Origin of the sequence: Pseudoalteromonas sp. NZS11, assembly GCF_015864765.1 — a bacterium.
Taxonomy (GTDB): domain Bacteria; phylum Pseudomonadota; class Gammaproteobacteria; order Enterobacterales; family Alteromonadaceae; genus Pseudoalteromonas; species Pseudoalteromonas arctica.
The window spans coordinates 1-57,671 of the sequence record NZ_JADYWP010000009.1 but is presented as its reverse complement, the minus strand read 5'-3'; the positions used below and the strand labels follow the sequence as shown (position 1 = coordinate 57,671).

Annotated in this window: 45 protein-coding genes and 1 tRNA gene (1 of these 46 running past the window's edge); 27 read left to right on the top strand and 19 right to left on the bottom strand. The window is 40.9% G+C overall.

Annotation, left to right across the window (positions count from 1 at the left end):
* Positions 1–148, bottom strand: the beginning of a protein-coding gene (locus tag I6E82_RS16280) for a FadR/GntR family transcriptional regulator (RefSeq protein WP_007580047.1). The gene continues 554 nt to the left of window position 1, outside the view; 148 of the gene's 702 nt are visible here — the first part of the coding sequence; its start codon is at positions 146–148; the stop codon falls past the left edge of the window.
* A gap of 199 nt (positions 149–347) precedes the next feature.
* On the opposite strand from I6E82_RS16280, the gene I6E82_RS16275 reads away from it, so the two are divergent.
* Both I6E82_RS16275 and I6E82_RS16270 read left to right on the top strand, forming a co-directional pair.
* On the top strand, positions 348–1,106 hold the full coding sequence (locus I6E82_RS16275) for an SDR family NAD(P)-dependent oxidoreductase (protein WP_002958845.1): 759 nt from the start codon (positions 348–350) through the stop codon (positions 1,104–1,106).
* A 3-nt stretch (positions 1,107–1,109) separates the two neighbouring features.
* Positions 1,110–2,060 (top strand): 2-dehydro-3-deoxygalactonokinase, encoded by a 951-nt coding sequence (locus I6E82_RS16270; protein ID WP_024606500.1) that lies wholly within the window; start codon positions 1,110–1,112, stop codon positions 2,058–2,060.
* Positions 2,061–2,139: 79 nt separating this feature from the next.
* Here the strand turns inward: I6E82_RS16270 and glpD are convergent, their stop codons facing one another.
* From glpD to I6E82_RS16230, 8 genes are all read right to left on the bottom strand, one after another.
* Positions 2,140–3,645, bottom strand: a complete 1,506-nt coding sequence (gene glpD / locus I6E82_RS16265; RefSeq protein ID WP_024600060.1) for a glycerol-3-phosphate dehydrogenase — start codon at positions 3,643–3,645, stop codon at positions 2,140–2,142.
* 209 nt (positions 3,646–3,854) lie between these two features.
* Positions 3,855–5,354 (bottom strand): glycerol kinase GlpK, encoded by a 1,500-nt coding sequence (gene glpK, locus I6E82_RS16260; protein WP_033012289.1) that lies wholly within the window; start codon positions 5,352–5,354, stop codon positions 3,855–3,857.
* 207 nt (positions 5,355–5,561) lie between these two features.
* Positions 5,562–6,884, bottom strand: coding sequence for an alpha/beta hydrolase family protein (locus I6E82_RS16255; RefSeq protein WP_197118294.1), 1,323 nt, complete (start codon positions 6,882–6,884; stop codon positions 5,562–5,564).
* Between the two features lie 29 nt (positions 6,885–6,913).
* The gene (locus I6E82_RS16250; RefSeq protein ID WP_197118293.1) at positions 6,914–7,918 is read right to left on the bottom strand and encodes a Gfo/Idh/MocA family protein; all 1,005 of its coding nucleotides are present in this window, start codon (positions 7,916–7,918) and stop codon (positions 6,914–6,916) included.
* A gap of 19 nt (positions 7,919–7,937) precedes the next feature.
* Entirely contained in the window at positions 7,938–9,086 is a 1,149-nt protein-coding gene (galK, locus tag I6E82_RS16245) for a galactokinase (protein ID WP_197118292.1), read from the bottom strand.
* A complete protein-coding gene (locus tag I6E82_RS16240) occupies positions 9,076–10,140 on the bottom strand; it encodes a UDP-glucose--hexose-1-phosphate uridylyltransferase (RefSeq protein ID WP_197118291.1) in 1,065 nt (354 codons plus the stop codon). The genes galK and I6E82_RS16240 overlap by 11 nt, the downstream gene beginning before the upstream one ends.
* 1 nt (position 10,141) lies before the next feature.
* On the bottom strand, positions 10,142–11,155 hold the full coding sequence (gene galE / locus I6E82_RS16235) for a UDP-glucose 4-epimerase GalE (protein ID WP_024589574.1): 1,014 nt from the start codon (positions 11,153–11,155) through the stop codon (positions 10,142–10,144).
* A gap of 443 nt (positions 11,156–11,598) precedes the next feature.
* A complete protein-coding gene (locus I6E82_RS16230; RefSeq protein WP_024600067.1) occupies positions 11,599–11,841 on the bottom strand; it encodes a YdcH family protein in 243 nt (80 codons plus the stop codon).
* Between the two features lie 552 nt (positions 11,842–12,393).
* Here I6E82_RS16230 and I6E82_RS16225 point away from each other — a divergent pair.
* The 8 genes from I6E82_RS16225 (at position 12,394) to speD (ending at position 20,232) form a co-directional block, all read left to right on the top strand.
* Positions 12,394–12,975, top strand: coding sequence for an anthranilate synthase component II (locus I6E82_RS16225; RefSeq protein ID WP_024593402.1), 582 nt, complete (start codon positions 12,394–12,396; stop codon positions 12,973–12,975).
* Positions 12,976–13,018: 43 nt separating this feature from the next.
* Positions 13,019–14,179: an HDOD domain-containing protein gene (locus tag I6E82_RS16220; RefSeq protein WP_024593401.1), complete on the top strand. Its 1,161-nt coding sequence runs from the start codon at positions 13,019–13,021 to the stop codon at positions 14,177–14,179.
* Between the two features lie 379 nt (positions 14,180–14,558).
* On the top strand, positions 14,559–15,764 hold the full coding sequence (locus tag I6E82_RS16215; RefSeq protein WP_197118290.1) for an aspartate aminotransferase family protein: 1,206 nt from the start codon (positions 14,559–14,561) through the stop codon (positions 15,762–15,764).
* Between the two features lie 85 nt (positions 15,765–15,849).
* Positions 15,850–16,866, top strand: coding sequence for an arginine N-succinyltransferase (astA, locus tag I6E82_RS16210; protein WP_007580083.1), 1,017 nt, complete (start codon positions 15,850–15,852; stop codon positions 16,864–16,866).
* Between the two features lie 15 nt (positions 16,867–16,881).
* Positions 16,882–18,351, top strand: coding sequence for a succinylglutamate-semialdehyde dehydrogenase (gene astD, locus I6E82_RS16205; protein ID WP_197118289.1), 1,470 nt, complete (start codon positions 16,882–16,884; stop codon positions 18,349–18,351).
* A 132-nt stretch (positions 18,352–18,483) separates the two neighbouring features.
* Positions 18,484–18,831 (top strand): DUF3802 family protein, encoded by a 348-nt coding sequence (locus I6E82_RS16200; RefSeq protein ID WP_007580087.1) that lies wholly within the window; start codon positions 18,484–18,486, stop codon positions 18,829–18,831.
* An 86-nt stretch (positions 18,832–18,917) separates the two neighbouring features.
* Positions 18,918–19,331: an OsmC family protein gene (locus I6E82_RS16195; RefSeq protein WP_002958863.1), complete on the top strand. Its 414-nt coding sequence runs from the start codon at positions 18,918–18,920 to the stop codon at positions 19,329–19,331.
* An 88-nt stretch (positions 19,332–19,419) separates the two neighbouring features.
* Positions 19,420–20,232 carry an adenosylmethionine decarboxylase gene (gene speD / locus I6E82_RS16190; protein WP_007376266.1) on the top strand — a complete coding sequence of 271 codons (813 nt, stop codon included), beginning with the start codon at positions 19,420–19,422 and terminating at the stop codon, positions 20,230–20,232.
* Between the two features lie 53 nt (positions 20,233–20,285).
* Here the strand turns inward: speD and I6E82_RS16185 are convergent, their stop codons facing one another.
* Both I6E82_RS16185 and I6E82_RS16180 read right to left on the bottom strand, forming a co-directional pair.
* Positions 20,286–21,629 (bottom strand): M24 family metallopeptidase, encoded by a 1,344-nt coding sequence (locus I6E82_RS16185; RefSeq protein ID WP_197102942.1) that lies wholly within the window; start codon positions 21,627–21,629, stop codon positions 20,286–20,288.
* Between the two features lie 131 nt (positions 21,630–21,760).
* On the bottom strand, positions 21,761–23,050 hold the full coding sequence (locus tag I6E82_RS16180; RefSeq protein WP_197118288.1) for an aromatic amino acid transport family protein: 1,290 nt from the start codon (positions 23,048–23,050) through the stop codon (positions 21,761–21,763).
* A 444-nt stretch (positions 23,051–23,494) separates the two neighbouring features.
* Here I6E82_RS16180 and I6E82_RS16175 point away from each other — a divergent pair, with 444 nt between their 5' ends.
* Positions 23,495–24,292 carry an alpha/beta fold hydrolase gene (locus I6E82_RS16175; RefSeq protein WP_197118287.1) on the top strand — a complete coding sequence of 266 codons (798 nt, stop codon included), beginning with the start codon at positions 23,495–23,497 and terminating at the stop codon, positions 24,290–24,292.
* A gap of 249 nt (positions 24,293–24,541) precedes the next feature.
* A complete protein-coding gene (locus I6E82_RS16170; RefSeq protein ID WP_197118286.1) occupies positions 24,542–27,391 on the top strand; it encodes a P-loop NTPase fold protein in 2,850 nt (949 codons plus the stop codon).
* A gap of 108 nt (positions 27,392–27,499) precedes the next feature.
* Here I6E82_RS16170 and cysQ read toward each other — a convergent pair whose 3' ends face one another.
* From cysQ to cysG, 6 genes are read right to left on the bottom strand one after another with little or no spacing between them, the layout of a single operon-like run.
* A complete protein-coding gene (gene cysQ / locus I6E82_RS16165) occupies positions 27,500–28,270 on the bottom strand; it encodes a 3'(2'),5'-bisphosphate nucleotidase CysQ (protein ID WP_197118285.1) in 771 nt (256 codons plus the stop codon).
* A gap of 9 nt (positions 28,271–28,279) precedes the next feature.
* Positions 28,280–28,873 (bottom strand): adenylyl-sulfate kinase, encoded by a 594-nt coding sequence (gene cysC, locus I6E82_RS16160; protein WP_101164433.1) that lies wholly within the window; start codon positions 28,871–28,873, stop codon positions 28,280–28,282.
* A 32-nt stretch (positions 28,874–28,905) separates the two neighbouring features.
* Entirely contained in the window at positions 28,906–30,630 is a 1,725-nt protein-coding gene (locus I6E82_RS16155) for an SLC13 family permease (protein WP_165740257.1), read from the bottom strand.
* 31 nt (positions 30,631–30,661) lie between these two features.
* On the bottom strand, positions 30,662–32,086 hold the full coding sequence (gene cysN, locus I6E82_RS16150) for a sulfate adenylyltransferase subunit CysN (RefSeq protein ID WP_165740255.1): 1,425 nt from the start codon (positions 32,084–32,086) through the stop codon (positions 30,662–30,664).
* The gene (cysD, locus tag I6E82_RS16145; protein WP_008133447.1) at positions 32,086–32,985 is read right to left on the bottom strand and encodes a sulfate adenylyltransferase subunit CysD; all 900 of its coding nucleotides are present in this window, start codon (positions 32,983–32,985) and stop codon (positions 32,086–32,088) included. The genes cysN and cysD overlap by 1 nt, the downstream gene beginning before the upstream one ends.
* Positions 32,986–33,034: 49 nt before the next feature.
* Positions 33,035–34,462 carry a siroheme synthase CysG gene (gene cysG, locus I6E82_RS16140; RefSeq protein WP_024600081.1) on the bottom strand — a complete coding sequence of 476 codons (1,428 nt, stop codon included), beginning with the start codon at positions 34,460–34,462 and terminating at the stop codon, positions 33,035–33,037.
* A 286-nt stretch (positions 34,463–34,748) separates the two neighbouring features.
* Here cysG and deoC point away from each other — a divergent pair, with 286 nt between their 5' ends.
* Together deoC and I6E82_RS16130 are read left to right on the top strand one after the other, a co-directional pair.
* Positions 34,749–35,495, top strand: a complete 747-nt coding sequence (gene deoC, locus I6E82_RS16135; protein WP_197118284.1) for a deoxyribose-phosphate aldolase — start codon at positions 34,749–34,751, stop codon at positions 35,493–35,495.
* Positions 35,496–35,505: 10 nt separating this feature from the next.
* Positions 35,506–36,354 carry an SPFH domain-containing protein gene (locus tag I6E82_RS16130; RefSeq protein WP_007580116.1) on the top strand — a complete coding sequence of 283 codons (849 nt, stop codon included), beginning with the start codon at positions 35,506–35,508 and terminating at the stop codon, positions 36,352–36,354.
* Positions 36,355–36,404: 50 nt separating this feature from the next.
* Here I6E82_RS16130 and I6E82_RS16125 read toward each other — a convergent pair whose 3' ends face one another.
* Positions 36,405–37,535: a CsgG/HfaB family protein gene (locus I6E82_RS16125; RefSeq protein ID WP_165722179.1), complete on the bottom strand. Its 1,131-nt coding sequence runs from the start codon at positions 37,533–37,535 to the stop codon at positions 36,405–36,407.
* Positions 37,536–37,671: 136 nt separating this feature from the next.
* A complete protein-coding gene (locus I6E82_RS16120; RefSeq protein ID WP_197118283.1) occupies positions 37,672–41,652 on the bottom strand; it encodes a hybrid sensor histidine kinase/response regulator transcription factor in 3,981 nt (1,326 codons plus the stop codon).
* Between the two features lie 164 nt (positions 41,653–41,816).
* Here I6E82_RS16120 and I6E82_RS16115 point away from each other — a divergent pair.
* From I6E82_RS16115 to I6E82_RS16055, 13 genes are all read left to right on the top strand, one after another.
* Positions 41,817–41,893, top strand: a tRNA-Trp gene (locus I6E82_RS16115).
* 132 nt (positions 41,894–42,025) lie between these two features.
* A complete protein-coding gene (secE, locus tag I6E82_RS16110; RefSeq protein WP_002958877.1) occupies positions 42,026–42,403 on the top strand; it encodes a preprotein translocase subunit SecE in 378 nt (125 codons plus the stop codon).
* Positions 42,404–42,407: 4 nt separating this feature from the next.
* The gene (gene nusG, locus I6E82_RS16105) at positions 42,408–42,971 is read left to right on the top strand and encodes a transcription termination/antitermination protein NusG (protein WP_007580122.1); all 564 of its coding nucleotides are present in this window, start codon (positions 42,408–42,410) and stop codon (positions 42,969–42,971) included.
* Between the two features lie 213 nt (positions 42,972–43,184).
* Positions 43,185–43,613 carry a 50S ribosomal protein L11 gene (gene rplK, locus I6E82_RS16100; RefSeq protein WP_002958879.1) on the top strand — a complete coding sequence of 143 codons (429 nt, stop codon included), beginning with the start codon at positions 43,185–43,187 and terminating at the stop codon, positions 43,611–43,613.
* A 3-nt stretch (positions 43,614–43,616) separates the two neighbouring features.
* The gene (gene rplA, locus I6E82_RS16095) at positions 43,617–44,321 is read left to right on the top strand and encodes a 50S ribosomal protein L1 (RefSeq protein ID WP_007580124.1); all 705 of its coding nucleotides are present in this window, start codon (positions 43,617–43,619) and stop codon (positions 44,319–44,321) included.
* Positions 44,322–44,643: 322 nt separating this feature from the next.
* Positions 44,644–45,138: a 50S ribosomal protein L10 gene (gene rplJ, locus I6E82_RS16090; RefSeq protein ID WP_002958881.1), complete on the top strand. Its 495-nt coding sequence runs from the start codon at positions 44,644–44,646 to the stop codon at positions 45,136–45,138.
* Between the two features lie 77 nt (positions 45,139–45,215).
* The gene (rplL, locus tag I6E82_RS16085; RefSeq protein WP_002958882.1) at positions 45,216–45,578 is read left to right on the top strand and encodes a 50S ribosomal protein L7/L12; all 363 of its coding nucleotides are present in this window, start codon (positions 45,216–45,218) and stop codon (positions 45,576–45,578) included.
* A 271-nt stretch (positions 45,579–45,849) separates the two neighbouring features.
* Entirely contained in the window at positions 45,850–49,875 is a 4,026-nt protein-coding gene (gene rpoB / locus I6E82_RS16080; protein WP_007580127.1) for a DNA-directed RNA polymerase subunit beta, read from the top strand.
* Between the two features lie 104 nt (positions 49,876–49,979).
* Positions 49,980–54,155, top strand: coding sequence for a DNA-directed RNA polymerase subunit beta' (gene rpoC, locus I6E82_RS16075; RefSeq protein WP_007580130.1), 4,176 nt, complete (start codon positions 49,980–49,982; stop codon positions 54,153–54,155).
* A gap of 194 nt (positions 54,156–54,349) precedes the next feature.
* On the top strand, positions 54,350–54,724 hold the full coding sequence (gene rpsL / locus I6E82_RS16070; protein WP_002958885.1) for a 30S ribosomal protein S12: 375 nt from the start codon (positions 54,350–54,352) through the stop codon (positions 54,722–54,724).
* A 97-nt stretch (positions 54,725–54,821) separates the two neighbouring features.
* Positions 54,822–55,292: a 30S ribosomal protein S7 gene (rpsG, locus tag I6E82_RS16065; RefSeq protein WP_010555004.1), complete on the top strand. Its 471-nt coding sequence runs from the start codon at positions 54,822–54,824 to the stop codon at positions 55,290–55,292.
* Between the two features lie 27 nt (positions 55,293–55,319).
* The gene (fusA, locus tag I6E82_RS16060) at positions 55,320–57,434 is read left to right on the top strand and encodes an elongation factor G (protein ID WP_007580132.1); all 2,115 of its coding nucleotides are present in this window, start codon (positions 55,320–55,322) and stop codon (positions 57,432–57,434) included.
* Positions 57,435–57,496: 62 nt separating this feature from the next.
* Positions 57,497–57,671: GTP-binding protein (locus I6E82_RS16055; protein WP_231616946.1), on the top strand; the 175-nt coding region annotated here is incomplete at its 3' end.

Genomic DNA, 57,671 nt, shown 5'->3' with positions numbered 1-57,671 from the left:
GGGTAGCGCTGCGACTTACATCATACTTTATACATAAATCGGCTTCAGAAGGCAGGCCTTCGCTTACAGGGTAAACACCACGCACAATAGCAAAACCCAAATCGTGGGTTAATTGTTGTGTTAAATTTTGACGGGGTTGGCTTTTCATTGCGCAGGATTCCGAGTTGATATATTGCTTTATTATATATCATATATCATATTAATGTACTCAAGGATATGATATAAACTTTTAATTAGCTAAATATTTTAACACAGCAATAACAACTTAGTTTGGCTCTTTATACTGTAAATGTAAGTTTATAAAGAGTTTAAATGAAATTTAAAATGCGCTGTATGGAGAGTTGAATTTGAACACCCTAGCTCAATATCATAGTCTTTCTGGTAAAGTTATTTTTATTACAGGCGGTGCATCAGGCATTGGTAGAGCAATGGTTAAATCCTTTGTAAACCAAAATGCAAAAGTAGCATTTATAGATATTGATGATAAGGCAGCGCAATCGCTTATTCGTGATTTACCCAATGCAAAACTATGGTATAGGCAAGTTGATGTAACTGACTCTCATGCACTTCAGCAATCACTTGTGGATGCATGCGCCGCTTTTGGTGCCATTAATGTATTAGTTAATAATGTAGCGAACGACCGCCGCCAAGCGAGCGAAGACGTTACAGTGCAAGACTGGGATCAGTGCTTACAAATAAACTTAAACCCTGCATTTTTTGCCTCTCAAGTTGCTATGTCTTTTATGAAAGGCGATGGAGCCGGTAGTATCATTAATTTTAGCTCTATTAACGCGATTATGGGCCAGCCACAAATGGCCGGCTATGTAACCGCAAAAGCAGGGCTAATTGGTATGACTAAGGCATTGGCTCGCGATTACGGCGAGTTTGGTATTCGCGTTAACGCTATTTTGCCAGGGTGGGTGGCCACCGACCGTCAACTAGCAAGCTGGTTTACCGAAGAAGAGCAAGTTAAGTGGATGGAAGCCATGGCGCTTAAAAAATTAGTAACCCCTGAAGATGTTGCTAATTTGGCACTCTTTTTAGCCGCCGATGAAAGCAGTATGATCACCGGGCAGAGTATTAAAATCGACGGTGGGAGGCTTTAAAGCTTGGCTAATTCATCTCTTTTTATCGCTGTTGACTGGGGCACGAGCCATTTACGTGCTTATTTGTGCGAAGTACATGCGCAATCAACACTTAAGTTACTAGCACAGCGTGATGGCCCAGGAGTTGTTAAGGCGAATCAAAATTTTGAGCAAACCTTAATTGACACCATTGCGGTGTGGAAGCAAGAATATGGTAGTTTACCCGTTTATATTGCCGGGCAAATTACCTCAAGTATTGGCTGGCACGAAACGCCTTATTTAGAGTGCCCAATTAATCCTGAGGGGTTACTTAATGCTGCGGTTAGTTTTGATTGCAATGGGCATACTATTAAAGCGTTACCCGGCACAAAGTGTACGCTGCAAAATAGCTTATTTGATGTAATGCGCGGCGAAGAGCTGCAAATTTTAGGGTTTTTAAAACAAAATCCAGAGTATCAACAAGGTAAAATATTATTATGTTTGCCTGGCACACATACCAAATGGGTGCTTATAAATAATGGCGAAATCATTTGCTTTAAAACAGCCATGACCGGCGAGTTATATGATTTGTTATGTCATCAAAGTGTTTTAATTCCTAACGACTGCGCAGAAGGTGAGTTTGACTTTAAAGCATTTGAGCAAGGCTGCGAGCTAACTTTAGGTAGTGATAGCGGTAACTTGGCACATGGTATTTTTAGTGTGCGTACCCGCCAGCTTTCAAAGGAGCTAACACCAGTACAAGCAAAAGCCTATTTGTCGGGCGTATTAATAGGGAGCGATGTACGAGCAGCTCGCCATGCTAGCGAGTGGCAATTATTGAGTGATACACAAGTTGTGGTGATTGGTACAAAGCAACTTAATATGTGTTTTACCACAGCACTTAAGCAAATTGGTGTTAAGTGTGTTGAGTTTGATATTAAAACTGCCACGCTCAGTGGCTTTAATTATTTATTTAATTTAGAGTCAAAAAAATAAACCCCTCTATAATAATCAATTATAAAGGGGTTGCACGGGAAGTTTTTAGGACTACAACAGCCGATTACTTTAGCGGTTATTAAGCAATTTTAGCCGCTTTGCTTTGCTCAATATAATCATTAAGCGTAGCAACTTGTGCCTCATTAAAACGTAGTCCTAATTTACTACGACGCCATAAAATATTGTATGCGTTTTCTGCCCACTCTTCATTTAGCAAGTAATTTACTTCTGCTGCAAATAAACCATGGCCAAAATCTTGGCCTAAATCACTCAGTCCAGTTGCACTACCTAGTATAATTTTAGCGCGAGTACCGTAAGTGCGCACAAAGCGTTTAAGTGTTATTTCAGGTAGCCATTCATATTTCGCTTTTAGCTCTGATTTAAGAGCTTCTACAGAGCTAAAATCGCCACCAGGGAGTGAGCTGTGCTTAGTCCACGCTTCGCTCATTTGTGGGTAAAATTCTTCAAGCTTATTAACTGCAGCTTCGGCGAGTTTACGATAAGTAGTAATTTTTCCACCAAACACACTCAATAGTGGTGTTTGCTTGGCGTCACTCGAAAGCTCTAATTTATAATCGCGAGTAACGGCTTGTGCATTAACTGATTCGTCATCAAGTAATGGGCGTACACCCGAGAAGGTATGTACTATATCTTCGCGTTTAATATGGTTTTTAAAGTAACTGTTAGTAATATCAATTAAGTAATCGATTTCTTCATCACTAATTTTAACGTCTTGCGCTTCACCTGTGTGTTCTACATCGGTTGTGCCAACAAGTGAGAAGTCATCTTCAAACGGAATAACAAATACAATACGCTGATCTTTATTTTGTAAAATGTAAGCTTGCTTCTCATCGTGAATGCGCGGCACCACTATGTGGCTGCCTTTCACAAGGCGAATATTTTGTGGCGACTTTTCTGCTAGCGCTTCATCAAATAATTTAGCAACCCAAGGGCCCGCAGCGTTAACAATACCTTTGGCAGAAATGCTGTATTTAGCTTTACTTTTTTGCTGCTCAAGCGTTACCTGCCATTTACCTTGCTCGCGTTTGGCATTTACACACTTAGTTTGCGTGGTAATAACGGCGCCTTTTTGCTGTGCTGCTAGGGCGTTTAAAACGACTAAGCGAGAGTCATCAACCCAGCCATCTGAGTATTCAAAACCTTTGGTAATAGAAGGTTCTAGTACGCTATTTTCGCCAAACTTGATGCTTCGAGAACCCGCTAGTGTTTCGCGCTTTGCTAGGTTGTCATACATAAACAAACCAATGCGAATCATCCATGCAGGGCGTAGATGCTTTTGATGCGGCAATCTAAAAGTAAGTGGCCACATAATGTGAGGTGCGTTTTTAAGTAGCACTTCTCGCTCTGCTAGGGCTTCTTTTACTAATCTAAATTCGTAGTGCTCAAGGTAGCGCAGACCACCGTGGATCAGCTTAGAACTGTTTGAAGATGTTGCACAGGCAAGGTCTGATTGTTCGCACAAGAGTACTTTTAATCCTCTGCCTGCTGCATCAGCTGCTATTCCAGTGCCGTTTACACCGCCACCGATGACTAGTAAGTCATATTCGTTATCTGCTAATTCCACCGAGCTAACCTTTTTATTTGTAATATAAATAAGACATAAGCATCATAAAGCTGCTGTTTTCATTTGACAATAGAAAACCCAGTTTTTTATTCGTTAATTTTGACGCTGATCCATTTTCAATTTAAAGCAGTAAAGCATCCCTTTAAATCTAGCTATTAGCTAAGTTAAAAAGGCGAAGTGGCTAAAGTATTGGCTTAGCCACTTAGTACTTACTCCGGACAGTTTTTATTCGTTAAACATACTTGAGCAACGCAGTGTTGCCATTTTGCATATAAATCGTTACGTTCGTCGGCGCTCATAGTTGGCTCAAAACGACGGTCGCATGTCCACATTTTAGATAACTGCTCGGTTGACTCGTACACACCTGTTTGTAAGCCAGCTAAATATGCTACGCCTAAAGAGGTGGTTTCGGTCACAGTTGGGCGCTCAACTGTTGCGCCTAAAATGTTTGATAAAAAGGTCATAACCCAATTATTTTTTACCATACCGCCATCTACACGAAGCACACTTGGGCGAAGACCATCACGCTCCATCGCTTTTTGTAAATCTTTGGTCTGGTAACCAACTGATTGCAGCGCTGCGGCAACTATGGTGCTAATACCCGAATCGCGTGTTAGCCCTAAAATAGCGCCACGTGCATTAGGGTCCCAATAAGGAGCACCTAAACCCGTAAACGAAGGCACTAAAAATACACCATGATCGAGCGGTACATCTTTAACCATCGATTCACTTTCGCCAGCATGGCTAAGTAGTTTTAAGCCTTCAACAATCCACTGCATAGTTGCGCCAGCCATAAATATACTGCCTTCAATGGCGTAAGTTGGCTTGCCGTTTAATCTATAAGCAACAGTGGTCAATAAGCGGTTTTCTGAGGTCAGTGCTTTTTCGCCAGTGTTAAGCATTAAAAAACAGCCAGTACCGTAAGTACTTTTTGCCATGCCTTGTTCAAAACATGCGTGGCCAACAAGCGCAGCTTGCTGATCGCCTGCAATACCACAAACACGAATTGGCGCGCCAAAAATGTCAGCACTGGTTGAACCAAACTCGTCAGCTGAATCCATTACTTCTGGCAGCATAGATTCTGGAATATCGAATAACTCTAAAAGCTCTTGATCCCACTGCTGGGTGTGAATATTAAATAACATGGTGCGCGATGCATTGGTTGCATCGGTGCGGTGCTCTTTGCCGCCTGTTAGCTGCCAAAGTAGGTAAGTGTCAACCGTACCGAAGGCGAGCTCACCTGCAAGGGCTTGTTCGCGTGCGCCTTCAACGTTATCTAAAATCCAACGAATTTTAGTGGCCGAAAAATAAGGGTCGAGCAATAAGCCTGTTTTATCGCTTATTGTTTGGCAAAGCTCATCAGTTGTTAGGCTTTCGCAATAGTCACTTGTGCGACGGTCTTGCCATACAATAGCGTTATAAATTGTTTTGCCTGTTTTTTTGTTCCACACTAAAGTGGTTTCGCGCTGGTTGGTGATACCAATGGCAATAATTTCTTCAGGCTTTACATCGTTTTTAGTTAACACTTCGCGACTAGTGCTAAGCACTGTTTGCCAAATATCGTTAGGGTCGTGTTCTACCCAACCATTTTGTGGAAAATGTTGCGAAAATTCTTGTTGTGCTGTACCAAAAACGTCTGCATCTTTTGTAAACAAGATGGCCCGAGAGCTTGTGGTTCCTTGATCAATTGAGAGTATGTATTTGGACATGATATTTGTGTTATTTATCTTATCTTATATATGACTAGATTGCCTTTAACCGAAGTTAATGGCAATGGTTTTTTCTTAAAATAGCAGATTAAAAAATAAACACGCTAATATTTTCTGGTAACTCTTTTATATAAAAGGCGTTTTATTTTTGCATTATTTTAAGGGCGTACGCGGCTATTGATTAAAACAGCCGCTTAAAGCTTATTATTACTTGGTGTGAGGTTTAGCTTGTTGCCAATCCATACCGGTAGAAAAGCGATTATCAAACCCGCGCCACTGTGGCAGCGGCTTACCATCAACAACAGCTTGGTCGCCGTTTTGTGGTAAATCTAAGTATTTACACTCGCTGGCTATGCCTTTTACGTGGCAATCCATCATGGCAAGTACAAAGTGTTTGTTGATTTCGTTTAGTGTGCGCATAGACCACGAAGGCTCGTAGTAATGGCCTATATCTAGCTCACTGCTGCTTTGTGCAATAGCAGGGGCTGGGTGTGGTGCAATATTATGGCGTGCATTTTTGTAAGTAAGCATGTACTTATCTTTGCTGCCTGTTTGTTCATAAAGACTTTTAATGCCTTCATAGCCTGAAATGTCATCTAGGTTACCGGCTATATAAAGCGAAGGTACTTTAATTTTTTCCATCGCTTTGTCATCAAATATAGCGTGCTGTCCGCCCCATGGGGCAAAGGCCACCATCGCTTTTATACGTGGGTCTACTTTTGGGTTTTGGTATTGCCCACCAGCGCAGCTGTTTAGTAATTGCTGTACTTTTTCAATTTGAGCAGGGTCTTTCATACCCGTAAACATAGCCGTAGTTTGCTCATTAAAAGCGTAACAACCACCTATCGTATTTACAGCGCCATAGCCACCCATTGAGTAACCAATTACGCCTGCGCTTTTGTTATCTACCTGCTTGCTTGCAAAGTTGTTTTGCTCATTAAAGTAATTAATAACAAACTGCTGATCGCGTGAGCGATTTATAAGCGTACTAAAAAAGCCAGAGAATGGTGCGTTTTCAAAATCAACATCAGCATTGGTCGAATCAGTATGATCAAGTGCAACAACAATGTAACCGTGCGATGCTAAATGCTCGCCAAGGTAGTACATAATTGTACGGTAACCGGTATAACCGTGCGAAAGCACTATCACAGGGTAGTGCTCTTTATTATTAATGGCGACATCACGCATTGCATCGGCTTGCAGAGTAAATTCTTTACCTGAACGAGTTTCATCGGTGTAGCTGGTAAGTGGTGCTTTTGCTGTCTTTGCAGCCGGATACCACACTTCTACTTTTAAAGGACGATCTTTTTGACCTTGTGTAGCGGGGTCAAATTGCGCAGGGTTAACTAAATCAAGTGTTTGCACACCTACATTGTAGCTACCTTTAGCTGCAAGTTCTGGCAGTACTTCGCTAGTGATTGGCGGGTATAGCTGCTCTGGTTTATTAGATTCAGCAACAGCTACACTGGCAGATAAACTGCACGTAGCAAGTAATATAGCTTTTGAAAGCGCCTTGAGTGTGTGTGTCATTGTGTGTCCTTGTTGTGTATTTTTATTTTTTAATTAGTCAGTTCAGCCGACTCGACGGCATTGCTATATTGCAACTGCCATTGTGCTCGTAAGGTATCCATTATGTTCATAACTCGTAAGCTAGTACCCAGTGGTAATACGCTGCTTTGGGTTTGTTTTTGTAATATACACTGCGTGACATGTGCAATTTCAAACTTAAAATTTTCATCGTCGCTAAAGTCGTATTCAAAGTATTGCGGGTCTTGGTCGTTTATGTGTAGTTCTAGCGTTTTTGCACCTACAAACTGAGGTATTCGAATATAGCCAAGCTCACCATTAATACATGCTTCTGTTGGGCCATTTTGCTGCAGTGCGCTGGCAAGAGATGCAAATTGCCCGTTACCGTAATCAACTATAGCAGTGCTTCGCTCATCAACGCCGGTTGTACTTTTATGTACAAAGGATTTGATGTGTTCAGGGGTTTTATTAAATACCACATCAGCAATCGAAATAGGATAAATACCTAAATCGAGCAGGGCGCCACCCGCTGTTACAGGGTTCATTAATCGGTGAGTGTCGGCAAAGCTGCCAGGTAAACTAAAGTTGGCATTAACACTGTGCACATTACCAATAACACCTTCACTTAGGAGTTGTTGTAATTTTACTATGGCTGGTAAAAATCGCATCCAAACGCCTTCCATTAAAAAGCAGTTTTGTTGCTTGGCAAGCTTAGTGAGGTTTTGCAATTGCTTAGCATTAACGGTAATTGGTTTTTCGCTTAGCACGTGCTTATTGTGTGTTAAGCATTGGGCTATTGTTTTAAAGTGTTGATCGTGCGTATTGGCAATATAAATAGCGTCTATATTTGGGCACTGCATAAGAGCTTGATAGCTCTCATAGCCTTGAATATTGTACGGTGTGGCAAATTCTTTAGCGCGCTGCATACTCGTTGAAGCCGCGCCAATAAGCTGTGCATCACTGCAATGCGCAATGCTTTTAGCAAAGGTGTGAGCTATATTGCCACACCCAATAATTCCCCAATTAACCTTTGCCATGCTTATTCCTTAAGTTTATTTAAAAAGACGTAATTTGTAATCCTGAACCCGCTGAACATACGTAAATATCAGCATTTAGGCTAAAACGCTCAAAGTAATGCTTTTCTACCGCAGCTTTAATTAGTGGTACTTCCGCATCGCGACACAAACATACAATTGCGCCACCAAAACCACCCCCTGTCATACGTACTGCGCCGCGATCGCCCATCGCTTCTTTACAAATTTCTACTAGGCCATCGGTTGCAGGTACGGTTACTTCAAAATCGTGTTTAAGTGATTGGTGCGATGCTGCCATTAGCGTACGAAGTGCATCCATATCATTATTTTGTAGTGCAGTTGTTGCTGCAATTACACGGTCGTTTTCGCTAATTACGTGGTGTGCACGTTTATATTCGTTTTCGCTTAATGTTGCTTTTACTGCTTGCAGGCCAGCCATGGTGGCTTGGCGAAGTGTTTCTACACCCATTTTTACAGCAGCTTGTTCGCAGTCAATGCGGCGCTGGTTGTATTCGCTATCAACCAACTTACGCGGGTAGTTTGAATTAACAATAACAATATTTAAATCATCAGGAACTTTAACTGATTTAGTTGCGAGGTTTTCACAGTCGATTAATAGTGCATGACCGTTCTCGCCTTTAGCTGAAATAAGCTGATCCATAATGCCGCATTGGCAATGCATAAAGTCGTTTTCGGCTTCTTGGCCAAATAGCGCAATTTGCTCTGGCGGTAAACCAAGCTGTGCAATATGGTTAAACATACCGCCTACAGCAACTTCTAGTGCGGCCGATGACGACAAGCCACTACCTTGCGGTAAGTTACTTTCAATAAGTAGGTCGGCACCACGCAGTGTGTAGCCCGCTCTTTTAAGAACATAAGTCACAGCACGAATGTAGTTACCCCATTGCGACTGGCCTTCAGTGATTTCTTCATCAACGCTAAAGCTGTCTTTTTCGCCTGGGTAATTTAAAGAATGCACAGTGATAATATTGTCGTCGCGCTCTTTAAACATTACTTGGGTACGAAACTCTAACGAACACGGTAAAACAAAACCGTCGTTGTAGTCGGTAAATTCGCCAATAAGGTTTACACGGCCCGGTGCTGCTGCAATACCTTGAGCAGGCGCGCCATACAGTGACAAAAATTGTTGTTGGAATTCGTTAAGCTTCATCTGTGTGTCCTGCTGTATCTTTATAGTGTGTTGTACTGGCTGCTTTTAAAATAGAAGCAGCGGTTTCTGCGCTTAAATCGCGTTGGCTTTCGCCTAGCATTTCGTAGCCTACCATGTGTTTTTTAACAGTAGCAGAGCGAAGTAGCGGCGGATAAAAGTGTGCATGCAAACGCCAATGTTGCTCATCAGAGCCTCTATTAGCCGGTGCATTGTGCCATCCCATTGAGTATGGGAAGCTGCAATTAAATACGTTGTCGTACTTAGTGGTTAATACTTTAAGTGCCTGAGCCAAAGAGTCGGTTTGGACATCGTTTAGCTGGCTAAAGTTTTGAATGTTATCTTTAGTTACTAGCATTGTTTCAAACGGCCATGCTGCCCAAAATGGCACAACAACAAGCCAATGTTCGTTTTCAAATACAACACGAGTTTTATCTGCTTGCTCTTTTTGCGCGTAATCGGCAAGCATGGCTGTGCCATGCTTTTTATAATAGGCAAGCTGCTGGTTATCTTCGGCTTCTATTTCGGTTGATAAATGCGAGTGAGCCCATACTTGGCCGTGAGGATGAGGTTGCGAACAACCCATGATCTCGCCTTTATTTTCAAAAACTTGTACGCATTCGTACTGCTGTGCAAGCTCTGTGTAATTTTGTTTCCAGGTTTTTACTACTTCGTGCAATGCGTTTTGGCTAAGCTCTGGTAGTGTTTTATTATGCTCTGGAGAAAAACAAATTACGCGGCATTCGCCACTGGCTTCGTCGGCAATAAATAAATCGCTGTCTGATTCTAAGCTTTGTAATTGCTCGCTGGCATTAGGCGTTAATGCGCCAAAGTCATTTCTAAATACGTGTGTGTATTTGTAATCTGGATTGCTGTCGCCATTTGCACGGGTATTGCTTGGACAAAGTGGGCAGCTTTCATTATGTTTTGGTAATACGTTTTCATTAACTGCTTCTGTTGCGCCTAACCATGGGCGGTTATTACGATGTGGTGACACTAATACCCAACGACCCGTTAGCGGATTTTTACGTCTGTGAGTACTTTCTAATAAAGCCATGTTAACTCTCCAACCCACTTGGGTAATTAGTTTGCCAGCGCCATGTGTCGTTTGTCATGTCGCTAAGTGTTAGTTCTGCGTGCCAGTTAAGTGTGTTTTGCGCTTTTGTGGCATCGGCGTAGTTACAGGCAATATCACCTGCTCGGCGCGGCGCAATCTTATACGGAATATCTTTATTGGCTGATGCGCTAAATGCGTTGATCATATCAAGCACAGAATAACCTTGCCCTGTGCCTAAGTTGTAAGCATGAAAGGCGGTATCTGTTTTATGCTGCATAAATGCCGCAACATGACCTTTAGCTAAATCTAAAACATGAATATAGTCGCGCACGCCTGTGCCATCTTCGGTGTCGTAGTCGTCACCAAAAATATTGACCACGTCACGTTTACCTACTGCAGTTTGAGCAATAAAAGGCATTAAGTTATTAGGAATACCATTAGGGCTTTCACCTAATAAACCACTTGGGTGTGCACCTACTGGGTTAAAGTAACGAAGCGCAATACCCATAAATTGACTGTTGGCATTACATACGTCTTGCATGGCTTGTTCAACCATGACTTTAGTCCAACCATAAGGATTAGTTGCGCGTATAGGATGCTTTTCGTCAATAGGGAGGTAGTCTGGCTCACCGTATACTGTAGCCGATGAGCTAAATATAATATGGTTAACGCCTGCCTCTTGCATGTTTTGTAGCATGCTTAATGTGCCCGACACATTATTTTGATAATAACGCAGTGGTTGCTCAGTTGATTCGCCAACGGCTTTTAAAGCCGCAAAGTGAAAAACAGCTTCGGCTTTAGTATGTTTTAGGGCGAGTTTAAATTGTTGCTCGTCTTGAATGTCACCCAATATAAACTCAAACCGAGTGCCAGTAATCTTTTCGAGTTGGTCAAGTACCCGCGAACTAGCATTAGACAAGTTATCATAAATAACAGGTGTAATACCTGCTTCATGCAATGCAATACATGTGTGGCTACCTATGTAACCCATGCCGCCAGTGACTAAAACTTTCATGTTTATTCTCGAAAAGTGTATTTATATGATAAATACTACTATTAAGGTGGTTTAAAAACAATAGTTATGATTGTTGGATAATTCAAATAAAAGCATAAAAAACATTCAGATTAAACACTCGCCTGCCTCTAAATAGCATGCTTTTATTTTAACTAACAAAGGCTTAGCTTTATCAATTGATTAGATAAACTGTTTCGATTATTGACCTAATTTCAGCGGTAGGGGGGCTGCTAATATAGCGAGAACAAAGTTAGGAGAGAGCAACATAAATAAAACAGTTTTACTTACCGGTGCTACCGATAGCACTTGCTAGAAACGCAAAGATGTTATTAACCCAAGTACTGTATTTATGAAATCTGTGGGTGGCTTTGTAAAGTTTTAGAAAAAATCCTTATGGTTGATCTAAAGAGCTCACTTGTCAGTGAGCTCTTTTTTTAGCTGGATTACTGCTCTTGCTGCAAGCGCTCGTATAGCCAATCTTTTAATTCTGTACGTTCATGTTTTAGCTGATGCATTTGCTCATCGCTTATGGGCGCATCTTTGAGCTCTAACACTCTAATTTCTTTATCTAGCTTGTCGTACTTATCTGCTTTTTTTGCAAATTCAGTATCGCTTTCATTTAACTCGGCAATTGTCCTTAAGTACTCTGGAAAGTCATTAGTTAATGAGTGGTCTTCGCCTAACATATTCGCTCCTTAATAGGATATAAATGAGCTCACAAGTAAGTGAGTTGTATAAGTGAATTACTGCCTTTCATATAATACACTGGGGCTTACATAGATATAATTCAACCATTGAGCCGCTAATTTGATGTAGAGCAAACAATCTGTTTATTTTGCTCAGTAAGGCATTTCACCAAAGTATTTAACAGAGCGATCAATAAACGCACGTACTTTAGGGGTCAATAATTTATTGTTGGGGTATACAGCCTAAATAGGAGTGTTAACTACTCGCGAAAAGCTTATAGCTCGATATTATTGCTCAAGCTGCAAGGTATCTCTGGCTAGAGAAAATAAATTTAAATATCATCATGATTTAATACGTTAATAAATCTCTTAAGCAGAGTTCGGGTTAAGTAAACCAGTACCCACTAGAGACTTTAAAGAGCTTTTAGCAAAAAGAGTTAATTTTTAACGCTTTTTGCTAATTTATGTTGACTAATTAATAGTGGTAGAATGCAGCGCTTAGTACCACTTGTGTGAAGTAAGTGGTCAATAATTTATAAGGTTTGTTGTGTAATGCTGTTAATGATCGACAACTACGACTCGTTTACTTACAACTTAGTGCAATATTTTCAGCGTTTAGATCAAGACGTTTTAGTGAAACGTAATGACGAGCTAAGCATTGCACAAATAAAGCAGTTGAACCCGAAACACATCGTGTTATCGCCGGGGCCATGCACGCCTAACGAAGCGGGTATTTCGTTAAATGTTGTTGAGCAACTAAAAGGGCAATATCCTATTTTAGGGATTTGCTTGGGGCATCAAACTATCGCGCAAGCTTTAGGGGGAGATGTAATACGTGCTAAAAAAGTAATGCACGGTAAAACATCACCCATAGTTCACACTAATAAAGGGGTGTTTAAAGGCTTAGCTAACCCGTTAACAGTATGTCGTTATCATTCTTTAGTGGTTAAAGAGCAAACTCTACCTAAAGAACTTGAAGTAACCGCATGGACTCAGACTGAGCAAGGCGAGTTTGACGAAATTATGGGGTTACTTCATAAAGAACTAGCAATTGAAGGTGTGCAGTTTCACCCCGAAGCTATTCTAACTGATCAAGGCTTAGAACTGCTTGATAACTTTTTAACTCGCTTCTAATGTTATAATACACAGAGCATTTAATACTTTATTAATGGATGTCATGACTGAACTTGTAGCGCAACAGCGTACTGCCAAAATACTAAGCCAACGGGCTCATGACTTATTGCTTGGGCACAGCTTTGCGCATCAGCAAATTGGTTTCATTCATACATTAGATATAGATTACGGCGAACCCATGAAGCAACGCACTTTGCTTCAGGTTGAAGTGGCCGCACAGAATAAACGCCAGCAAAGCAGTACTGCACATCATAAGTACCGCGCTCAAGCGAGTGAGCAACTGCACAAAACTATTGAAACAGCTATATATAAGCAGCTTGAAGATATAGATGGTGTAATTCACAGCACTATAGGTATTGAAGATGGCATTGCCAATATACTCGACATATTAGCTGTAAAGTCAGCGTCGGTAGGGCGTTTAGAGCCACTTGTTAATGATATAAGCTGGTTGGGTAGAGAGTTAGTAACGCTTGTTAATTTACCTTACTATCGTAATCAACGTAGTAAAAATACGTCTGTAAAAGTAGATAAGCCATCGCTTGCCCTTCGTTATATTGGCCTTGATAACTTACAGCTAGTTATTCCTACATTTGCTGCGCGTCATTGGATGCCACATAGCACCGAACCATTTTCATTATTAAAACGCCGGCTACGCGACAGCGCGATGGCAAACGCGATTGCAGCGCAAAAAATTGCACAAATTAATAATGTGAATGACGTACATGCATTTACCCTTGGAATGCTTTTAGATGTAGGACGAATTGCATTAGTGCGCTTGTACTTAAAAACGTTTGAGAAAGTATGGCAACGCAAAGTGCAGTTAGCCCGAAATGAAAACCAAAAAGATTTGCACACCGCATTATTAGAGCTACAGCCCGACCCGCTATTTTTAACCACTCTACTTAGCAATAAGTCGATAGAAGTAAGCGCCAAAGTAATAGACAAAATGGCTTTTAAATATTTACCGTTTAAAGGTGTAATGCAGCAGCTAGTAAATGGGGTAGATAAAGGCGATACATTACTGCCATTAACAGAAGTAATGCTAAAGGCACGTTGCTACTCTCAATATCTTAATTTAAAAGAGCATCAACTTATTGAGCCTGATGAAACTCTAAGCTGGTTTTCGTACTTTAAGTTCACTAAAACGGAACTAAAAACCCTCCAATCGAGTAATTTTACCAATTTAGCTATTCAAATTGACTAAAAATCTGAATTTTTTGTTAATTTTTTTGCGACTAACCATTCATTCTCACTCTATTGTTATATTGCATATTTGCCGATTAAAGCATGCGCGCCTTGGTGCTCATGCGGTTAGTTGTTTAAAAATAAGCATAAATAGCTATGCAAATAGTTATTCACTATCTATGAAATAATATCTTTAGCCCTTTATTCTCAAGGGATACATGAAAGTTTTTAACGAGACAGATATAAGTAATTCTGAAATAATGTGCGTCTGAAAATTGAACCACAAAGCAATTTTGCGCAATTATCAGGTTACTGATCTTGCCTATAAAGTTGGTTACAAATATTAACCAAACACCTATTTTGATGTTTTGTGTTGCTCACAATTAAGAGGAAATAAAATGACAGTCAATCGCGAATTATTTGATCACGTAATGGTTCCTAACTACGCACCTTCAAGCGTAATTCCTGTTCGAGGCGAAGGTTCTCGCGTATGGGATCAACAAGGTCGAGAGTTTATCGACTTTGCTGGTGGTATTGCAGTTAACTGTCTTGGCCATTGCCACCCTGCATTAGTAGGCGCATTAAAAGAGCAAGGCGAAAAAATCTGGCATCTATCAAATGTAATGACCAATGAGCCGGCACTTCGCCTAGCTAAAAAAATGGTTGATGCTACATTTGCTGAAAAAGTTTACTTTGCCAACTCTGGCGCAGAAGCAAACGAAGCAGCGCTTAAATTAGCGCGTCGTTTTGCACTTGATAAGTTTGGCGCAGAAAAATCACAAATCATCGCGTTCAACAAAGGTTTCCACGGTCGTACATTCTTTACCGTAACTGTGGGTGGCCAAGCTGCATATTCAGATGGTTTTGGTCCTAAGCCTGGCGACATTGTACATTGTGATTATAACGACCTAGCTGCTTTTGAAGCGCTTATCAGCGACAAAACATGTGCCGTAATGATGGAACCTCTTCAAGGTGAAGGCGGTATTGTTTCACCAACTGACGAGTTTGCTCAAGGCGTTCGCGATTTATGTACTAAACATAACGCACTGCTTATTTTTGATGAAGTTCAAACAGGTGTTGGCCGTACTGGCTATTTATACGCATACCAAGGCTTAAACATAGTACCTGATATTTTAACTTCAGCTAAAGCACTTGGCGGCGGTTTCCCTATTGGCGCTATGATCACAACAACTGAAATTGCACAGCATCTTAAAGTAGGTACACATGGTTCTACTTATGGCGGCAACCCGCTTGCGTGTGCTGTTGCAGAAGCTGCATTTGATACAGTAAATACCCCAGAAGTACTTGCTGGCGTAAAAGCTAAAGCAGCATTATTTAATGAACTACTTACTGCGGTTAACGAAAAATACAACGTATTTAGCGAAATCCGTGGCCAAGGTTTATTAATTGGCGCGGTAGTGAACGAGCAATATAAAGGTCGTGCAAAAGAGTTTTTAGTGGCAGGGACTGAGCAAGGCCTTATGTCATTAGTTGCGGGTGCAGACGTAATACGTTTCACTCCATCTTTAGTAATTCCTGAAGCGGACATTCGCGAAGGTATGGCACGCTTTGAAAAAGCAGTAGCAAGCGTAGTAAACGCATAAGCGACTTAAGCCAACCAATTAAGGGCAAGCACTGCTTGCCCTGCAATTCCTATTTACCGTTATTTATAAGGGAGCAAGCGGACTCATGATGATCCTTCGCCCAATCCAGCAAAATGATTATTCAGCATTACTGAAAATTGCCCACGAATCAGGGCATGGTTTTACGTCTTTGCCATTAAACGAAGAACTATTGCAAAAAAAGATCGACCATTCAGTAAGCTCTTTTGCTAAACAAACGTCACAACCTGGTGACGAAGGCTACCTGTTTGTTCTTGAAGATAGCGAAACCGGTGACGTTGTAGGAACATCTGCAATTGAAGCTGCGGTAGGGCTTGATGATGCATTTTATCATTATCACTTAAGTAAAGTGATTCACTCTTCGCGCACATTAGACGTATACAAAGCGGTTGATATTCTAACGCTATGTAACGACTACACAGGTGCTACAGAGCTTTGCACATTGTTTTTAAAAGATGGTTATCGTAAAAATTGTAACGGTAAGCTACTTTCAAAAGCGCGCTTTATGTTTATAAAACAGCATCAAGAGCGTTTTGCGCAAACAGTAATCGCAGAAATGCGCGGTGTGTCTGACGAAAACGGCAGTAGCCCTTTTTGGCAGTGGCTTGAAGAGCACTTTTTCTCAATGGATTTTCCAACAGCCGATTACCTAACAGGTATTGGCCAAAAGGTTTTCATTGCTGAACTAATGCCTAAATACCCAATTTACGTAAACTTGCTAAGTAAAGATGCGCAAGCCGTAATAGGTAAAGTACACGACAACACTCGCCCAGCAATCGAGTTATTAAAAAGCGAAGGCTTTACGTTTAATGGCTACGTAGATATTTTTGACGGCGGCCCAACGGTTGAAGCAAAAGTAGATAACATTGCGACTATTCGTAATGCAAATCACTTTAACGTTGAAATTGGCGAAATGACTGGCGACACCATGGTGTTACTAGCTAACGAAAAGCTTGAAGATTTTAGAGCAACCGTTGCACCAATGACATTTGACGAGCGCGCAAAAAGCCTTATTTTATCGCAAGAAATAGCAGATGCACTGCATTTGCAAACTGGCGATATTGTTAGTGCAACCACGATTTAATTTAGGAGAAAGTATATGACTCATCCTGCACAATTTATAAATGGTCAATGGTCACAAGGCCAAGGCACAGAATTTAATTCAGTAAACCCTGCAAATAACGACGTTATTTGGCAGGCTTCATCGGCAACTGCGGCGCAAGTAGACACCGCAGTAAATGCAGCGCGCGAAGCGTTTTATGCATGGGCTGATAAAAGCTTTACTGAGCGTTTAGAAATAATTAAAGCATTTGCAGCGCAATTAAAAGAAAACAGCGAAGAGCTCGCTATTACTATTGCACAAGAAACAGGTAAGCCACTGTGGGAAACTCGCACAGAAGCGGGTGCTATGGTTGGTAAAATTGCCATTTCTGAAAAAGCATTTTTAGAGCGCACTGGCGACGTAGAAAACGCAATGCCACTTGGCCGTGCGATGATTCGTCATAAGCCACATGGTGTTGTAGCCGTATTTGGTCCGTATAACTTTCCGGGTCACTTACCTAATGGCCACATTGTGCCAGCGCTTTTAGCAGGTAACACGGTTGTGTTTAAACCGTCTGAACTTACTCCTAAAGTAGCTGAGCTTACGCTTAAACTGTGGGAAAAAGCAGGTTTACCAGCAGGTGTCATTAACCTTGTACAAGGTGAAGTAGAAACGGGTAAAGCCCTTGCTGCTCACAAAGGTATTGATGGCTTGTTCTTTACGGGTTCTTCGCGTACTGGTCATATTTTACATGAACAGTTTGCGGGTCAACCTGGCAAAATTTTAGCGCTAGAAATGGGTGGTAATAACCCACTTATTATTACTGACGTTGAAGATACTAAAGCGGTTGTTCACGATATTATTCAATCAGCGTTTATCTCAAGTGGCCAGCGTTGTACGTGTGCACGTAAACTATTTTTACCAACTGGTAGCAAAGGCGATGTGATACTGGAGCGTTTAATCACAGCAACTAAAGCGATTAAAGTAGGTAATTATGACGATGCAGACCAGCCATTTATGGGCTCTATGATCTCATCAGCTGCAGCTGCGGGTATGGTTAAAGCGCAAAACGAGCTTGTTGAACTTGGTGGTGAAGTATTAGTAGAACTTGAGCACACAGCTAATACTGGCTTTGTAACACCAGGTATTATTGAGTGTACAAATATTAGTGACTTCCCAGATGAAGAGCATTTTGGACCACTTTTAAAAGTATTCCGCTTTGACGACTTTGACCAAGCAATTGATAAAGCAAACGATACAACCTTTGGTTTATCGGCTGGTTTATTAAGTGACAGTGCAGCAGATTACGACCATTTCTTACGTCGTATTCGTGCAGGTATTGTTAACTGGAATCGCCCAATTACTGGCGCATCAAGCGCAGCACCGTTTGGTGGTATTGGCGCATCGGGCAACCACAGAGCAAGTGCGTATTACGCAGCTGATTACTGTGCATACCCAGTTGCTTCGGTAGAGCTTGAAAAAGTAGTTATGCCAGCAACACTAAGCCCAGGCTTAAAAATAGATTAAGTAGTAATACTACTTAATTATTATAAAAGCAGCTTCGGCTGCTTTTTTTGTATTGCTAACGCGCAAAGCTAGCAATCAACAGCGCTTTCTGCTTAAATCAAAAATAATTAATTATACAAAGGTGGTACAAAAATGGTTTTAGATAGGCAAGGGTACGATGATTTGATCATGTATCTAACTCAAAATTTAGCATTGTTTGAGAAGCCAGGCGAAATAAAACCAGGTGCCCCAACAGTAATGGAATTAATCGAAGACGTTATTGCACAAAATGTGATGCTCATTTGCGAGCAGCACACAAACCTCAACACAGAGCAGCGTAGTCAAATTGTACGCGAAGTTGATGGCATAGTTTACGATTTAGAAGAAGTCCTCAGCAGCATCACCTCACAGCCTGTCACGGTTGAACAGCATGCCTTTATAGATGAATTTGCAGGTTTAGTAAAAAACCTCTTTGATAGCGCTTTAACACAACAATCTTAGCCATTTTATAGCCCTGCGTTGCATTTTCATTTGCAACTACGGCTAACTTGCTTACAATCAAGAAAATATTTTTTTGAGATATAACAATGCAAGCAAATGTAAAATGGGTTGAAGGCGATACGTTTATTGGTCGTTCTAATTCTAACCACAATGTTGTGTTTGATGGCGGCAGCGATAGTGCAGCACCAAGCCCAATGGAAATGGTTTTAATGTCAGTTGGCTGTTGTTCATCAGTTGATGTGGTTAGTATTTTAAAAAAAGCCAAACAAGATTTTTCAGATGTACAAGTACAACTAAGTGCAGAGCGCGCCGAAACAGCCCCACGTGTGTTTACCAAAATCAACTTACACTTTGTTGTTAAAGGCAATAATGTGTCTGAAAAGCACCTTGCACGCGCCGTTTCACTCTCTGCTGAAAAGTATTGCTCAGTTGCATTAATGCTTGATAAAACAGTAGAAATTACGCATAGCCACGAAGTTGTGCAAGATCAAGCAAAATAACGCTTTTTCCACGAGGGAAATTCGTATAAAATCCGCGAACTTTTCATTCTGCAGGTGCAGAACCCACTAATTTATAGGTTGGTTTATTATGAACAAACCCTTCGATAAACTTAAACTTCATGGCTTTAACAATTTAACCAAAAGTTTAAGCTTTAGTATTTATGATATTTGTTACGCAAAGACCGAGCAACAACGTAAAGAATATATTGAATATATCGATGAGCAGTACAGTGCAGATAGACTAACCGACATTTTAGGTGAAGTTGTTGATATTATTGGTGCTAACATTTTAAATGTAGCGCGCCAAGATTATGAACCGCAAGGCGCAAGTGTAACTATTTTGGTTTCAGAAGAACCAGTAGAAGAGCAGCAAAATTACGATGCTGACGAAGCACCAGGCCCATTACCTGATTCAGTTGTTGCGCACCTAGATAAAAGCCACATTTGTGTACACACATACCCAGAAGCTCACCCTGATGATGGTATTTGTACATTCCGTGCTGATATTGAAGTGTCTACTTGTGGCATTATTTCGCCACTTAAAGCGTTAAACTTCTTAATTCATAGCCTTGAATCAGACGTAGTAACAATTGACTACCGCGTTCGTGGTTTTACCCGCGACATAAACGGTGTTAAGCACTACATTGATCATGCTATTAGCTCGATTCAAAACTTCATGACAGAAGATACAAAAGAAGCGTACCAAATGATGGACGTGAATGTGTATCAAGAAAACCTGTTCCATACCAAAATGATGTTAAAAGAAACCGATCTAAACACGTATTTGTTCGGCCTTTCTACGGCAGATTTATCAGAGGGCGAAGAAGACGAAATTCGCTCAAAGCTGACCCGTGAAATGCAAGAAATATTCTATGGCCGTAACCTGCCAGATACAGAATAATAGCAACGAATTAAATTAAAAATGGCGCTCAGTGAGCGCCATTTTTTTATACTTTATTTTACAAGCAATAGCTGTGTTTGTCGGCCATTTAAATACCAGACACCGCTTTTATCAAAAATAGCATCTTCCTCTAGCATTATTCTTATTTCTTTATTCCACTGTTTTATAAACACCGCATTGTTAAGCTCAATTGAGTAAGCCGTATTTAAATGTAGCGGATAGTCACCATCTCCCGGTACACCTTGCTGAGAATCCCACATACCTAATGTAGTACCTGCAGCATGACCATGATAGCCAAGAGGATGAGTATAAATAGTGGGTTTTAATCCCTGATCAATGGCGGCTTTTCGTGCTGCAGCTAAAACCTCATTACCGGTTTTACCTACCGCAAATTGATTGGTAAATATGTCTTGTAATTTATTACCGCTTTTTAGTGCTTCAACTAAGTAACTAGGCGCACTTATTTCGTTTTCTTTGAGCACATACGCATGCTGCTGCGTGTCGGTATTTAAGCGTAAATAAGTAATCCCAAAATCTACATGAAGCAAGTCACCGGCTTGTATAACGTTATCATCGTAGCCATTGGTAAAGCTTTCTTCATGATCGAACGACTTCGCATCGGCGCGCTGAATAGCAATACTTGGGTGAAACCATGTTTGTAGTTTTAGCTCTTTTACACGCTCTCTAAACCACCATACCAAGTCATCGCTAGTTGTTTCACCAACCGTAATTGTTTTACCCGAAAACCCCTCTGCAATAATATGATGGGTAATAGCCACAATATGTTTATACATTTTAACTTCTTCAGGAATGCGTTGCTCTAACCACGCAACAGCAAGCGGCTCTGCAGAAATTATTTTATTGTGATAAGCGGCGGGCAAGTTGGCCATTAAGGTTTTGTAATCGCCTAGCACAAGGCCATCGGCATGTGCCCAGTCGGTAGAAGTATTAAGCGCAATGTTGCGAGGTTTGTATTGCTCAATAAGTGTATTGAGTGCTGCCCACTGGCTTGGTTGTGTTTGCTTATCCCACCCTTTTTTAAATACGTTACCTATTTTATAAGGCGCAATAGCGTAAGCATCAACACCACCTTGTTTATTAAGTGCAAATAGCAAAATAGTGGTGCGTCTGGCTGAAAGCCATGTTGCAGGCAGCATTGTTTTTAATATTGGATCTTCATTGTATTCGCGGCTTATAAGAAGCCACATATCAGTGTTGTGCTGCTTCATTAACGAGGGCATTAAGCTATTGATTCTAAGCTCAGTTATTTTATCTATAAACGCTGCGCGCTCTTTCATCGATAAAATAGTGGGAGCGTCATCGCCTCTAACAAAGAGGCTTAAAACAAGCGTAGTTAGCAAGCTTACGTAAAGTAGGAGTTGTTTAGTAAAGTGCATAATTGTTTTATTTTTAGGCTAGTTAATTTATAACATGCCTGAAGAGCGACTATAAAAAAACAATTTGAGATAAACAGCACACAAAAAAAGCCCAGCTAAAAAGTAGCCGGGCTTTTGTATAAACCGTTTTATTACTTAAGCATGCTGTATAAAAGTGCAAATACAGCAAGCGAGCCAACCGCTAATATAAATAGCGTGCTAAAGCGATTTCGGTATTTATTAAGTGCAGGTACTTTATAAACTGCAATCATTGGCATAATGAATAAAATCATCGCAATGATAGGGCCCGATAACTGATCCATCATGTCTAAAATACTTGGGTTTTTAACAGCACAAAACCAAATAGCTAAAAACATGATTAACACACCAATTTTATCGGTAACGCCAGAGCTTAAGCCTGTTTGTTTAGTTACTAAACCTGTAAAGCTTTCGCGTGCACCTAAAAAATGACCCAAAAACGACGATGTAATAGCAATAAAGGCAACAAGTGGCCCAAGTGTGGCAATAAACGAGTTATCAGTAATATTAGCAAGGTAGGATAAAACCGATACGTTAGCCGCTTTAGCTGCTGCCATTTGCTCGCCTGTAAGCGACAGCACGCAAGAGAACACAAATAACAGTACAAAGGTAATAAGTAGCAAGCTAGTGCGCTTTAAAATCGCCTCAGACTTACGTGTAGCTTGTTCGCCGTAATGACCGCGTTGCACATTTACAAAGCTTGAGATAGCCGCTGCGTGGCTAAACGAAAACACAATAATAGGAATCGATAACCACAACGTTTTACCAAAGCTGCCTATTTCAGGCACCGTCATATCTGGCATCTGCCAGCTAGGGATTAAATAAAGTGATAAAAAGAACAATATGCCCACAAGCGGATACACTAAAATAGCAAAGGCACGTAGCATTAAGCGCTCGCCGCCCATCATTAAGCTAATCATGCCTGCAACTAATACGCCCGAAAGTAGCACGCGAGAAGGTGATTCCATCCCCATTTGATTAACCATAAAACTATCAACGGTATTGGTTAAACCTACACCGTAAATAAGCAAAATTGGGAATATAGATAAAAAGTACAACAAGGAAATTAACCGCCCCGCAGTCACACCAAAGTGCTCTTCAACTACGTCGGTAAAATCGGCATCTTTATTTTTTGATGAAAGTACAAAGCGCGCTAATCCACGGTGCGCAAAAAAGGTCATTGGGAACGCTAAACACGCCATAATAATTAACGGCCAAAAACCGCCAATACCAATGTTAATAGGTAAAAATAAAATACCCGCACCAACGGCGGTACCAAATAAACTTAATGTCCACTGCGTATCGTGCAGGTTCCATTTAGTTTTTGTATTTGAATTTTTGCTTGAATTTGTGTGTGTGTTTGGTGATGCATTTGAAAGCGTTGCATCTTGAGATGTTGTCATGTGTGTGTGCTCATCCATTATTTAAATAATAACTGCGCCGAAGGGTATAGTTTTTAGAGACATTTTTCATGTTTTGAAGAGATTTTTAGACTAATTAATTAGACTCAATTGGAGGGTAAGTGTCATGAATACGAAACAGTGGTGTAAAAGTGAGCAAAAGCCTTAAATGGCAAGCCACATTATAGAGTTACTGTACGGGGTAGGTTGGTTAGTTGGAGCGAAACCCAACACTGCATCATCCGATCAGCAAAGCCGAGAGAGGCGCAATGCCGTAAAAATAGGGACTGGTCATTTTTATTGGTTTTCATTTAAAAATCAAAGTCTGCTCCCAAAAGCTGTTAAGTAGAAGGCATTGATCAGAACTTCATAAGAGATTTTTTCTAAACTCCGTTATACTTCCTACAATTGAATACGCCAAACGAAGTAAATAGGCCACTAACTGCAATGAGCAAAGACATTCTTTTCCATACTATTTTTCCACACGAAACCAGTAAAACATGGGTTGTATTTGTCCATGGAGCAGGTGGTAGTTCGGCAATTTGGTTTCGTCAGCTTAAGGCTTATAAAAAAGAATATAATGTATTGTTGCTTGATCTTCGTGGTCACGGTAAATCGAATAACTTAGTACAAAACTTTGTTGATAATAATTATTCGTTTAATAATGTCTCTAAAGACATTATCGATGTGTTAGATCATAACAATATCACCAGCGCACACTTTGTTGGCATTTCATTGGGCACAATTATTATTCGAAATATTGCTGAAATTGCGCCGCAATATGTTTCTAGCATGGTGCTAGGTGGAGCGGTTACTCGTTTTAATACTCGCAGTAATACATTGGTTTATTTAGGTAATACTTTTAAACACTTCCTGCCTTATATGTGGCTGTATCGCTTATTTGCTTTTATTATGATGCCGAAAAAGCGTCATAAAGAATCTCGACTTTTGTTTGTTCGTGAGGCAAAACGCTTGTGCCAAAAAGAGTTTATAAAATGGTTTAAATTAGCCATGGACGTAAATCCTTTAATGCAATATTTCAAAGAAAAAGACATTGATATCCCCATTCTGTACATTATGGGCAAAGAAGATCATATGTTCCTTGGCCCTGTTAAAGAAATGGTAAAGCGTCATAAAAACAGCGTACTGCAAACTATTCACCATTGCGGCCATGTCTGTAATGTGGAGCGCCCAGACTTATTTAATCAACACTCGCTTGCTTTTATCGCCCAGCAAAATCGTTAAGGGTTGTAGAAGGAATAGGGTCGGTACATTCTTTTTTGACTTTCGCCCTAAACTCAAAACAAGACCTAAAGTAATAAAACTTCATTTTTATATCAAAACGTAAGTTGGGTAGAGCGAAGTGAAACCCAATAAGCCATAGCGTCATTCGAGTGGTAAAGGCAAGAGGCGACTTTATTTCTTAAACTTGCTTATCCAATAATATTCAATTGATATACACTGGCAAGGTAACGTATTGATAAGGATATTAAGTTGTCACAAGTTAAAACTCTCCCCATTACAGCCACGCGCTGGCTCTCTCTTTTATTGTGCGCAATTACTGCTGCAACAATTACTGTATTTTTAAGTAAAGTCGGTTTTGTACAAAAGGCATATTCAAGTTGGAGCGCTATTTTACATGCCAATCCGGTTTTGCATTACAGCAGCGCATTTTTAGCAGGTATTGGCGTAAAGCTGCTGCTTGATAAGTTTTATATATCGCATTCTAAACGCAGTACTGGGTTTAACTGGCGATATCCGCCAGTAACGATAAGTGTATTATTTGGCTTACTTTTCATTGTGGGTTATGTGTACTTCACGTATTCCAATGTAATAGAAGAACAACTGACTGCCCATGCCTTTGTTAGTTTTAAATTTCTGGCGCTGAGTTTTTTAGCTATTGCAGCGACTATTGTTTATCAAGCTAAGTTATTTACAGAAAAACCGGTGTTTTCAGTTGTACTGTGCGCGTTTTCAGCATTTTATTTGTTCTCAGCAATAAACTTAATCGAAATAGAGCAAGCATTCTGGGTATTTTTCTGGATAGCAGCTGCTTATTTGTGTATGTCGATATGTTTGCAATGGGAGCAGCTAAAAACAACAGATAAAGAGTTTAACACTGAACATAAGCCTAAAGCTGAATTAAAGCTTGAGAATTTAAACGATTTTCAGCAATGGTTTAAAGATGATTCGATCATTACAAACACAGAGCAATTAGAGCCAAACTTGCAAGTTTATGCTGAGCGTATCACCGATCGATTACGTAATGGTGGTGGTGATAAAGATGAAAAAGATTTAGCACAACACATAGCGCTATGTGGGCCTTATGGTTGCGGAAAAAGCAGCATTGTTGCAGCAATAGCAAGCGAACTTAAAAAGCCTAAACAGGTGAAGTTGGAGTCTTCTGATAAAGAAAAGCTAAAAGTAAAACAACAAAACAAGATTAATTGGATACACAGTGATATATCAACATGGGGCGCAGCCAGCGGTAGTGTTGCCCATGTTGTACTGAGTAATATTATAGATGATATAAGCCAGCATATTGATATGTGCGCCTTCCGTACGCTACCTAAACATTACACTGAAGCACTAAAGTCGGGTGGTAGCGTATTTCAATTCGCTTCAACATTACTTGCTGGCCCTGTTGATATTGAGGGCAGTTTTTTAAAGCTCAACGCAGTATTAAAAGTTACAAATCATAAATTACTGATTACTTTGCAAGATGTAGATCGCGGGACCGGAGATGAAAACGAAAAGCGCTTAAATGATATTGCTGCGTTGCTTGATAGGTTAAAAGACAGAAAATTAGGTCATATTAGTTTTATTATTGCTATGGGTAATGAAAATGAAATTGCCGCAGAAGTTATTTCAAAGGCAACTGATTATAGGGAGGATGTTTTATCATTTGATGCTAGAAAAATTTTATCTGATTTTATAATCAGCTCTTTAGAATTTGCTATTAATTACCATCAAGTTTGTACTGCTACAGATAAATACAGAAAACGTTTTTATATTTTAGAAGGTAATAAGTTCATTGATTCTAACGATATTTATAAGTGGCGTTTAGAAGAATTGAGCGGGCTTCCTTTTTATAATTCAGTAAAGTTAGTTGATAAAAAAATAACCTCACTTAGAGAGTTAAAGAAAATTCTAAGGAGGGTGTCTCAAATATGGCAACCTACTGGATTGATGGGGGAAGTTAATTTTACCTCATTATTAATGAGTATAGTTTTAAAAGAAGTTTCACCACATAAGTTTGATAAGTTACTTCAAAATAAAAGCTATCCTTCAGACTATCAGGGATTCGATCTTACAGAGTTCATCGAAGGAATTAGTGGATACGACAACACTAATAAAGATAATTTTATGTTTGAATATTACAAAGCAATGCTTGGTTTAAAGTATAAAGCGTCGCCTGAGAAGTATGCTGGTCAAGTTAGAATGTCCTTAGGTCAAATAAAAGAAGAAGATAGAGAGCTAACCTTTAATAATACATGTAATTATTTTCAGTATTTTGGACGGAATTATGGAGATGTCTGTTATTTAGACAAGGTCGTATTGGAAGCGCTCCCTAATAATTCGTGTAGTGATCAAGAAACAATACGAGATATACGCTCTTTATTTGAAGTTAAAAAATCCGATTTTAGTAAATTACTACCGTTAGTAACTAAAATATTAAGTTATAGCACCACTCAGGAGTACAATTTTGAGAGGTTTATGAGCGTTGGTGAGATATTCTCGGTTGAAGATCTAAATAGGTTTAAGAATACGATAGCTAGTGATCTAAGTAGAGGAGATGAATCAGAATACTTAGTTAGTTTTGACACTGATCAGACACTCATTAATATAATAGCTCCCAATATAACAATTGAATGGTTATATCCGTTGTTTGAACAACTATCAATGAAAAATGAGTGGACGATGCAGTTTGATCGGCAGCTAAAAAATATTACTTTCTTATGTCATCTGATGCGTTATATGGGTCTAAAAGTGGATAACAGTTTAGATACGGTATTAATTCCAGTCTTAAGAAGTGCTTTTAGTAAGTCAGATTTAGTAGCAGCTACATTTTTGTTTGGACTGCTAAAATCATTTTTGCGGGGTAAAGAGAGAAAAGACCTTAAGAATGACTTAGATTCATTTCAACTTTCTGGAATTAAACTAACTAGTTTACTAGGTGTTAATAAAATCGAAGATGTAATTGATTTTATCTCGAACTTTAAAGAAGCTGATTTTAGATGTATCCCAAATGCTCCTAACCTAAATCAAGAAATAAAGAAATTACTCCATAAAAATCATACATTTTATCAATTAGTAGACAAGTTTTTGCTTAGCGCAAAATAGCAAAGATGGTTAACGGGCACTCGTTGGGTTTCGCTTCACTCAACCCAACCTACGGTGTTTAAATTGACATAGAGCTGTTAGTAGCTAACAGCTCGTAACTCTTAGCTTTTATTCTTCAACCGCACTCACAATAAAATACGGATTTAAGTATTCATCTTTGGTGTTATAAATAAGCGGGCTGCCGTCAAGTTTAGTTACTTTTGCACCGGCTATTTCAGCGATTGCATGGCCTGCGCCTGTATCCCATTCGCAGGTTGGGCCTAAGCGCGGATAAATATCGGCGCTGCCTTCGGCGACTAAACACAGTTTTAGTGAGCTGCCTTTAGACACCATTTCAACGTCGTCAAAGCGTTTTACAAACTCGGCTAAATCGGGTGATGGATGCGAGCGACTGCCTACAACACGTATTAACCCTTTGTTAGGTTTGGTGGTTACTTTAAGCTCAATTCGCTCATCGCCTTTATCTTTAAATGCGCCAATTGCTTCGGCGGCTAAGTACGATACGCCAAGGGCAGGTGCATCTACTACGGCTAAAATAGGAATGCCGTTTTTAATTAGGGCGATGTTTACGGTAAATTCACCGTTCTTTTTAATAAATTCTTTAGTGCCGTCGATTGGGTCAACTAACCAGTAGCTTTTCCACGTTTGGCGTACATCCCAGCTTATGTCGGCGTTTTCTTCACTGAGTATTGGAATGTCGGGTGTGAGCTGTTGAAGCCCTGCCACAATCAGTTTATGAGCTGCTAAATCGGCGTCGGTTACGGGACTTTCATCGGCTTTGTACTCAACGTTAAAATCCTTTTCGTAAATTCCCATTATCGCTTGGCCTGCTTTGCGGGCAAGGATGAGGGTTTCTTCTAGCAGTTCGGTTTGATTCATGGGGTTAACCTATATTATGTGCTTTTGTTTTAGATACGTTATCAGTTGTGTAACCGATTGGTCTAGGGAGTTTTTACTTGTATCTAAAATTATTTCTGGATTATTTGGCACTTCGTAGCTTGAATCGATACCCGTGAAGTGTTTTATCTCTCCAGCGCGGGCTTTTTTGTATAAGCCTTTTGGATCGCGGCTTTCGCATACATCCAGTGGGGTATCGATAAATACTTCAATAAATTCGCCGTCATCTACTAGGCTGCGCACCATATCGCGCTCCGCTCTAAAAGGCGATATAAACGCAGTAAGTACTAACAAGCCAGCGTCGGTCATTAGTTTAGCGGTTTCGCCTACGCGGCGTATGTTTTCAATGCGGTCTTCGTCGCTAAAGCCTAGGTCTTTACATAAACCGTGGCGTACGTTGTCGCCATCGAGCAGGTAAGTGTGCGTACCTTGCTGATTAAGCGCTGCTTCTAGTGCGTTTGCTACGGTGCTTTTGCCAGAGCCCGAAAAACCGGTAAACCATAAAATAGCGGGCTTATGTTTTTTTTGCTCACTACGCTGTGCTTTTGTAGTTGCGTAGTTATGCCAAACTATATTTTCATCCATAGTGAGAGTCTCTTATACTGTGAGCGCAGGTATTAAAACGGAAATACCAGCGGGATCAAGGTTAATACCGTGATTGAATAAATAATAGAAAGGGGTAAGCCCATCACTATGTAATCTTTTAAGCGATAGTTACCCGCGCTATAAACCATTAGATTAGTTTGATACCCAAATGGCGATATAAAGCTGGCTGATGCGCCAAAGGCAACCGCCATAATAAATGGTAGCGGGTCTACATTAAAACCAACCGCGAGCGAGTAAGCAACAGGGAACGACAAGGCAGCTGCTGCGTTATTAGTTATAAGCTCGGTAAATAATACGGTCATTAAAAATATGGCAATAAATGCACCGTAAGGACCAAAGTCGCCAAGTACCATAAACATGGCGTCGGATATTTGCCCGGCAAGTCCGGTGCCTATCATTAACTTGGCAAGGCCAATGGCACTACCTACGACTACGAGTAACTCGATAGGAAAACGGCGTTTTACTTCGTTAAGTTTTATGGTGCCACTGAGCATTAAGCCAATCAGTAATACTAATAAGCCTTTAACCAGCGGCACTATGCCAATAATGCTTAAACCCAGTACTGCGGCAAAGCACAGTAGCACAATGTTTGATTGTTTAGGTGCAAGGTGGGCTTGTAAGTCAAACCCTGAAATATACACAAATTCGCGCTTTAAATTAGGCAAGGTGTAAAAGTTTTTGCCTGGTGCGAGTATAAGTGAGTCGCCAGCTTGTAATTGCACTTGCCCAAGGCCGCCTTGTAAGCGGTCGTGCCCACGACGAATGGCAATAACAGCAGCATGAAATTGCTCTCTAAAGCGGGCTTCTTTTACGGTTTTACCTATAAATTTTGAAGACTGACTTACGACTACTTCTACTAAGTGTTCTATGTCTTTTTGATGATTCTCGTGCACGACTTTTAGGCCGTCGAAACGGGTAAGTAATGGCACCGATTTTATGTCACCTACAAAAAGTAGCACGTCATCTTTTTGAATAATTTGCTGTGGGGTGACTGCGCAAATGCGGCTGCCATCGCGAATAATTTCAGCGAGGAATAAGTCTTTTAAATCACGCAGGCCGTTTTCTTCAACGGTTTGGCCTATTAATTTTGAGTTTGCTTGTACTTTGCCTTCTAGGTAAAAAGGCACGACTTCTTGGTCGCTTTTACCGTTGTCGGGTAAGTATTTAAGCATCACTAAAATGGTAATTAGGCCTACGCTTAGCGCGCCTAAACCCACTAAGGTAAAGTCAAAAAAGCCCAGCGGTTCCATGCCCGCATCTACTGCAAAGCCATTAACGATTAAGTTGGTTGATGTACCAATAAGCGTAATGGTGCCGCCCAAAATAGCAGTGTACGACAGCGGTAATAATAGCTTTGAAGGGGAGTGATTAGGGTTGTCTTTTATCGCGGTAATAAGCGATGCAACAACGGCGGTATTGTTAGTAAACGACGATAAAAAGGCGGTTGATAACCCCAATTTTGTTACCGATTTTACTAAACTACCTTTAGATAGCGATTGCGCTAACTTTTGAATTAGGGTGGTTTTTTCTATTGCGGTCGACACTAACACCAATAGCACTAAGGTGATAAGCGACGGGTTAGCATAATTAATTAACATGCTTTCAAGATCGATTAGCCCTGCTAAGTAGCTGGTGCCAATTGCGCTTACAAATAACCATGCTGGATTAATACGGGTGCCAAAAAGGCACCCGACTAAGGTAAGCATAATGCCTGTTAAAACGAGCTGTTCTACCATGCTTTTAAATTCCTAACAGGCTAAAGTTAACTTATAACTTAGAAATATCAAGCGCTTGCCAATGCGGAAAGTGCTTGCGTACTAAGCTGTTAAATTCAACTTCAAATTCGCTAAAGTTACTTTGCTGTGCTTGGCTTTGCAGTACTTGCTCAATCATGCCCGCACCAACCGTTAAGTTTGATAAGCGATCGATTAGTATAAACGAGCCTGTTTCGTGATTGCTGTGGTACTCGTCTGCCAAAATAGTTTCGGTTAGTTCAAGCGTTACAATCGCAATTTCGTTTAACTGCAGTGAGTCGCTAGTGCCGTGCTCAAGCGTGTTTACATCAATCGTGTAATCAATCTTTGTAACAATAGCTGAAGTGTTTTTGCTGCCTAGCTTTAGGTTATAGCTTTTACCTAATACTAATGGCGACTCATGCATCCACACAATTTTAGCTTGCAGCTGGTTAGTAACAACAGCCGTTGAATTTGCAGGTACTATTACGTCGCCTCGGCTAATATCAATTTCGTTATTTAGGGTAACGGTAATTGCTTGGCCTGCTTCTGCGCTGTCTAAATTGCCATCAAAGGTAACAATTTCTTTAATGCTTGATGTTTTACCCGACGGTAATACTTTTATTGCATCGCCTACGTGTATCTTGCCCGACGTAAGTGTGCCCTGAAAACCACGGAAGTTTAAGTTAGGACGCACTACATATTGCACCGGTAGGCGCGCTTCAAAGCCTGTATCTGTTTCGGCTGCTGGCGAATCTTCTAGTAATTCAAGTAGCGGCTTGTCAGTGTAATACGGTGTATGAGCAGATCGCGTTACTACGTTGTCGCCTTTAAGCGCCGACATAGGCACAAACTTAATGTTTGATACGTTAAGTTGTTCAGCAAATTTAAGGTAATCGGCCTTAATTTTTTCATACACGGTTTCGTCAAAATCAACGATATCCATTTTATTAACGGCAACAACAAACTGCTTAATACCCAGCGAGTCACAAATAAAGCTATGGCGCTTGGTTTGTACTTGCACGCCGTAACGCGCATCAACCAAAATAATAGCAACATCGCTTGTTGATGCACCCGTTACCATGTTGCGCGTGTATTGCTCGTGCCCTGGTGTGTCGGCAATAATAAATTTACGCTTAGCCGTTGAAAAGTAACGGTACGCTACGTCAATGGTAATGCCTTGCTCACGCTCAGCTTGTAGGCCATCAACTAATAATGCAAGGTCAAGATCTTCACCTGCATTACCTACTTTTTCGTTATCTTTATGAAGGGCTGCTAGCTGATCTTCATAAATTTGGTGGCTGTCGTGCAGTAGGCGGCCAATCAATGTTGATTTACCGTCATCTACGCTGCCACACGTAAGCATACGCAATAAGCTTTTATCTTGTTGGCGTGCTAGGTAGGCGTCTATGCCTATTTCTTTTACTTCGTTAAATGTATCGTTATTTTGGCTAGACATTAAAAATACCCCTCACGTTTTTTCTTCTCCATTGAGCCTGCTGAATCATGGTCAATAACACGACCTTCACGTTCAGATGACGTAGATAGCAGCATTTCTTCGATGATTTCGGTTAAAGTACTTGCTGTTGACTCAACTGCACCGGTAAGTGGGTAGCAGCCTAATGTACGAAAACGTACAGATTTCATTTGCGGTACTTCACCCTCGTTAAGTGGCATACGCTCATCGTCAACCATAATTAGGGTGCCATCGCGATCAACAACAGGGCGCTCTTTTGCTAGGTAAAGCGGTACCATGTCGATGTTTTCTTGGTAAATGTATTGCCAAATATCAAGCTCAGTCCAGTTAGACAACGGGAAAACACGAATGCTTTCGCCCGGATTAACTTGGCTGTTATAAGTGTTCCAAAGCTCAGGACGTTGGTTTTTAGGATCCCAGCGATGGTGCTTATCGCGGAATGAGTAAACACGTTCTTTTGCGCGTGACTTTTCTTCGTCGCGGCGTGCGCCACCAAATGCAGCATCAAAACCATATTTGTTAAGTGCTTGCTTTAAGCCTTGGGTTTTCATTATGTCGGTATGTTTACCCGAGCCATGCGTAAACGGGCCTACACCCATTTCAATGCCTTCTGGATTTTTGTGTACCAGTAGGTCAAAACCGTATTCTTTAGCTATACGGTCGCGAAACTCAATCATTTCACGAAACTTCCAATTGGTGTCTACGTGTAATAACGGAAACGGAATTTTTGCAGGGTAAAATGCTTTACGCGCTAAGTGCAAAAGTACCGACGAATCTTTACCAATAGAGTAAAGCATTACTGGGTTCTCAAACTCAGCGGCGACTTCGCGCATGATTTTGATACTTTCAGCTTCAAGTTGCTGAAGGTGAGTTAAAGCCATTGTTAGTCGTCCTACTAAAATGATTAAAAGTTACAAATTTAAAATTCGGTTATGTATTTGATACATCTGTTAGCGGCTGTGCAAAGCTGCTTGTTTGCTCGTTTTTCCCAAACCACGCTAGTTGCGAGTGCAGGGCGGCTACTTCACCAATAATGAGTAGCGCAGGCGATATAATGCTGTTGCGTTCAATTAAGTCGGCAAGTTCGCCTAATTGGCCTGTTACTACACGCTGATTTTTACGTGTACCGTTTTCGATAATGGCAACAGGTGTGTCGGCTTTGCGGCCATGTTTTAAAAGCTCGCTTTGTATGTGCGGCGATTTAATTACGCCCATGTAAATAGCAAGCGTTTGATTTGCTTTTGCCAGCGATTGCCAATCAAGTTCTTGACCGTCTTTTTTACAGTGGCCAGTTACAAATTGAATGGCTTGTGCGTGGTCACGATGCGTAAGCGGAATACCCGCATAAGCACTACAACCTGCAGCGGCTGTAATACCTGGTACAATTTGATAATTTACGTTGTTAGCAGCTAGTACTTGTACTTCTTCGCCACCACGACCATAAATAAACGGGTCGCCACCTTTAATGCGGCACACTTTTTTGCCTTGTTTAGCAAGGTCGACCAGCATTTGGTTGGTGTCGTCTTGAACAACACTATGATCGCCCAAACGTTTGCCTACACAAATAAGGTCAGCATCACGACGCACTAATTCCATAATTTCGTCAGACACTAAAAAGTCGTATACAACCACATCGGCTTGTTGCATAAGTTGCAGTGCTTTAAGTGTTAAAAGCTCTGGATCGCCAGGGCCTGCACCTACTACATATACTTCGCCTTCAGGTTCTGCTTTAGCATCTAGCATTTGCTCTAGTTGCTGCTGTGCGGCTTGAGTATCACCGGTTTGCACTTTACTCACGACAGATGAGTCGAACACGCCTTCCCAAAATTGGCGGCGGTCTGAAAAATGTTTAAAGCGTTTTTTTACTTTGTCTCTAAAGCCACCTACAAGTGTTGCAAGTGGGCCAATATGATGCGGAATAAGGGTTTCGAGCTTTTCGCGTAAGCGACGCGCAAGTACCGGCGCTGTGCCTGCACTTGATATAGCAATCGTAATTGGGTCGCGGTCAACAATGGATGGAAATATAAACGTACATTTAGGTTGGTCATCAACCACGTTTACAAATACATTGCGGGCATTGGCAAGTTCAAATACGTTGTTGTTTACTTCATCGCGGTCGGTTGCTGCAATAACAAGCATTTTTCCATCGAGATGCGACTCATCAAAATAAGCATCAATAAGCGTTACTTCATTATTATGCGCATGCTCTTTTAGTTCGTCGCAAAACCAAGGCGCTACTAAAGTAACGCTTGCTCTCGCTTTTAAAAACGCGCGACATTTGCGTAATGCGACCTCTCCACCGCCAACAACCAATACTGGTTTGTTGTCGAGTTTGGTAAAGATAGGTAAATACTGCACGTTAATAAGACCCCTAAACAAATTCAAATATAAGAAAACGCTTTATTCTGATAAGCAGAATATAGCGGCTATCAATAAGTAAAAAATAATTAAAACCAAGTTGATATAACCAAAAGTTATAATAGGTGGGCTTTTTAGGCCTAAGAGTTAGTTAACAAGGGATTGCGCCGAGTTACAAGTAAAATAAACAGCTTATAGTGTTTGGTTATGAGCTATAGCGAGTTTGGTTTAATTTGTTAATATGGAGACATATTCTATTTTGTACTCAAGAGGCAACGGAGCTCTAATGACACAACACCAAAAAGATGCCGCATTAGCAGTCGCACTGATGGATTTAACAAGCTTAAATACCAGCGATACCACCAAAAGCATTCAAGCACTTGTTGATAACATAAATCCTACCTTAGGTACGCCTGCCGCCGTATGTGTTTATAGCGACTTTGTTGATGATGCAAAAATAGCACTCGCAGCGCGTGAGCTTAATCACGTAAAAGTTGCAACGGTCACTAATTTTCCAACAGGTGATGCGCCACTGAGTGATGTAATTAACGAAACACTTATTGCAATAGAGCGCGGCGCTGACGAAATTGATTTGGTTATTCCTTACAAAAAACTCATAGCGGGCGATGTTCAAACAGTACTTAGCTATGTAAGCGAAAGTAAAAAAGCATGTGGGTCGCGCGCCCAACTAAAAGTAATAATAGAAAGCGGTGAGCTAAAAACCGAAGCGCTAATAACGCAGGCTACTCAATTGGCAATTGAAGGTGGTGCCGATTTTGTAAAAACCAGTACGGGTAAAGTGGCCATTAATGCAACCCTTGAATCAACAAGAATTATGCTAACAGCCATTAAAAACTCGGATAAATGTGTGGGCTTTAAAGCTGCCGGCGGTGTTAAAACTGTTGCCGATGCCAGTGATTATTTAGCGCTAGCACGCGCAATAATGGGTGATGATTATTTGCAAGCAAATACATTTAGGTTTGGTGCTTCAAGCTTGTTAAGTGACGTTTATACAATATTAAAAAGTAATTAAAGGAAAGATGATGAGAGCAAGAAACTCCGGGACACAAACACTGTTTAATAACCTATTTAAAGGTGCATTGGTTGTAGGAGTCGTTGGTTTTGGATTAACTGCATGTACTAACCCAAGCACACCCGCAGGTGAAGAAGGTTACGTATTCGAAAAGCCGCGTGTATTTGGTGAAGGTGGTTATCAAGGAACAATGAAGGGCCCATCTAATTACGGTATGTCATTACTGCGAAATGAAGTGGTAAACATCGATATGCGACCTAATACATATACCGAGACATTTAGAATCTTAGCGAATGATGATTTAAATATTAAATTTGATTTTCATGCTGTTATTGCTATTGAGAGTGGCTCTGTTAAAACTGTGGTAGAGCAGTACGGCGCCGAAAATTGGTATAAACGCTTTGTACGTGAAACTTTTAGAACGTATGTGCGCGATACAGTACAAAAATACGATAGTGGTGAGCTTAAAACAAATCGTGAGAAAATTGCGAAAGAAGTGACTCTGCGCCTGCAAAGTTATTTATCGACAACGCCGTTTAAACTTGCAAACGTTGTAGTAGGCAATATTAATTACCCCGATATTGTTGCTAATGCAGTTGAGAAAAAATTGGCAGCTCAGCAGCTATTATCGGAAAAAGAAACACAAAAAGAGATTGCCAAAAAAGACGCTGAAATTAGGGTTGAAGAAGCCAAAGGGATTGCTCAAGCTCAGAAGATAATTAACGCAACACTAACAGCTAATTACATTCAACATGAAGCTATTAATGCACAAATAAAAATGGCTGAGTCACCTAATCATACAACTGTTTATATTCCGGTAGGTAATAACGGAGTACCACTTGTTAAAGGCGCTAACTAGATAGTGAGTACTTGGGTAGCTCTTTTTATTAGCTACCCAAGTCAAAGCCATTAATTAAACTTAAACATGTTGCCTATACTTTCGAGGCTTGATTTGTTCGTTTTAGCAATACAACCACTATCATCAAGTGACTTTTTAGTTGTTTCATCAGCTAAACCCGTTACCTTTAATTTTTTGTCTTGTTGGTACTCACGAAGTGCGATAACTGTTTTACGATCGTACTCAACATCCTGTGTTTCGAATTCTTCGTAATCAGGCTGGTTTCTTAGGTAACCCAAACATACCAAGCTTAGGCGCGACATTGCTAAATCCATCTTTTCATAATGTGGCATTCTATGAGTGGGTACATCAACTGTTACAGCGCTCTTGCTGGCTGTTTTTGCTTGTACAGCTGCCGGTGGCGGCGCAGTGTAACCCGATGCTAAAGTGTTATTACTGTTATAGCGATAGTAAGTATCTGGAATTTTAGTTTCTAAAAACTCAACCGCTTTAATAATAACTTCACGAAGGGCTTTTTCTTTAGGGGTATCAGACCATCCACTAATATTACCGCCAACAAGTGCGCCACCAAAGTTGGTTGCGGCTCCAGTAAAGTCAAAATCTTTACTGCCACCTTCAACACTTGTTGCAGCTAAAATGCGTGATGTGCGTGTATCTATTAGACGAAGATCAATCGCCATATGCGAGCCTGAGAAACCAGCGGATACAGAGCTAAATACATCACCCATAAAGCCGCCACTGCCAACACTTGCACCAGAGCTATCGTCATCAAATTCAGTTACGGCAGCAATAACGACTATTTCAGCGCCTTCAATCTCACCATAAGCGGCACCCGATGATGCACTAACGCGACCTGAGGCTGCTAGGTCTTGTTCTGATAAAACAGCATCAAGCGCTTGGCGCTCTAAAACAATAAAGCGATTTGTTGATACGAGTGCCGTAGTTAATTGATCAGCCATACCGTCGCCTATTTCTTTACGCCACCATTTTGAGTTGTTTGATTTGTCGGTAAAGCGTGCAACAGCAATGCGAGCTTTGGGCCCATTGTATTGTTCTTGGGCGACAGTGTTTATGTCTGGTGAATTTTGACCTGACGTAACATTTGTGGAGGTGCTTTGACAAGCGCTCAGAGTGGTAGTTAATAGTGCCGTTAATAATAGTTTTTGTGGTGCTTTTAACATATGACTGTCCTTAATTAATATGCTCAAGGGAAATGCAGTGCATTTCCTTTAATATTTAAATTCATGTTAATTTAGTTAAATCAGTAGGTTAATAATAGTACTGGTGCGAAATATTTAGTCACACAGGCGAAATTTATCAGGATTGTTCGCGAAACTGTTTTGGGGACATATTATATTTTGCTTTAAAGCACCGGGCAAAGTAGCTTTGTGAATTAAAGCCAACTTGCTGTGCTATTAGGCCAATTGCAAGCTCACTATTTTTTAAAAGCTCTTGTGCAAATTCTAAACGAATATTTCGAATGTAATCGCTTGGTGTTAGGTTGTACAAGGCTTTCATTTTTAATTGTAAAGCGCGAGGGCTAAGGTAGAGCGCTGCTGCAAATTCTTCTACGCTAAATACTTCGTCTTGGTAATGCTCTTTTACTGTCGTTTTTACACGCTCGGTAAATACATAATCTTTACTTTGCGACATTTGTGGGTCGAGCTGGGTTGTTTGTGATAAAGCAGGTAGTTGTTGTTTTAAATGTTGATTAAGTACTTCTCTAATCGTTAATAACCCTTGAACGCGGCTGAGTAACAGCTGCGGCTCAAAAGGTTTACTCAAATAGTCATCAGCAAGTAAGTCTAGGCCCTTTAATTTACTGTGCGTATCTGCCTTTGCTGAAAGTAATAACACCGGAATATGGCTAATAGCCGTGTCGCTGCGCAGTGCTTTAATAAACTGATAGCCATCCATAACAGGCATCATTACATCACTTATTACCAAGTCAGGCATTTCGTTTTTACATAAAGCTAAACCTAGCTCTCCGTTAGTTGCACTTATACACGTGAAGCTACTAATAAATAGTGACGTTATTAAATCACGCATTTCATCGTTGTCTTCAATAATAAGAATCTTATTACTTTTTACTGCACATAGATTATTGTTTTTAGACACAGCAAGAGCAGTAAGGTTAGAGGTTTTGTCTATTTGAGTTGTTGGGAGTGAAACAGTAAAACAACTGCCTTTGTTTAATTCACTTTTAAGTTCAATAGTTCCTCCATATTGCTCAACTAGCTGCTTCACCAGCGCTAAGCCAATACCGCTACCGCTTTGATTACTCGTATCTATGCGTGTAAATCGTTGAAAAACGGTTTCAAGGTGCTCTTTATCTATACCAACACCAGTATCTGAGACTGTGATGATTAATGTTTGTTTTTGAGTTAATAGCTGAAGTAATACTTTGCCAGTGTTTGGAGTGTATTTTTGGGCGTTACTTAATAAGTTACTGATAATAGAAATTGTATGATTTAGCTCTAATTTAATGGGAATAGTTTTTTGTGTTAAATCTTCAAACTCGAACGTAATATTTTTTTGTTTAAATAAAGGGGTGAAATCTTCAATTAATTGTTCAACTACCGGCTTTATAGCATAGGGTGTGACGTGTTTCACTGCTGTGCTTGGGCGCTGACTGAGCTGTAAAAGTTGGTTTATTTGATCCAATAGCTTATAGCTATTACGTTGAATCATCGCTAGTTTTTGTTGGGTGTCTGAATCCTTATGGCTTTTTTGTAAACTCTCAAGTGGCGCTAATATTAAGCTCAATGGTGTTTTAAGTTCATGGCTAACATTATCTAATAGTTGGGTTTTTAAGTTGCTAAGTTCTTTCTCTTTTAAGTTTGCTTGCTCTGCAACGTTAGCTCTATACCTTGCTGTTATAATTAACCACATTATAAATAATACGATAATGATGTAAGTGACATAGGCAACATTGTTCTTCCACCAAGGTGGAGTAACTTTAAGCGCAACCATTGTTTTATCATCACTCCATTGACCGTATTGATCTTTAACTTTTACAATAAAGTGATAGCTTCCAGCGGGAAGTTGAGAATAACTAACTTGCCTCTGGTTTTTGTTTGCGTATAAAAACTGCTTATCTAACCCAGCTAACTTGTAAGCATATTGGTATTGAGAAGGGGGCTCTGCACTGTTTAAAGCAGAAAATTTAAAGCCTATAACACCATCTTCTTCTTTAAAAAAGAGTTTGTCTGTATAGCTTATAAGCTTAGCCGTTTGGGTCTTGTTTTTTATATATTGCTGCGTCGCGACTGACTGGTTATAAATAAGTAAGTCTGTAATAACGGGTTCTGGGGGTTGAGTTGCTAGGGTTAGTTTTAACGGATCAAATTGATTAAAACCGTTAATACCACCAAAAAATAGCTCGCCGTCATCTGCTTGAAAGGCGGCGCCTAAAATAAAAGAATGATGCTGTATACCGTTTGCGGGTAAAAAATGCTGCATTTGTTGGGTTTGAGGAGCGTAACGGGTTAGGCCTTGGTTGCTGCTTAGCCACAAGTAACCGCTGCTATCTTGTTTAATTGCAAAAATATTATCGTTAAGTAAGCCATCAAACTCTGTAATGTTTATTACTTTGTTTGTTTGGATATTTAATTTATTGAGCCCGCCAAAAGTACCTACCCATAAAGTGTTTTTATCTTGTAAATGCAAGGATGTAACCATGTCATGCGTTAAACTATTAGGCTTTTTAAGATCGCTTTGGTAATGAGTGAATGTTTCATCATGTAAAGAAAGTTTATTTAACCCTGCGCGGGTTCCTGCCCATATAGCGTTGTTGTCGCTGTCATAAGTAATACTAAAAACAGTATTATTTGAGATACTATTTTTATCTGCGGTGTATTTAAAATTTGTAACCTGTAAAGTATCGGGATTAAATCGCGTTAAGCCTTCGTTACTGCCCAGCCATAAATTACCACTTAGATCACCTTCGATTGCATAAATACGGTTACTACTGAGTTGATGGCTTTGCACAGTAAAAGCCGAAAAGTTATCATTAATTGGGTTGTAAAGCAGTAAACCACCTCCGTATGTGCCTATCCATACGCGTTTATTGGCATCTTCATAAAGACTAAATATATTGTTATTAGTTAAGCCTACATCTTGATTTTTATCTGTTTTATAGCGTTTAAATCCTGTGTCAGTTTGTTTGTTAAGTCCGTCGCGCGTACCCACCCAAAGTAAGTTGTTACTGTCGTTGAGTATTGCTCTTACAAAGTCATTCGAGATAGAAGCTGGGTTATTGCTTTGATGTTTTTGATGACCAAACTGAGCCTGTCTTTTATCATAGCGATGTAATCCATAGCCGTCTGTACCAATCCAAATAATGCCTTGAGGGTCTTGGTAAAGTGATAATAGGTGATCGTTAGCTAAGCCATGTTTTAAATCTGGAGAGTGAGTAAGTTGACGAAACTCGCTACTTAATAAATTATCTGTAGCTTGGTAATAAAGACCATGACCATAAGTGCTTACCCATAATTTTTTTTCATCATCAAAAAGTATATCTGTGACCCAAACATTTTTGAGTTGCTCAAAGTTATAAAATGCGAGTGTGTTTGAGTCAAAAACACTTAGACCAGTCTTACCTCCTATAATAAATTTGCCGTTTGCTGCTTTTTTTAATTGCCAGAGCTGTTCAGGGCTATTAGGTATATGTTCGAACCGATGTGTTTGTGTATCGAACTTAATCAGCCCGATACTACTTGCTAACCAAAGGTTTTTTTGATCATCAAAAAGAACATCCTTAAAAACAACATTTAAGTGATTCGTGCCCTGATAAGAAAATAATTCGGTAGTACCTGTGTATGTATCTAAACGAGTAAGTTGCCCTTTATCGTGACCAATCCAAATGATTTGTGGCGAATTAGAAGAAATTGATGAAATACGTTCGTTTGTAATAGGGGGAGCTGAGTACTGGTTAAAAACACTAAAACTTCCTGTTTCAGTATTTAATAAGTTAAGTCCATTACTTGTTGTAGCAAACCAAATGTGGCCGTTTCCTAAATTCAGGCAGTCCGTAATCCAATTTCCCGAAATACTAGGTTGTGAAGGATTGAATTTATAGTGCTTAAATTCATACCCATCAAATCGGTTTAAGCCACCTTGGGTAGCAAACCAATGAAACCCTTTTTCATCAGTGGTACTGCAGGTAATTGAATTTTGTGATAAACCTTGTTCATTTGTATATGTATCTAAGTACAATGGCAGGGCATAAGAACTAATATGAAATAATAATAAAAAGCTAATAATTTTGTATCTTATGATTGTTTTTATTGCTTTCACAGACTTCCTATCTAATTGTGAGTCCCTATAATTTGGACAATCATAAACTGCTTTTTAATCAATGTTAAGATTGATTTTTTAATGCAATGCCGAGATTTTCCAATGTGGGTATCTTTTAGGCTTGTGTTAATGGACTGCGTAAGTATAATAGGCATCCACTTTGCAGGGGCGTAGTTCCAATTGGTAGAACAGCGGTCTCCAAAACCGATGGTTGGGAGTTCGAATCTCTCCGCCCCTGCCAGTTTTACTTGTGGTTTGAGTAGTCTGAGATTAAAAACCGGTTTAAATTAAGTCTGTTTTTAAGTTTAGATTTTAATGGATTAACCTTACCGTAGTGTAGGGTTGTTGTGTCTGTAGTTAAGGTAATAATATTATGAGCACGAATGTAGAAACACCATCAAGTGCGATGGAGTCAGTAAAGTGGTTAGTAGCAATCGCGCTACTTGCAGGCGCAGTTGTTGGTAATCACATGTATGCAGATCAATCTGTACTACTACGTGCTATCGGCGTTGTTGTTGCAATAGCGGCCGGATTAGCAATTGCCTCGCAAACATTTAAGGGACGTAACTTTCTTGCTTTCGCTAAAGAAGCTCGAATTGAAGTACGCAAAGTTATTTGGCCAACGCGCCAAGAAACTACCCACACGACATTAATTGTAATGGTTGCAACAGTGATTATGGCACTTATCCTTTGGGGATTAGATGGCATTTTATTCCGCGCTGTAGGCTTTTTAACTGGATTGGAGATCTGATCCCATGTCGGATGAGAACGAGAACAAAGAAATTAAGTTACGTTGGTATGTAGTACAAGCCTTTTCTGGTTACGAAAAGCGTGTAGCTCAAACGTTAACTGAACACATTAAAATCGAAGGTCTTGAATCGAGCTTTGGTGAGATACTAGTACCAACTGAAGAAGTTGTTGAGATGCGCGCTGGCCAAAAGCGTAAATCTGAGCGTAAATTCTTTCCAGGTTATGTATTAGTACAAATGGATATGAATGACGCAAGCTGGCACTTAGTGAACAGCACTGAACGTGTAATGGGCTTTATTGGTGGAACGTCTGATCGTCCTGCTCCAATAACTCCTAAAGAAGCAGAACGCATTCTTAATCGCCTTCAAGAAAATGCTGAAGCACCTAAACCTGCTACATTATTTGAACCAGGTGAAGTTGTTCGCGTTACAGACGGACCATTTGCAGATTTCAGTGGTGTAGTTGAAGAAGTTGACTACGAAAAGAGCCGCGTAAAAGTATCTGTACTTATTTTTGGTCGTTCTACGCCAGTTGAGCTTGAATTCGGTCAAGTTGAGCAAGATAAGTAATTGATTAAAAAAGCTTCGCTAATTTTTATTTAAATTTTGGCATGAAGCTTGAAAAAGGCCGCTGATTAACTTATAATCAGCGGCCTTTTTGTATTAAGGTAAAATTTATTTTTACTGTGCAAAAAGTACGAAACCAATTTTTAAACTGGGAAGCCGTTAGAGTACGCGTCCTCGCGCGCACAAGGCTGAGACCCACCAAATGAGGTATTTATAATGGCTAAAAAAGTTGAAGCTCTAATCAAGCTACAAGTTGCCGCTGGTATGGCTAATCCTAGTCCTCCAGTAGGTCCTGCACTAGGTCAACACGGTGTAAACATCATGGAATTCTGTAAAGCGTTTAACGCACGTACAGAGTCTATCGAAAAAGGCGCTCCAGTTCCTGTAGTGATCTCTGTTTACGGTGACCGTTCATTTACGTTCGACATGAAAACGCCACCTGCTGCTTACTTACTTAAGAAAGCTGCTGGTATCAAGTCAGGCTCAGGCCGTCCTAACACTGATAAAGTAGGCACAGTAACTCGTGCTCAACTTGAAGAAATTGTTGAGACAAAACGAACTGACCTTACAGCTGCCGATATGGACGCAGCGGTTCGCACTATCGCAGGTTCTGCGCGTGCGATGGGCTTGAACGTAGAGGACTAAGAAATGGCTAAATTAACTAAACGTATGCGTACTATCCGCGAAAAAGTGGAAGTAACAAAAGATTACGAAATCAATGAAGCAGTTGCTCTTTTAAAAGAGTTAGCGACAGCTAAATTCGTAGAAAGTGTTGACGTTGCCGTTAACCTTGGTATCGATGCTCGTAAATCTGATCAAAACGTTCGTGGTGCTACTGTACTACCTAACGGTACTGGTCGTGACGTTCGTGTTGCTGTATTCACACAAGGCGCTAATGCAGAAGCTGCAAAAGAAGCCGGTGCTGAATTAGTAGGCATGGAAGATCTTGCTGAACTAGTTAAAAAAGGCGAGATGAACTTTGACGTTGTTGTTGCATCACCAGACGCTATGCGTGTTGTTGGTCAACTAGGTCAAATCTTAGGCCCACGTGGTCTAATGCCAAACCCTAAAACTGGTACTGTAACGCCTAACGTTGCAGAAGCAGTTAAAAATGCTAAAGCAGGTCAAGTACGTTACCGTAATGACAAAAATGGCATCATCCATACTACTATTGGTAAGGTTGATTTCACTGCAGAGCAATTACAACAAAACCTTGAATCTCTAATTGTTGCGCTTAAGAAGGCTAAACCTTCTCAAGCTAAAGGTGTTTACTTGAAGAAAGTAACTATCTCTACAACAATGGGCGCAGGCGTTTCTGTTGACCAAAACACTTTAAGCACAACTGTAGCTTAATCAGTGTTTACATGGCGTGAAATTTGTACTATAATTTCGCGCCATTTTGTTGATTAATTTATTAATTGGCAAAGTAAAGAATTCGGGTTGAAGTCCATAATTTCGTTAAGCCTTCGGGGTTAACGATAAATTGGGCTTCCGTCCAAGACCGTAGGTGGCTTCGGCCTTAATATTCACCTACGTAGACGGTGTAGACCCCAGATAGATTTTTCCTAATCCTTCTGGCTCTCGCCGTAAAAAGCATCTCTACCTTGTTTGGTAGGGAAGAGTAGAACAGGGGAATCCGATAATCGGTATCCCCATTAAACCAGGAGTAACACCCATGGCTTTAAATCTTCAAGGCAAAAAAGCAATAGTTGCTGAAGTCAACGAAGCAGCCAATGGTGCTCTATCTGCAGTTGTTGCAGATTCTCGTGGTGTAACAGTTGGCGCAATCACTGCCCTTCGTAAAGAAGCTCGTGCAAATGGTGTTTGGATGAAAGTTGTCCGTAACACTTTAGCAAAACGTGCTCTTGAAGGAACAGATTTTGAGTGTCTTTCTGATTCATTTGTTGGTCCAAGCTTAATCGCTTTCTCATCAGAGCACCCAGGTGCTGCTGCGCGTATCTTTTCAGATTTCGCGAAAAAGAATGAGAAATTCGAGCTTAAAACGGCCGCTTTTGAAGGAAATGTTGTTGATGCAGCAATGCTTGCTACATTACCTACATACGACGAAGCTGTTGCACGCTTAATGAGTGCTATGAAAGAAGCGTCTGCTGGCAAATTGTGTAAAACAATTGAAGCAGTACGTGTACAGAAAGAAGAGCAAGCTGCTTAATTTTAAGCTGTTTAATCTCACTTTCGGTGTAAAAATTTATTTGGACGTAATGTCCGTTAATTATTAGGAAATTTGTAATGTCTGTATCTAAAGACCAAATCCTTGACGCAATTGCTGAAATGTCAGTAATGGACGTTGTTGCTCTTATCGAAGCAATGGAAGAGAAATTCGGCGTAACTGCTGCAGCTGCAATGGTAGCTGGTCCAGCTGCTGAAGCTGCTGAAGAGAAAACAGAATTTGACGTAATCCTTACTGGCGCTGGCGCTAACAAGGTTTCTGCAATCAAAGCTGTTCGTAGCGCAACTGGCCTTGGCCTTAAAGAAGCGAAAGCTCTTGTTGAAGCTGCTCCTACACCTGTTAAAGAAGGTGTATCTAAAGAAGAAGCTGAAGCACTTGCAAAAGATCTTACTGAAGCTGGTGCTGAAGTTGAGGTTAAGTAATTTAGCTTTTGCTAAGTTCGCTGCCTGAGAAATCAGGCAAGGGCTGGTGATTATTTAATCACCGGCCTTTTTGCGCTATAGAGTGATGCACTCTTTTAGCTCAAATAAAATCTGATTTTTTCTTTACTTTCAACGCTTTATAGTTTGCTAGTGTTAAAGTGGGATCTAATTAGAACAACAGTTAAATGTTGTAAAATCTTGGCATAGCTGCCAGTTAAGTCTGTTCTTACAAGAACAGGTCGGGTCAAAGATCAGCAAGCTGAGGAACCCCATGGCTTACTCTTATTCTGAAAAGAAACGTATCCGTAAGGATTTTGGTAAACGTCCACAAGTTTTGGATATACCTTTTTTACTGTCTACACAGTTAGAATCGTTTAAAAAATTCTTAGTGCCGGACGCTGATGGCGATCATGGTTTGGAAGCTGCCTTCCGTTCTGTGTTCCCTATTAAAAGCTACTCGGGAAATTCTGAGCTTCAATACGTAAGTTACCGTATTGGTGAGCCAGTTTTCGATGTAAAAGAATGTCAAATTCGCGGTGTGACTTATTCTGCTCCACTTCGCGTGAAACTGCGTCTTGTTGTTATGGACAAAGAAGCACCAGGCACAGTTAAAGACATTAAAGAGCAAGAAGTTTACATGGGCGAAATTCCGCTCATGACAGATACCGGTACTTTTGTAATCAATGGTACAGAGCGTGTTATCGTTTCTCAGCTACACCGTAGCCCTGGTGTATTCTTTGATAACGACCGCGGTAAAACCCATTCATCGGGTAAAGTATTATATAACGCACGCGTTATACCTTACCGTGGTTCATGGTTAGACTTCGAATTTGATGCAAAAGATAACTTATATGTACGTATTGACCGTCGTCGTAAATTACCGGCGTCTATCATCCTACGTGCACTAGAGTATTCTAGCGAACAAATCCTAGATATGTTCTTCGATAACACTACGTTTGAAGTAACGAATGGTAAAGTTCTTATGGAACTTGTACCTTCGCGTTTACGTGGTGAAACTGCCGCTTTTGATATCAAGAGCGAAGACGGTGAAGTATTTGTTGAAAGCGGTCGTCGTGTTACGGCTCGCCACATCAAGAGCATCGAAAAGAAAGGCATTAAGCAATTAGAAGTACCACATGAGTACATCATTGGCCGTATTGTAGCTAAAAACTATGTTGATGAGTCAACTGGTGAAGTTATTGCAAATGCAAATGACGAGCTAACTCTAGAGCTAATGGCTGAATTGGTTAAAGCCGGTTACACTAAAATTGATACGTTATATATCAATGAAGTGGACAGCGGTGCTTACATGTCAAATACATTAAACATTGACTCTGCAAGCAGCCGTTTAGAAGCACTAGTAGAAATTTACCGCATGATGCGCCCAGGCGAGCCACCGACGAAAGACGCGGCTGAAGCCTTATTCCAGAACTTGTTCTTCTCTGAAGAACGTTATGACTTATCTACTGTAGGTCGTATGAAGTTCAATAGCCGTGTTGGTTACGATACAGACACAGGCCCTGGCACATTAAGCAAAGAAGACATCGTGTCTGTTATGAAAGTATTAATTGCTATTCGTAACGGTCAAGGCGATGTTGATGATATCGATCACTTAGGCAACCGTCGTATACGTAGTGTTGGCGAAATGGCTGAGAACCAATTCCGTGTTGGTCTAGTACGTGTTGAACGTGCTGTACGTGAGCGTTTAAGCTTAGGTGACCTTGACGCGATAATGCCACAAGATCTTATTAACGCTAAGCCTATTTCGGCAGCTGTTAAAGAGTTCTTCGGCTCGTCTCAGTTATCACAGTTTATGGACCAAAATAACCCACTATCAGAAGTTACGCATAAACGTCGTATCTCTGCATTAGGTCCGGGCGGTCTAACTCGTGAACGCGCAGGCTTTGAAGTACGTGACGTTCACGTAACTCACTATGGTCGCGTATGTCCAATCGAGACTCCTGAGGGTCCAAATATCGGTCTAATTAACTCGTTGTCTACGTACGCACGTACAAATGACTACGGTTTCTTAGAAACACCTTACCGCAAAGTGGTAGACGGTGTTGTAACTGATGAAGTTGATTATTTATCAGCCATTGAAGAAGGTCAGTTTGTTATCGCACAGGCGAACTCAAACTTAACTGAAACCAATGAGTTTGTTGATGAACTTATCCCATGTCGTCACAAAGGTGAATCTACCTTTATGGGTCGCATGGACCAGCAGTATATGGATGTATCACCACAACAGGTGATTTCTGTAGCGGCAGCACTTATCCCGTTCCTAGAACACGATGATGCTAACCGTGCATTGATGGGTTCAAACATGCAACGTCAAGCAGTACCAACATTGAAAGCGGATAAGCCGTTAGTAGGTACTGGTATTGAGTTAACACTAGCGAAAGATTCTGGTGTAACTATCGTTGCTAAACGTGGTGGTGAAGTAATGTATGCTGACGCAAGTCGCATCGTTGTAAATGTACATGAAGAAGAACGCATTCCTGGTGAAGCGGGCATCGACATCTACAACTTAACCAAATACACACGTTCAAACCAAAATACATGTATTAACCAAAAACCAACTTGTATGGTTGGCGAACCGGTTACTCGTGGTGACGTGTTAGCAGATGGTCCTTCGACTGACTTAGGTGACTTAGCCCTTGGTCAAAACCTTCGCGTGGCATTCATGCCATGGAACGGTTATAACTTCGAAGATTCAATCTTGTTATCAGAGCGCGTAGTTGAAGAAGATCGTCTAACGACTATCCATATTCAAGAACTACAGTGTGTTGCCCGTGATACTAAATTAGGTCCAGAAGAGATCACTGCAGATATCCCGAATGTGGGTGAGTCTGCGCTAGGCAAGCTTGATGAATCAGGCGTTGTATATATTGGTGCTGAAGTTAAAGGCGGCGATATCCTAGTAGGTAAAGTGACTCCTAAAGGCGAGACACAGCTTACACCTGAAGAGAAGCTACTGCGTGCTATCTTCGGCGAAAAAGCGTCTGACGTTAAAGACAGCTCTTTACGTGTACCAAATTCTGTAACTGGTACTGTAATTGACGTGCAAGTTTTCACCCGTGATGGTGTTGAAAAAGATAAACGCGCGTTAGAAGTTGAAGACATGCAGCTTCGCGAAGCGAAGAAAGACTTCAACGAAGAGTTCCGTATTTTAGAAGCAGGCGTTTTAGACCGTGCACGTAAGCTACTTATAGCTGCTGGTTTTGATGAAGATAAACTTGCATCTCTAAATGCTGAAAAAGTGCTTACGCAAAGCCTTGCTGAAGAAGACAAGCAAGCTGAGCTTGAGCAGCTTGCTGCACAGTACGATGAGCTTAAAGCTGAATACGATAAGAAGTTTGAAAACAAACGTCGTAAAATTACCCAAGGTGATGACTTAGCACCAGGCGTACTTAAGATTGTTAAAGTATACCTAGCTGTTAAACGTCGTATCCAACCGGGTGATAAAATGGCGGGTCGTCATGGTAACAAAGGTGTTATCTCGACTATCGTACCAGTAGAAGATATGCCTTACGATGACAAAGGTCGTACGGTAGATATCGTATTGAATCCACTAGGTGTACCATCACGTATGAACATCGGTCAGATCCTTGAAACACATATGGGTCTTGCTGCACGTGGTATCGGTGAACGTATTGAAGAGATGATGAAAGAGCAACGTGAGCTTCATGAGCTACGTGACTTCATCAAGCAAGCATACGAAATTGGCGAATCTCGCCAAGTTGTAGATATTGCTAGCTTCACTGATGACGAAATTCGTCGTCTAGCTGAAAACTTAAAAGGTGGTTTACCAATAGCTACTCCTGCATTTGATGGCGCGAAAGAAAGCGAAATCAAAGACATGCTTGAGCTTGCGGGCTATCCTCGTAGTGGTCAGGTTACACTTTATGATGGCCGTACTGGCGATCAGTTTGAACGTCAAGTAACTGTTGGTTACATGTACATGCTTAAACTTAACCACTTGGTTGACGATAAGATGCACGCACGTTCTACTGGTTCTTACAGCCTTGTTACTCAGCAGCCGCTGGGTGGTAAAGCACAGTTCGGTGGCCAGCGTTTTGGTGAGATGGAAGTATGGGCACTTGAAGCTTATGGTGCTGCTTACACTCTACAAGAAATGCTAACAGTGAAATCGGATGACGTGAACGGTCGTACTAAGATGTATAAAAACATCGTTGATGGTAACCATAAAATGGAACCAGGTATGCCAGAATCGTTCAACGTATTGTTGAAAGAAATCCGCTCACTGGGTATCAACATCGAGTTGGAAGAAAATTAAGCCAATTAGATGCTGCAGTTAACGCTGCAGCATCTGTTACGGCTGAATAGAATGTAGGGACGAGATTATCCGTCCTCAAGATTAACTCCGACAGGAGAGCTAAGGTGAAAGACTTACTTAAGTTTCTGAAGCAACAAAATAAGACCGAAGAATTCGATGCAATTCGCATTGGTCTTGCTTCACCAGACATGGTTCGTTCATGGTCATACGGTGAAGTAAAGAAACCTGAGACTATTAACTACCGTACTTTCAAGCCTGAGCGCGATGGCTTATTCTGTGCCCGTATTTTCGGCCCAGTGAAAGATTATGAGTGTTTATGTGGTAAATATAAACGCCTTAAACACCGTGGTGTGATCTGTGAAAAGTGTGGCGTTGAAGTAACACTCACTAAAGTGCGACGCGATCGTATGGGTCATATCGACCTTGCGAGCCCAGTTGCACATATATGGTTTTTAAAATCATTACCGTCACGTATTGGCTTAATGCTAGATATGACGCTTCGTGATATTGAACGTGTTCTTTACTTCGAATCATTCGTAGTAACTGAACCTGGTATGACAACGCTTGAGCGTGGTCAGTTATTAGGTGAAGAAGAATACTTAGATTCACTAGAAGAGCACGGTGATGAGTTTGAAGCTAAGATGGGTGCTGAAGCAGTTTTAGACTTGCTTCGTGAACTTGATCTTGCTCAATTAATTGCTGAGATGCGTGAAGAGTTACCAACAATTAACTCTGAAACTAAGCGTAAAAAAATCACTAAACGTCTTAAGTTAATGGAATCGTTCCACCAATCAGGTAATAACCCTGAGTGGATGATCATGACAGTACTTCCAGTATTGCCACCTGATCTACGCCCATTAGTACCATTAGACGGTGGTCGTTTTGCGACATCTGATCTAAATGACCTTTACCGTCGTGTTATTAACCGTAATAACCGTCTTAAGCGTCTACTAGATTTAGCAGCACCAGACATTATTGTACGTAACGAAAAACGTATGTTACAAGAAGCGGTAGATGCGCTACTTGATAACGGTCGTCGTGGTCGTGCAATTACAGGTTCTAACAAACGTCCTCTTAAATCTCTTGCTGATATGATCAAGGGTAAGCAAGGTCGTTTCCGTCAGAACTTACTTGGTAAGCGTGTGGATTATTCAGGCCGTTCTGTAATCACAGTTGGTCCTACACTTAAGCTTCACCAATGTGGTCTTCCTAAGAAGATGGCACTAGAGCTATTCAAACCATTCATCTATGGCAAACTAGAACGTCGCGGCATGGCTACGACAATCAAAGCTGCTAAGAAGATGGTTGAACGTGAAGTTCCGGAAGTATGGGATGTACTTGACGAAGTAATTCGTGAACATCCAGTATTACTTAACCGTGCACCAACACTTCACCGTTTGGGTATCCAAGCGTTTGAGCCTGTGCTTATCGAAGGTAAAGCGATTCATTTGCATCCATTAGTATGTGCGGCGTACAACGCCGATTTCGATGGTGACCAAATGGCGGTACACGTACCGTTAACAATCGAAGCGCAGCTTGAAGCTCGTGCATTGATGATGTCAACAAACAACATTCTATCTCCTGCGAATGGTGAGCCAATCATCGTTCCTTCACAGGATGTTGTATTGGGTCTTTATTACATGACTCGTGACCGCATTAACGCTAAAGGCGAAGGCGCGATATTTAAAGATCCAAAAGAAGCAGAAAAAGCATACCGCAGTGGCAATGCAGACCTTCACGCAATTGTGAAAGTACGTATTAGCCAATCAGTTAAAAACGAAGACGGCGTAGTAGAAGATACTATTACTGTTATCGATACAACTGTTGGTCGTGCAATTCTGTCTCTAATTTTACCTAAAGGCATGCCGTTTGCGTCAATCAACCAGCCGCTAGGTAAAAAGCAGATTTCTGGCTTATTGAATGAGTGTTACCGTCGTCTAGGTCTTAAAGATACAGTTATCTTTGCTGACCAAGTTATGTACACCGGTTTCCATTATGCAATGAAGTCAGGTGTTTCTATCGGTATTGATGACTTAGTTATCCCACCGGTTAAAGCACAGATAATTGAATCAGCTGAAGCTGAAGTTACTGAAATCAACCAACAATTCCAATCAGGTCTTGTAACGGCTGGTGAAAAGTACAACAAAGTTATCGATATCTGGTCACGTGTAAACGAAAACTTATCACGTGAGATGATGTCTAACTTGTCGAAAGACACAGTTATCAATGCACAAGGTGAAGAAGTAGAGCAACCGTCATTTAACTCAGTGTTTATGATGGCCGACTCAGGTGCTCGTGGTAGTGCTGCACAGATTCGTCAGTTGGCGGGTATGCGTGGTCTAATGGCACGTCCAGATGGTTCAATCATCGAGACTCCAATCACAGCTAACTTCCGTGAAGGTCTAAACGTACTTCAGTACTTCATCTCAACGCATGGTGCGCGTAAAGGTCTTGCCGATACAGCACTTAAAACAGCAAACTCGGGTTACCTAACGCGTCGTCTAGTAGACGTTGCACAAGATTTGGTAATCAATGAAGATGACTGTGGCACAGAAGATGGCTTAACAATGAAACCGCTTATTGAAGGTGGTGATGTTGTAGAAGCACTTCGTGAACGTGTTCTAGGTCGTGTTGTTGCTGAAGATATTGTGATTCCAGGTACTAATACAGTGCTTGTTGAACGTAATATCATGCTAGACGAAAAACTGTGTGATCTTTTAGAAGAGCATTCAGTAGATGAAGTTCGTGTACGTTCTGTTATCACTTGTGATAATGACTTTGGTGTTTGTGCTAACTGTTATGGTCGTGACCTAGCACGTGGTCATATCATCAACGCTGGTGAATCAGTGGGGGTTATCGCGGCACAGTCAATTGGTGAGCCGGGTACACAGTTAACAATGCGTACCTTCCACATCGGTGGTGCGGCATCTAGAGCGTCTGCAGAAAATAATGTACAAGTTAAAACTAACGGTACATTAAAACTTCATAACTCTAAGTACGTATTAAACACAGACGGTAAGATTGTTATTACCTCTCGTTCTACGGAAATTACTATCATTGATAGTCATGGTCGTGAGAAAGAGCGTTATAAAGTACCTTACGGTGCGGTATTAACAGTGCAAGACAATGCTGAAGTTCTAGGTAACGATATCGTTGCTACTTGGGACCCGCATAGTCACCCAATCGTTCTTGAGCATAAATCAAAAGTATCGTTCAGCGATATCGATGATTCAAATACTGAAGCACAGACTGATGAGCTAACTGGTTTAACCCGTGTAGTTGTAAAAGATCTTGCTAAAGTAAATACGAAAGAACCAAAGCTTATCATCGAAAGTGAAGAGCGCGGTCTGCAAGAAACACGTCTTCCTTCATTCACGACGATTGAAGTTATTGACGGCGTTACAGCAAACCCAGGTGACGTGTTAGCACGTATTCCGCAAGAAGGTTCGAAAACTCGTGATATCACGGGTGGTCTACCACGCGTAGCCGACTTATTTGAAGCTCGTAAGCCAAAAGAACCAGCTATATTAGCTGAAGTAACTGGTACAATTAGCTTCGGTAAAGAGACTAAAGGTAAGAAGCGTTTAGTTATTACTCCAGCTGAAGGTGATCATTACGAAGAGATGATTCCTAAATGGCGTCAACTTAACGTGTTTGAAGGTGAGCAAGTGTCTAAAGGTGAAGTTATCGCCGATGGTCCTGAATCACCGCATGACATCTTACGCCTACGTGGTGTGACTCATGTTGCTAACTATATCGTTAACGAAGTGCAAGAGGTTTACCGTTTGCAAGGCGTTAAGATCAATGACAAGCACATTGAAACAATTATCCGTCAAATGTTACGTAAATGTACCATTATGCACGGCGGTGATACTGACTTCTTAGCCGGTGAGCAAATCGAAGTGGCGCGCGTTAATATCGCAAACCGTGACCTTGAAAAACAAGGTAAGATACCAGCTAAGTTTGAAATCCAGTTAATGGGTATCACAAAAGCATCACTAGCAACAGAATCTTTCATCTCTGCAGCGTCTTTCCAAGAGACAACACGTGTTCTTACAGATGCGGCAGTGAATGGTAAGAGCGATGAGCTTCGCGGTCTTAAAGAAAACGTAATTGTGGGTCGTTTGATCCCAGCCGGTACCGGTTTTGCGTATCATCAAGAACGTATGGCTCGCCGTAAACAAAGCAAAGTAGTAGTAGAAGAGCAAACAGTAAGTGCAGAAGAGGCAACTCAAGCACTTACAGACGCTCTAAATGCTGATTTGTCTGGAAATCAATAAACTGTTATTAATCAATAGATTAAGTGATCGCAAGTCAGTTATATGCTGTCTTGCGGTTAGTTTAGGTTGACAGGTTAAACTTTGCTCATTAAAATTCCGCCACCCATTTACTTGTGTGCTTAATGCAGGCTCGTAAATAAAGGGCGGATTTTTTATTTTTTTCAGTAGTAATTTTAATTTCAGGAGCTATTTAAATGGCAACTATTAACCAGCTAGTGCGTAAGCCACGCCGTAGCAAGGTTACGAAAAGTAACTCAGCTGCACTAAAAGCGTGTCCGCAAAAGCGCGGTGTATGTACTCGCGTATATACAACTACACCTAAGAAACCAAACTCGGCGTTACGTAAAGTAGCACGTGTACGTTTAACTAACGGTTTCGAAGTAACTTCATACATTGGCGGTGAAGGTCATAACCTTCAAGAGCATAGTGTAATCCTAATCCGTGGTGGTCGTGTTAAAGATTTACCAGGTGTGCGTTTTCACACTGTTCGTGGTGCACTTGACTGTGCAGGCGTTAGCGATCGTCGTCAAGCTCGTTCTAAATACGGTGCAAAACGCCCTAAAGGCTAATTGTTTTCCGTTAGTAAGGCCAAGCACTAAATATTTATAATTATTGTTTTGGGTGATTGACTCGAAAGAGCAAACCTGAATAAACCGGAGATACAAAATGCCTAGAAGACGCGTAATCGGTCAACGTAAAATTCTTCCAGATCCTAAGTTCGGATCGGAACTTCTTGCTAAATTCGTTAACATCGTGATGTTAGACGGCAAGAAATCTACTGCTGAAAAAATTGTTTATGGTGCGCTAGACGTGGCTGCTGAGAAATCAGGCAAGTCGCACCTAGAAATCTTTGAAACTGCACTTGATAACATCCGCCCACAGGTAGAAGTTAAATCTCGCCGTGTTGGTGGTTCAACTTATCAAGTACCAGTTGAAGTACGTCCAGTTCGTCGTAACGCATTAGGTATGCGTTGGTTAGTAGACGCTGCACGTAAGCGTGGCGAAAAATCTATGGGCTTACGTTTAGCTCAAGAAATCGTTGACGCTTCTGATAATAAAGGCACTGCGGTTAAGAAACGTGAAGACGTTCACCGTATGGCTGAAGCGAATAAAGCATTCGCTCATTACCGTTGGTAATCTGTCTTTAACCTTTAAGAGGATCATATGGCACGTACAACTCCACTTGAGCGCTATCGTAATATAGGTATTGTCGCTCACGTAGATGCAGGCAAAACCACCACAACAGAACGTGTTCTGTTCTACACGGGTCTTTCTCATAAGATCGGTGAAGTACATGATGGCGCTGCAACTATGGATTGGATGGAGCAGGAACAAGAGCGTGGTATCACAATCACTTCTGCTGCAACAACGTGTTTTTGGAAAGGGATGGACGCTCAATTTGACGCCCATCGTATCAATATTATTGATACTCCAGGACACGTAGATTTCACTATCGAAGTAGAGCGTTCTTTACGCGTATTAGATGGTGCGGTAGTTGTTCTTTGTGCTTCATCTGGTGTACAGCCGCAAACTGAGACAGTTTGGCGTCAAGCGAACAAATACGAAGTTCCGAGAATGATCTTCGTAAATAAAATGGATCGCACGGGCGCTGACTTCTTAGCTGTGGTTAGCCAGGTGAAATCTCGTCTTGGAGCAACGCCTGTTCCAATTCAGTTGCCTGTAGGCGCTGAGGACGACTTTAAAGGTGTTATTGACCTTATAAAAATGAAAGTGATTAACTGGAACGAAGCGGACCAGGGTATGACTTTCTCTTATGAGGCAATACCGGCAGAACTTCTGGAATTAGCTGAAGAATGGCGCTCTCACTTAGTTGAAAGCGCTGCTGAAGCAACAGAAGAACTAATGGATAAATACTTAGAAGGTGAAGAGTTAAGTGAAGCAGAAATTAAAAATGCTTTACGCCAACGAACATTAGCTAATGAGATTGTTCCAGTTACTTGTGGTAGCGCATTTAAAAACAAAGGTGTTCAAGCTGTGCTTGATTGCGTTGTTGAATATATGCCCTCACCAGAGCAAGTGAAACAAATCCAAGGTATCTTAGAAAATGGTACTGAGGAAGAACGTCCAGCTAATGATAAGGCGCCGTTTGCTGCACTCGCTTTTAAGATTGCAACAGACCCGTTTGTTGGAACCTTGACCTTTTTCCGTGTTTACTCTGGTACTGTTAAACAGGGTGACACGGTATATAATCCAGTAAAAAGTAAGCGTGAGCGACTTGGCCGTATCGTACAGATGCATTCAAACTCTCGTGAAGAGATCAAAGAAGTTTTCGCAGGCGACATCGCGGCAGCTATTGGTCTTAAAGACGTAACAACAGGTGAAACACTGTGTGATCCGAATTCTATTATTACGCTTGAGCGTATGGAATTCCCTGAACCAGTAATCTCTATTGCGGTTGAGCCTCGCACTATAGCTGACCAAGATAAGATGGGTATCGCGCTGGGTAAACTAGCTGCTGAAGACCCTTCTTTTCGAGTACAAACTGACGAAGAATCAGGCCAGGTTATAATCTCTGGCATGGGTGAACTTCACCTAGATATCATCGTCGACCGTATGAAACGTGAATTCAGTGTTGAATGTAACGTTGGTAAGCCGCAGGTCTCATACCGAGAAGCTATTCGTTCAACTGTTAAGGTTGAAGGGAAGTTTATACGTCAGTCAGGTGGTCGTGGTCAATATGGTCACGTTTGGATTAAACTTGAACCGATGGATATTACGGATGATGAGTCACCAATTTACGAGTTCGTTAACGAAACCGTAGGTGGTTCTGTTCCTAAAGAGTTCGTCCCTGCGGTAGACAAAGGTATCCAAGAGCAAATGTCTCAAGGTGTACTGGCAGGCTACCCATTACTTGGCGTTAAAGCGACTTTATATGATGGTTCATTCCATGATGTAGATTCGAATGAAATGGCATTTAAAATAGCAGGTTCACTGGCAATGAGAGATGGGGCGCTTAAAGCTAACCCTGTACTACTAGAGCCAGTAATGAAGGTTGAAGTACTCACTCCTGATTCAAATATGGGTGATGTAGTTGGCGACTTAAACCGTCGCCGCGGCATAATCGAAGGCATGGAAGATGCATTAGGTGGACTTAAGCAAATTAATGCGCAGGTTCCTCTTTCTGAAATGTTTGGTTATGCGACTGCTTTACGATCTGCAACACAGGGCCGTGCCTCATACTCTATGGAGTTTGTGAAGTACGCTGAAGCCTCTAAAAACGTTGCAGATACAATAATTTCAGCTCGCGCTGTTATATAATTTTAGCTTGTCTGGCTCAATAGTGAGTCAGGCTTTAATTTCTTTATTAGGAATTTTTTAAGATGGCAAAAGAAAAGTTTGAACGCGTAAAACCGCACGTAAACGTTGGTACAATCGGCCACGTTGACCACGGTAAAACTACACTAACTGCAGCAATCACTAACGTACTTGCAAAAGTATACGGCGGTGTTGCTAAAGATTTCGCATCAATCGACAACGCTCCAGAAGAGCGCGAAC

Bases quoted from the DNA above. Each gene is read 5' to 3' on its own strand.
- glpK (WP_033012289.1), bottom strand. From the start codon at position 5,354: ATGTCCAAATACATACTCTCAATTGATCAAGGAACCACAAGCTCTCGG.
- I6E82_RS16255 (WP_197118294.1), bottom strand. From the start codon at position 6,884: ATGACACACACACTCAAGGCGCTTTCAAAAGCTATATTACTTGCTACG.
- I6E82_RS16250 (WP_197118293.1), bottom strand. From the start codon at position 7,918: ATGGCAAAGGTTAATTGGGGAATTATTGGGTGTGGCAATATAGCTCAC.
- galK (WP_197118292.1), bottom strand. From the start codon at position 9,086: ATGAAGCTTAACGAATTCCAACAACAATTTTTGTCACTGTATGGCGCG.
- I6E82_RS16240 (WP_197118291.1), bottom strand. From the start codon at position 10,140: ATGGCTTTATTAGAAAGTACTCACAGACGTAAAAATCCGCTAACGGGT.
- galE (WP_024589574.1), bottom strand. From the start codon at position 11,155: ATGAAAGTTTTAGTCACTGGCGGCATGGGTTACATAGGTAGCCACACA.
- I6E82_RS16230 (WP_024600067.1), bottom strand. From the start codon at position 11,841: ATGTTAGGCGAAGACCACTCATTAACTAATGACTTTCCAGAGTACTTA.
- I6E82_RS16225 (WP_024593402.1), top strand. From the start codon at position 12,394: ATGCTGTTAATGATCGACAACTACGACTCGTTTACTTACAACTTAGTG.
- I6E82_RS16220 (WP_024593401.1), top strand. From the start codon at position 13,019: ATGACTGAACTTGTAGCGCAACAGCGTACTGCCAAAATACTAAGCCAA.
- I6E82_RS16215 (WP_197118290.1), top strand. From the start codon at position 14,559: ATGACAGTCAATCGCGAATTATTTGATCACGTAATGGTTCCTAACTAC.
- astA (WP_007580083.1), top strand. From the start codon at position 15,850: ATGATGATCCTTCGCCCAATCCAGCAAAATGATTATTCAGCATTACTG.
- astD (WP_197118289.1), top strand. From the start codon at position 16,882: ATGACTCATCCTGCACAATTTATAAATGGTCAATGGTCACAAGGCCAA.
- I6E82_RS16200 (WP_007580087.1), top strand. From the start codon at position 18,484: ATGGTTTTAGATAGGCAAGGGTACGATGATTTGATCATGTATCTAACT.
- I6E82_RS16195 (WP_002958863.1), top strand. From the start codon at position 18,918: ATGCAAGCAAATGTAAAATGGGTTGAAGGCGATACGTTTATTGGTCGT.
- speD (WP_007376266.1), top strand. From the start codon at position 19,420: ATGAACAAACCCTTCGATAAACTTAAACTTCATGGCTTTAACAATTTA.
- I6E82_RS16185 (WP_197102942.1), bottom strand. From the start codon at position 21,629: ATGCACTTTACTAAACAACTCCTACTTTACGTAAGCTTGCTAACTACG.
- I6E82_RS16180 (WP_197118288.1), bottom strand. From the start codon at position 23,050: ATGACAACATCTCAAGATGCAACGCTTTCAAATGCATCACCAAACACA.
- I6E82_RS16175 (WP_197118287.1), top strand. From the start codon at position 23,495: ATGAGCAAAGACATTCTTTTCCATACTATTTTTCCACACGAAACCAGT.
- cysQ (WP_197118285.1), bottom strand. From the start codon at position 28,270: ATGAATCAAACCGAACTGCTAGAAGAAACCCTCATCCTTGCCCGCAAA.
- cysC (WP_101164433.1), bottom strand. From the start codon at position 28,873: ATGGATGAAAATATAGTTTGGCATAACTACGCAACTACAAAAGCACAG.
- I6E82_RS16155 (WP_165740257.1), bottom strand. From the start codon at position 30,630: ATGGTAGAACAGCTCGTTTTAACAGGCATTATGCTTACCTTAGTCGGG.
- cysN (WP_165740255.1), bottom strand. From the start codon at position 32,086: ATGTCTAGCCAAAATAACGATACATTTAACGAAGTAAAAGAAATAGGC.
- cysD (WP_008133447.1), bottom strand. From the start codon at position 32,985: ATGGCTTTAACTCACCTTCAGCAACTTGAAGCTGAAAGTATCAAAATC.
- deoC (WP_197118284.1), top strand. From the start codon at position 34,749: ATGACACAACACCAAAAAGATGCCGCATTAGCAGTCGCACTGATGGAT.
- I6E82_RS16130 (WP_007580116.1), top strand. From the start codon at position 35,506: ATGAGAGCAAGAAACTCCGGGACACAAACACTGTTTAATAACCTATTT.
- I6E82_RS16125 (WP_165722179.1), bottom strand. From the start codon at position 37,535: ATGTTAAAAGCACCACAAAAACTATTATTAACGGCACTATTAACTACC.
- secE (WP_002958877.1), top strand. From the start codon at position 42,026: ATGAGCACGAATGTAGAAACACCATCAAGTGCGATGGAGTCAGTAAAG.
- nusG (WP_007580122.1), top strand. From the start codon at position 42,408: ATGTCGGATGAGAACGAGAACAAAGAAATTAAGTTACGTTGGTATGTA.
- rplK (WP_002958879.1), top strand. From the start codon at position 43,185: ATGGCTAAAAAAGTTGAAGCTCTAATCAAGCTACAAGTTGCCGCTGGT.
- rplA (WP_007580124.1), top strand. From the start codon at position 43,617: ATGGCTAAATTAACTAAACGTATGCGTACTATCCGCGAAAAAGTGGAA.
- rplJ (WP_002958881.1), top strand. From the start codon at position 44,644: ATGGCTTTAAATCTTCAAGGCAAAAAAGCAATAGTTGCTGAAGTCAAC.
- rplL (WP_002958882.1), top strand. From the start codon at position 45,216: ATGTCTGTATCTAAAGACCAAATCCTTGACGCAATTGCTGAAATGTCA.
- rpoB (WP_007580127.1), top strand. From the start codon at position 45,850: ATGGCTTACTCTTATTCTGAAAAGAAACGTATCCGTAAGGATTTTGGT.
- rpsL (WP_002958885.1), top strand. From the start codon at position 54,350: ATGGCAACTATTAACCAGCTAGTGCGTAAGCCACGCCGTAGCAAGGTT.
- rpsG (WP_010555004.1), top strand. From the start codon at position 54,822: ATGCCTAGAAGACGCGTAATCGGTCAACGTAAAATTCTTCCAGATCCT.
- fusA (WP_007580132.1), top strand. From the start codon at position 55,320: ATGGCACGTACAACTCCACTTGAGCGCTATCGTAATATAGGTATTGTC.